We start from the raw sequence: 43,207 nt of genomic DNA on the forward strand, positions 1-43,207 counted from the left end.
CGCCCCGGGGGAGACCGGGGCGGGCCGCCGTCGTCTGCGTCGCCATGGATGAGACATTGATGTCTCATTCGGGTATCGTATGTCTCATGGCTGTGGATCGTGAACGGGTACTGAAGGAAGCCGCCGCGTTGCTCACGCGCCGGGCGTCGACGCCGATGGACGAGATCGCTCGCGCCGCGGGCATCAGCCGCGCGACCCTGCATCGGCACTTCGCCGGACGGGACGCCCTGATCAGGGCGCTGGAGGAGCACGGCATCGCACAGTTCGGGCAGGCGATGGACGCCGCGCGGCTGGAGGACGGGGACGCCGCCGGCGCACTGGGCCGGCTGATCGCCGAGGCCGAACCGGTCGCGGCCGTCCTGGCCTTCCTCTTCACCGAGAACCAGCTCTTCGAGGACGGCGAGATCAACGCCGGCTGGACGGAGCTGGACGCCCGTATCTCCGCGCTCTTCCGCCGCGGCCAGGAAGAGGGCGACTTCCGGATCGATCTGAGCGCCGCCTGGCTCACCGAGGCCTTCTACGGCCTGATCGGCGCCGGCGCCTGGGCCGTGTACGAAGGGCGGGTCGCCCGCAACGACCTCCACCACTCGATCGCCGAGCTGCTGCTCGGCGGCATCCGACGGAGCATGGAGAAATGACCGAGACCATAGCGTCAGGACCGGCCGGTTCGGCCCATGTGGACGACCAGCCCCGCCCCGGCCGCTGGCTCGCGCTCGCCGTCCTCGTCCTGGCCGTGCTGCTGGTCGGCGTCGACGCCACGGTCCTCGGCCTCGCCACCCCCTTCCTGAGCGAAGACCTCCGCCCGTCCGGGACGCAGCTGCTGTGGATCGGTGACATCTACTCCTTCGTCATCGCCGGCCTGCTGGTCTCCATGGGCAGTCTCGGCGACCGCATCGGCCGCAAGAAGCTGCTGCTGATCGGCTCCGTCGGCTTCGGCGCGATGTCGGTGCTCGCCGCGTACGCCACCACCCCGGAGATGATGATCGCCGCCCGTGCGCTGCAGGGCGTGGCCGGTGCCACGCTGATGCCGGCCACCCTCGCGCTGATCCGCAATCTCTTCCACGACCCCAGGGAACGCAGCCTCGCCATCGGCATCTGGGGCGCGATGGCCTCGGCCGGTATGGCCGTGGGGCCGGTCCTCGGCGGTTTTCTGCTGGGGCACTTCTGGTGGGGGTCGGTCTTCCTGATCAACCTGCCGGTGATGGCGCTGCTGGTGGCGGTCGGCGCCCGGGTCATCCCGGAGTCGCGCAACCCGGACCCCGGTCCGTGGGACATCCCCAGCGTCGTGCTGGCCCTGGTGGGCATCGTCGCCGTCGTCTACGCCATCAAGGAAGCGGCGGTGGAGGGCTACCGCTGGGACATCGCGCTGGCGGCCGTCCTCGGCGCACTGGCACTGATCGTGTTCGTCCGCCGGCAGCTCACCCTCGCCTCGCCGCTGCTGAACATGAAGCTCTTTCACCACCGGGGATTCTCCGGCGCGGTGCTGGCCGATCTGCTGACCATCCTCGGCCTGTCCGGCCTGGTCTTCTTCCTCTCCCAGTTCCTCCAGATGGTGCAGCTGCGCTCACCGCTGAACGCCGGGCTCACCGAACTCCCGGCCGCGGTCGGCGCGGTGGGCGCCGGGCTGGCCGCCGGCTGGGTCGCCCGGAAGCTGTCCGTACGGCTCGTGGTGGCCGGCGGCCTCGCCATGGTCGGAATCGCGCTCGTCGGCTGCACCACCCTGCACGGCGACACCGGCACCGCGGCGCTGTGCGTGATCCTCTTCGTCGTCGGCGTCGGCGCGGGCTTCTCGTTCACCGTCACCGCCGATGTGATCCTCTCCAGCGTCCCCAAGGAGGAGGCGGGCGCCGCCTCCGCGGTCTCCGAGACGGCCTACGAACTGGGCGCCGCGCTCGGCATCGCCCTGCTCGGCTCCATCGTCACCAGCATCTACCGGGGCTTCGCCGCCCCGCCGGGGGTCCCCGCGCCGGTCGCGGACGCCGCCCGCGAATCGCTCGGCGGCGCCTTCGAGGCGGCCCGCCAGCTCCCCGCCGACCAGGCCGCGGCGCTGGTGAAGGCCGCTCAGCACTCCTTCGTCGAGGGGGTGGACGCGGCGGCCGGGGTGGGCGCGGCGGTCCTGCTGTCCGCCGCGGTGGCCGCCTGGTTCCTGCTGCGCGGCCAGGAGCTGGCGAACAGCCCGGCCCCGGCGCACGCCCCGGCGCTGTCCACGGCCGGCCCGGAGGCGGGCCAGGGCGCCGGCCCGGCCGCCGGCGGCGCCGCCGATCGCCCGTAACGCCGTACGGCCTGTCCGCCGGACGGCGGGCACACACCACGCCCCAGGGCGTGTCCAGTGGATCACGGTGCCGTGCACCCGCCATGATCCACAGGACACGCCCTGGGGGCGACTGTCCCTCGCCCGTTCACGCCCGGTACGCGTTCTGGTGACCGGCCGTCCCGCGCGGCTTGTTTGACTCTCCCGTCGTCCCCCTACGGACGGCCCGCTCAGGAGAGTGACGCAGTGCGCGACATCGGACGACGCTCCTTCTTGACCGCAGCGGGGGCCCTGGCCACCGCGAGCGCCATCGGCAGCAACGCCTACGCCACCGGCCACGCCCGCGACGCGGCCACCGCCGACGAATACGTCGACGTCCAGCTCCTCAACATCACCGATCTGCACGGCTATCTGCAGGGCGCCCCGGGCGCCAACTCCGTCATCACCGGCGCCGGCGGAAAGGAGTACACCGTCGGCGGCGTGGCCTATATGGCCGCCCACCTGGAACGGCTGAGAGACGGCCGCAGCAACTCGCTCTTCTTCGCCCCCGGTGACCTCTTCTCCGGCTGGGAGTTCGACGCCTCCTCCTTCGCCGACGAGCCCACCATCGAAGCGCTCAACGCCATGGGCCTGGACTTCGCCTCGGCCGGCAACCACGAGTTCGACAAGTCGGCGACCTACCTGACCTCGCACATGGAGGACGGCGACGCCTTCCCGGTCGTGGGACGCGACGACGACTTCAAGGACTCCACCGGGCGCCGCTTCGAGGGCGCGAAGTTCCCCTACTACAGCGCCAACATGGTGTGGCACGCGACCGGCAAGGCGGTACTCCCGCCGTACAACATCGAGTACGTGGACGCCGGCCGCGGCCGTCGGCTGGCGATCGGCTTCATCCATCTGACCGCCATCGGCACCGAGTCCTTCCCCGGCTCCTACCAGCCGGGTCTGCGCACCCTGGACGAGCTGGAGACCGCCAACCGCTGTGCCGCGGAGCTCAAGTCACGCGGCGTCCATGCGATCGTGCTCAGCATGCACGACGGCGCGGTGGCCGGCAGCGACTTCTCCAGCGGCAAGAACCCCTCGGGCCCCGCGTACGAACTCGCGCTGCGCGCCTCGCCCGACATCGATGCCATCGTCACCGGCCACTGGCACTGCGCCTTCACGATGATGCTGCCCGACCCCAACGGCGACCCCCGCCCCTTCGTCGAGGCGGGCTGCTACGGCCAGATCATCAACGAGATCAATCTGCGCCTCGACCCCGACACCGGATCGGTGGTCCGGGAGCTGACCACCTCCGTGAACCACCCCAACACCCGCGAGGTGACGCCGGACCCGGAGCTGCGCTCGATCGCCGGCTACTGGGCGGACTACGCCACCCGGCGCGCCCGCAGCCGGATCGGCACCCAGACCGCCTCCTTCACCCGGCGGCGCAACACCGTGGGGGAGTCCACCATGGGCAACCTCGTCGCCGACTGGGCCCTGTGGGCCGGCCGGCAGCCGCACGGACCGATGGACGACCCCGCCGAGCACCCCAACACCCCCGCGGACCTGGCCGTCATTGCGGTCGCGCCACGCGTCGGCCAGACGGTGATCGCCGGTGATCTGATCCGCGACGAGGAGACGGACGGCACCGTCACCTTCGCGCAGGCCTGGAACTCCGTGGGCTTCGGCGACCCGATCCTGACCGTCACGGTCACCGGCCGGCAGATCCATGACGCGCTGGAGGAGCAGTGGGCGCCGACCGCCGGCGGCGGCCTCGGCTTCTCACCGCTGGCCGTGTCCGGCAACGTCCGCTACACCTTCGACGCCGCGGGCCCGGTCGGCCGGCGGATCGATCCCGCCGAGGTGTTCATCGACGGCACCGCACTCAGCCTCACCCGCAGCTACCGCCTCGCCGCCCCCTCCTACACCCTCATCAACCAGGACGGCTTCAGCGCCTTCACCGGATTCACCGCACCGGTCCGGCACACCCGCGACTTCGAGAGCTTCATCGCCTTCGTCCGCGCCAAGAAGCAGCTGAAGCCCGCCCGGTTGACCCGGGTGGCGGCCAAGAACACGCAGGTGCCCGGCGCCCGCACCGGCACCCTCACCCAGCGTCAGCAGCTGCTCCGGGCCGATGGCAGCGTGGTACCGCGGCCCGAGGCGGCGCTGCGTACGGCGCTGGCCGGCGGCGCCGAGGGCCAGCGCGCCCCCGGCGGCTTCCGGGTGCCCTGCTGAGGCGACGCGCAAGCGCAGCACGCACGACGGGCCCGTCCGGGATACGGAGGGGCCCGTCGTGCGTGCACCGGCCGGGCGGTCAGGCGGCCCGTGCCTTCGTGGCGTAGATGTCGACGTACTCCTGGCCGGACAGCTCCATGACGTCGCTCATCACCTCGTCGGTGACGGCCCGCAGCACATAGCGGTCGCGGTCCATGCCGTCGTAGCGGGAGAAGTCCAGCGACTCGCCGAAGCGCACCGTCACCGGGGCGAGGCGCGGGCGGCCCTTCCCGCCGGGCTGCACCTTGTCGGTGCCGATCATCGCGAACGGGACGACCGGCGCGCCGGTCATCAGGGTCAGCCGGGCGATGCCCGTACGGCCGCGGTAGAGGCGGCCGTCGGGGGAGCGGGTGCCCTCCGGGTAGATGCCGAAGACGCTGCCCTCCTCCAGGATCCGACGACCGGTCATCAGCGCCGCGACCCCGCCGTGCCCGCCGTCGCGGTCCACCGGGATCATGCCGGAGCTGGAGAAGAACCAGGCCATCAGCCGGCCCTTGACGCCCTTGCCGGTGACGTACTCGTCCTTGCCGATGAAGTACACCGGGCGCTTGACGACCAGGCTCAGGAACAGCGAGTCGATGAAGGTGACGTGATTGCCGGCCAGGATCACCGGCCCGGTCGCCGGAATGCGCTCCATGCCCTCGACCTTCGGGCGGTACAGGACACGCATGACGAATCCGAGAATCGCCTTCAGCACAATGCGGGACAAAGGGGCCCTCCGGGTCGTGACTGGTCAACGGCAAGCGGCCGCAGAGCTCTGCGGCCCAGGACAATACTCGCGGGTCACTCCCGCTCGCACACCGGGTTCACGAGGTCGATACGCACAGTTGACGTGTGTTACCGCCCAGGACGTGTGTTACCACCATGTTCCCCCCGAAGTCGTCGAGCGTCTCCCGGGCGTGACCCGTCCGTGCTTACGATCGGCCCGGGTCCGTGTGCCGGTGCGCAACACGCTTCACCGCGCGCCGGAAAACACCCGGAAGCACCCGGAAGCACCCGGAAGCACCTGGAACACCACAGAACACCTGGAGCAAGGAGCGTGGGCATGCAGAATCGGCAGCAGCCGGGACGACGGACGGTGCTGGGAGCGGCGGCCCTGGGCGCGGGAGCGGCGGTATTCGGCTCGGCCGGCCAGGCGGGCGCGGCCGGCCATGCGGTCGCGGCCGGTCGCGCCGGCGTGCCCCAGGAGCTGCCGGTACCGCTGATCGTCGGTCACCGCGGCGCCAGCGGCTACCGCCCCGAGCACACCTTCGGCTCCTACCAACTCGCCCTCGACATGGGCGCGGACGTCATCGAGCAGGACCTCGTCCCCACCAAGGACGGGCATCTGGTCTGCCGTCACGAGAACGACATCACCGCCACCACCGATGTCTCCGCACACCCCGCCTTCGCGGACCGCAAGACCACCAAGACCGTCGACGGGGTCAAGCTGACCGGCTGGTTCACCGAGGACTTCACGCTCGCCGAGCTCAAGACGCTGCGCGCCAAGGAGCGCATACCGGGCACCCGTCAGCACAACACCCTCTACGACGGGGTGTGGGACGTGCCGACCTTCGAGGAGGTCCTCCAGTGGGCCGAGCGTGAGGGCCGCAAGCGGGGCCGCCACGTCTGGCTGCACATCGAGACCAAGCACCCCACCTACTTCCGCAAGCTCGGCCTCGGCCTGGAGGAGCGGGTCGCCAAGGCCCTGCGCGCGCACGGCCGGCACAAGAAGAACTCCCCGAACTTCCTGCAGTCCTTCGAGCCCAGCAGCCTCCAGCGCCTGGGCAAGCTGGTCGGCTGCCCCAAGATCGTCCTGCTGGACACGCCCGACACCCAGCCCTGGGACTTCACCGAGGCGGGGGACCCGCGCAAGGTCGCCGATCTGATCAAGCCCGAGGGCCTGAAGTGGCTCGCCGGGTTCGCCCAGGGCATCGGCCCCGACCTGACCGTGATCATCCCGCGGGACAAGGACGGCAAGCTCGGCAAGCCCACCTCCGTCGTCAAGGACGCACACGCCGCCGGACTGGTGCTGCACCCGTATACGGTCCGCAACGAGAACACCTTCCTGCCGGTGGACTTCCGCCGCGGCTCCGACCCGAACGCGTACGGCGACTCCCTGGCCTACTTCAAGGCGGTTCTGGGCACCGGTATCGACGGCCTGTTCTCCGACAACTGCGACACCGCCCTGCTGGCGGCCGCGGAGTTCCGCAAGCGCTGACCGTTCACGGCTGACCGCCGCCACGGCGGAGTCCGGACCGGCACCACCTCCTGTGTGCTCTCATCTGAGTTGGGAATGTCACAGGAGAGCTGGGTGCCGGTCCGTTCCGCTTGCCCCGCATGCCTGCGCAGAATGCACGCGGCGGAGATTGCCGCTGCCACATCCGGGGGAACCCGGAAGAAGCAGTGTCAGCCACGTCATGGCGGCGACGCGCACCCCACGGCGCCGTCTGTCAGGGCACATCGTTCCGGGCGCACCCCTCTCACCCTCAGCGCGCCCGGACCAGCGAAACCGAATAGGGGAGGCATACGCGCATGGGCACGAGCGTGACCATCTCTGCGGCGACCGACCAGGACGCCGAGCAGATCCTCAAACTCCAGTACCTCTGCTACCAGCAGGAAGCCGCGCTGTACGACGACTACGGCATCGAGCCGCTCACCCAGACGCTGCAGGCGCTGCGCGTCGAACTGGGCGAAGGCTGCGTCGTGGTGGCCAGGCTCGGCGAGGAGGTGGTCGGGTCCGTGCGCGGCACGGTCGACGAGGAGGGCACCGCGCGGATAGCCAAGCTCATCGTGCACCCGCGGATGCAGCGGCACGGGCTGGGCGGCCGGCTGCTCGACGCCGTCGAGGGGCGGCTCGCGGCCGAGCGGTCGGCCACGCGCTACCGCCTGTTCACCGGCCATCGCAGCGAGGGCAATCTGCGGCTGTACCGCAGCCACGGCTATGTGCCCGTGGGCACCGAGCAGCTCACCCCCCGGCTGAGCGTGGTGACGCTGGAGAAGGAGCTGCCCACGGAGGTCACCGCCGTGGGCACACCTCCCGGGCCGAGCCGGCAGGCCCTCGCGGCCCAGGCGTGAGAAGAGCGGCCCTCGCGGCCCAGGCGTGAGAAAGGGGGAGGAGGGGCCCGTGCGGTGGCCGGGCCCGTCCTCCCGGCCCCGGGCCCGTCCTCCCGGCCGCCGCCCGGCTAGGCGGCGGGCTGCTCCGTACCGGCCCGGCGCAGCCACATCAGCCCGGTGACGGGCAGGATGACCGGGATGAAGAGGTAGCCCATGCCGTAGTCCGACCAGACCGTGGCGTCGGGGAAGGCGGACCGGTCGAGCAGCGTCCAGGTGCCGATGCCGAGCACCCCGAGCAGCTCCAGCGCACAGCAGACGAACGCGGCCCGGCGGGCTCCCTCGCCACCGCGCACCAGCGAGAACGTGATGAACCCGTAGACGACCGCGGAGACGGCCGAGAGGCTGTACGCCAGCGGGGCCCGGTCGAACTGGGCCAGGAGCTGGTAGAGCGAGCGGGATGCGGCCGCGACGGTGAAGATGCCGTAGAGCGTGACCAGCAGGCGCCCGGGGCCGGTGCCCAGGGAACGCCTCGCCGGGGCGGCGGCCGTGGTGCCGTCCGCCGTGGTGCTTGCCGTGGTCTCAGGCACTGCCGCCTCCCCAGATGTCGAACAGCCGCACTTCCAGTACGGCCAGCACCACCGCGCCCGCCGCGACGGTGGCCGAACCCCAGCGGGTGCGCTCCGAGAGCGACATGAAGCCGGTCCCGGGCACGCAGGCGGCAGCCCCGAGCAGATACGCGACAAAGAGCGCGGTGCCCTTGTCCGGCGTTGCTCCCCCGGTCAACTGCACGACGGCGATGACCAGTTGGACGATGCCGAGCAGCGACACCAAGGCCATGCCGATGAAGTGCCAGTCCTTGGTGGGCTGGTCACGGTACGCGGCGAAGCCGCACCAGGCGGCGAGGGCGAGAGCGGTCACCGTGACCGTGATCGTCAGCGCGTCGATCACCGGGACCTCCGGGTCACCTGGCTGCGCGCCGTGGGGTTGTGGAGCATGGGGCGATGCTAATCGGCGGCGGGCGGGCGGCCGCGTCCGGGCCCACCGTGGCACGTACGCTCCTGAAATATGAAGATCACCGCTGATGCGCTCCTTTTCGACAACGACGGCACCCTGGTCTCCTCCCTGGAGTCCGTCTACCGCTGCTGGACCCAAGAACCTGATAGCCGCCGATGACATCAGCCGGGGCAAGCCGGACCCGGAGCCGTTTCTGCTCGCCGCCGAGCGGCTCGGGGTGGACCCGGCCCGCTGTGTGGTCTTCGAGGACGCACCGGCCGGGCTGACGGCGGGCCGGGCGGCCGGGATGGTGACCGTGGCGTTGACCACAACGCACCGGGCCGGAGAGCTGTCGGCGGATGTGGTGATTCCCGACCTCTCGGCGGTATCCGCCCAGGCCACGGACGGGGCGGTCGAGATCACCGTCGCGGTGTAGGGGATTGTCCACGGGCCGGTCAGGCATGTCCGCCATCCGGACCGGCTTGATCGGTCCGCACTGCCGTCTGGTTTACTGGCCGCCATGACCACGACGAGCAACCGCACCCCTGCGACCGAGGCGTACCTGACGCCCGGTGCTCGTTGCATGTGTCGAATGTGTGACCGCTGAGGGCCCCCGCCTGAGCCTCGCGCCCCGAAGCGAGACCTCCTGCCATGAGCTGTGCGTCGCCCCCCCGACGACGTCGGCCGCCCCGCGTCACCGGAACCCGGAGCCGGGCCCGCGCGCCCGCCGCCGCTCCATGTTCCCCTCTGCCGCACTCGCAAGAATGCCCCGTGCCCGGCGGGCGAGCCGCCGAGCACTCGACAGTGACGGAATTCCCTAGTGATCACCACAACGGGCCTGACCAAGGTCTACCGTTCCGGAGACCGCGAAGTCACCGCCCTGGACGGCGTCGATCTGCACGTCCGCGAGGGCGAGGTGTACGGCGTCATCGGCCAGAGCGGCGCCGGTAAATCCACTCTCATCCGCTGCCTCAACCTCCTGGAGCGCCCCACCTCCGGCACGGTCACCGTCGCCGGACAGGAGCTGACGTCCATCGCCGGGCGCGGCAACCGCGCCAGCTCCCGGCTGCGTGCCGCCCGCAGCCACATCGGCATGGTCTTCCAGCACTTCAACCTGTTGTCCTCGCGCACCGTCCAGGACAACGTCGAACTGCCGCTGGAGATCCTCAAGGTCGACCGCCGGGAGCGCTCCCGCAAGGCCCTGGAGCTGCTGGACCTGGTCGGCCTCGCCGACAAGGCCAAGGCCTACCCCGCCCAGCTCTCCGGCGGCCAGAAGCAGCGCGTCGGCATCGCCCGCGCGCTGGCCGGCGACCCCAAGGTGCTGCTCTCCGACGAGGCCACCAGCGCCCTGGACCCGGAGACCACCCGCTCCATCCTCCAGCTGCTGCGCGACCTCAACCGCAAGCTGGGCCTGACCATCGTCCTCATCACGCACGAGATGGACGTCGTCAAGACGATCTGCGACTCGGCCGCGCTGATGAAGAACGGCCGGGTCGTCGAGCAGGGCACCGTCGCCGAACTGCTGGCCACCCCCGGCTCCGAGCTGGCCCGGGAACTGTTCCCGGTCGGCGGCGAGCCGTCGGCCGACGACCGCACCGTCGTCGACATCACCTTCCACGGCTCGGCCGCCACCCGCCCGGTGATCTCCGAGCTGTCGCGCACCTACAACGTCGACATCTCGATCCTCGGCGCCGCCATGGACACCGTCGGCGGCAAGCAGATCGGCCGGATGCGGATCGAGCTCCCCGGCCGCTTCGAGGAGAACGTCGTGCCCATCGGTTTCCTGCGCGAGCAGGGCCTCCAGGTGGACGTGGCGGACGTCGACGACAGCGTCGCGGCGCCTGCCGACAGCCCCGACGGCCGGCCGTCGGACCCGGCGCCCGCCGCCACGCCGCAGAAGGAAGGTGCCAAGTGACCTGGAACGAGATGCAGCCGCTGCTGTACGACAACACCCTCGACACCCTGTTCATGGTGTGGTGGTCGACGTTCTACGCGGTGCTCTTCGGCATCCCGGTCGGCGTGCTGCTGCATCTGACCCAGCGCGGCGCCGTGCTGCAGAACGTCGTGGTCAACAAGGTGCTCGGCGCGATCGCGAACATCGGACGGTCCTTCCCGTTCCTGATCCTGATCGTGGTGCTGATCCCCTTCACCCGGTTCCTCGTCGGTGTCTCGATCGGTCCGACCGGCGCGGTGGTCCCGCTCGCCCTCGCCGCCATCCCGTTCTTCGCCCGGCTGGTGGAGGCCGCCCTGCGCGAGGTCGACCACGGCCTGGTCGAGGCCGCCCATGCCATGGGCGGCGGCACCTGGACCATCGTCTTCAAGGTGCTGCTCCCGCAGGCGCTGCCCGCACTGATCGCGGGCGTCACCACCCTCGTCATCCAGCTGATCGGCTACTCCGCGATCGCCGGTGCGGTCGGCGGCGGCGGTCTGGGCAACCTCGCCTACACCTACGGCTACCAGCAGTACGAGACCTCGCTGATGGTCGCCACCGTGGTGGAGCTGATCCTCCTGGTCACCCTCGTCCAGGTGCTCGGCGACCTCGTCGTCCGCCGGCTCGCCCAGCGCGGCACCCGTCCCTCCTTGCTGCGCGTCGGTCTGCGCCGCGCCCGCACCGAGGAGCCGGCTGCCGTCACCGAAGCCGCCTGATCCCGGAGCCACCCGCTCCGCCCAAGAGCCCGGACCCTTTGCCGGGCGGACACCACGCGTGAACGCGCGCGTGTGAGACAAGAAAGAGGCACTCTTCGTGCGCAACATCCTCAAGATCTCCGTGGCGACCGCCGCCGCCTGTGCCGTCGCCCTCGGCGCGAGCGCCTGCAGCGCCCCCTCCGACACCACCGCCAGCAGCGACAAGGGCGACAAGAACGCCCCGCTCGTCATCGCCGCGAGCCCCACCCCGCACGGCACCATCCTCGACTTCGTCAAGAACAAGCTGGCGGCGAAGGCGGGCCTCAAGCTGGTCGTCAAGCCGTTCAACGACTACAAGATCCCCAACAAGGTCACCGACGACGGCCAGGTCGACGCCAACTTCTTCCAGCACAAGCCGTTCCTCGACACCTTCAACAAGGAGAACGGCACCCACATCGTGCCGGTCGTCAACGTGCTCATCGAGCCGCTCGGCGTCTACTCCAAGAAGATCCACAAGCTGTCGCAGCTCAAGTCCGGCAGCACCGTCTCGGTCCCCAACGACCCCTCCAACGAGGGCCGGGCGCTCAAGCTGCTCGCCGACAACGGCGTGATCACCCTCAAGCCCGGGGTCGGCTCCGACGCCAAGCTGACCGACGTCAAGGACGACAAGGGCATCAAGATCACCGAGCTGGAGGCCGCGCAGACCGCGCCGCGCATCGACGACGTCGACGCCGCGATCATCAACGGCAACTTCGCCATCGGCGCCCACCTCAAGCCCTCCACCGACGCGCTCGCCCTGGAGAAGGCGAAGGGCAACCCCTACGCCAACTTCCTCGCCGTCAAGAAGGGCAACGAGAACGACCCGCGGATCAAGAAGCTGGCCAAGCTTCTGAACTCCCCCGAGGTCAAGCAGTTCATCCAGGACAAGTACAAGGACGGCTCGGTCATCCCGGCGTTCGGCCCCGCCAACAGCTGACGCCGCTCCCGTACCGGACATTTTTCCCCGCCGCCCACCCCCCTTCGGGGGGTGGGCGGGTGTGGAGGTGCGGTCGCCCGTGCGCAGGTCACCGGAAGGTGGCCGTCCGCACGGGCGGCCACCGGGCCCCGGACCCGCCGGGCGCGGCCGGGGCCCACGCGCGTGGCACACCCGCGGGCCCATGCTGCATGCTGGTGCATTCAAGACGGTCAAGACGGCCCGTGACCTCGCGGTCTCACAGCCCGCGACGTTCCGGAACACCACAGTCAACGGCGTGGGAGCAGCGGCATGACATCCACCTTTCCGGACATCTCGATCAGCACGGACCGGTTGGTGCTGCGCCCGTTCGAAGAGGCCGATGTGCCCGCCCTCGCCGACATGATGGCCGACGAACTCGTCACCGCCTGGACCACGCTCCCGCACCCGTACACCACCGTCGAGGCCCGCGCCTGGGCCACCGGCAAGGCCGCCGCCGTCCGCACCGAAGGCCGCGGCATCGCCCTGGCCGTCACCGAGTTCCTCACCCAGCGCCTGGTCGGCACCATCCACGTCGATCACACCGACTGGCGGGTGCTCAGCACCGAGATCGGCTATGTCACCGCCCCCTGGGCGCGCGGCGAGGGCTACGCCTCGGAATCCGTCCTCGCGGTCGCGCAATGGCTCTTCCACGACCAGAAGTTCGAACGCATCGAGCTGCGCACCGCCGCCGACAACACCGCCTCCCAGCAGGTCGCCCAGAAGATCGGCTGCATCAGTGAGGGGGTGCTGCGCAACGCCTGGATAGCCCGCAGCCGCACCGAGGACGGCGGCTGGACGGACATCCGCACCGATCTGATCGTGTGGAGTCTGCTGCCCGAGGACCTCGACGGGGTCCCCGGCAGGCTCGCGGACGCCAACGGATTCACCTACCCCGAGTGGAACTGACCCACGGCCCGCACTCCGGTCCGTACCTCTCGGGGTACCCTCGGCCTGCCGCGCACCTGCGCGACCCGCGCGGACCGGCGCACCACAGCGGCACCCCGGCCGGCCTGCGGCCGCCCCGCAGCCGGCCCGCCCGCTGACCCCGCCCGCGTACCCACAGCAGCCCCAGGAGACTGACGAGCATGGCCGACCGGGTCACGGTGATCGGATGGGACGGCTCCGCGCTGACCGCCGCCGCCCGCTCCGCCCTCGGCGCCGCCACGCTGGTGGCCGGCGCCGCACACCACCTCGCCCTGCCCGAAGTCCCGCCGAACGCCGAGCGGATCCGGCTCGGCAGCGTGTCCCTGGCCGCCCGCCGCATCGCCCAGCACCGCGGCACCGCCGTCGTGCTCGCCGACGGCGACCCCGGCTTCTTCGGCGTCGTACGCACCCTCCGGGCACCCGAGCACGGCCTCGAAGTCGAAGTGGTACCGGCCGTCTCCTCCGTCGCGGCCGCCTTCGCGCGGGCCGGTATGCCCTGGGACGACGCCCGGATCGTCGTCGCCCACAGCCGTGACCTGCGCCGCGCCGTGAACGTCTGCCGCGCCCACACCAAGGTCGCGGTGCTCACCTCGCCCGGCGCCGGGCCCGCCGAACTCGCCCTGCTGCTCGGCGGCGTCCACCGCACCTTCGTCATCTGCGAGGACCTGGGCACCGACCGCGAGCGGGTGACGGTCCTCACATCCGACAAGGTCGCCGATCATGTCTGGCGTGACCCCAATGTCGTCATTGTCGTCGGTGGTGCGCCCGGCGGCGCCGCGGCTCAGGGGACCGGCTGGATCGCCGGCCGTGAGGTGGGTCATCCGACCGGGCCGCGCGGCTGGGGACTTCCGGCCGGTGCGTACGGCGGCGCCCTGGGGGAGGGGGAGTCCGTCCAGCTGCGTACCGCACAACTCGCCCGGCTCGGGCCACAGGTGGGCGATCTGGTCTGGGACATCGGCGCGGGCAGCGGAGCCGCCGCGGTGGAGGCCGCGCGCTTCGGCGCTGCCGTCCTCGCGGTGGACGCCGACGCGGACGCCTGCGGGCGCACCGCCGCCGTCGCCCGCCGTCACGGCGTCCAACTCCAGGTCGTGCACGGGCGGGCGCCGCAGATCCTGGAGGACCTCCCCGAGCCCGATGTGGTCCGCGTCGGCGCCGGGGGAGCGGAGGTCGTCACCGCCTGCGCGGCCCGCCGTCCCGAGCGGATCGTCACCCACGCCGCCACCCGCGACGAAGCCGAATCGCTGGGCCGGGCGCTGGCCGACGGCGGCTACGAAGTCGAGTGCGCGCTGCTGCAGTCCGTGGACCTGGACACGTCCGTCTGGGTCGAACGCGAGCGGTCCGTGGTGTTTTTGCTCAGCGGCTATCGCGTTCCTCACCCATGACCAGTACGGCAACCCGCGCGAGGTAGGCTGGCGGATCGTTGCGCCGCCGTTCCGCATTCAGCTTCGTACGCCAATATCCGGAAATTGCTGTGGTTTTGGCCGAAAATGAAGCTCTGGAGAGCGGACGTGCCGCGAGGCGCGCTCGCTCGTTCTAGCTATCGGGCGTCGGCGCGCCCCGGTCGAGCGCGTCGCACGAGCGGTTGGAAGGAGCACTACCAATGGGCGAGGGGTACGCATGACCGACACCGGCCAGGTCCCGGGCGAGGGACAGCCGGAGAACGCAGGCGGACATCCCGGGCAGCCGCAGCCGGCGGCCGTTCCCTCCCCTGCCGACGCCGGACCGACGGAGCTGCCGGGCATGGTGCCCCCTCCCGGTGAATACCCTTACCTCGACCAGACCGACGGCGTCGTCGAGGACGACGATCTGCTGCTGATGCCGGGTGCCCAGGGCGCCTGGAGCGAGCAGCCGGCGCCCCAGCCGCTCCCGCAGCCGCAGGAGACCCACCAGGGTCCGGACCCGCAGGCCGTGCCGTTCGACGCGGCCGCCCAGGGGACCACCGGTTTCGAGCCGATGCCCGCCCCGGCCGGTGACCACGAGAGCGGCGGCCGGGATTCCGGCTCCGTCGACCTCAGCGCCGTCCGCATTCCGCAGCCCGCGGCACCGCAGCAGCAGGACCGCGCCCGCGCCGCCGCGCCGTCCACGCCCCAGCGCCGTCCGCTGCACATGGGCCCGCCGGTCCCCGACGCGACCGGCGGCGTGGTCCGTTCGCTCGCCGACCGCGGACCGGCCGATGCGCCCTCGCAGTCCACCGCGCGGCACGCGGGACCGCCCACCGGCGGACCCGAATACTTCGACGCCCCGGCCGGGGCTCCCGAGGCCGCGGTGGGCGACCACCCGGTGACCGAGGCGCAGCCCGGCGCCGGCCTGCCGTACCCCGGGCAGCCTCTCGGGGATGCGGGCACGGCGGAGCAGGCCTTCGCGGCGCCGTCGTACGGCCGGCAGATGTACGGCGAGCAGCCCTACGGCGGGCAGTTGTCCGCCGAGCAGACCTACGGGGCCGCGGGCCAGGGCCCGTTGCCCGGCCCCCAGCTCGGCGAGATCCCGTCGCAGGTGCCGTCGTGGAACGAGGCCGCCGCCCAGGCCGCGGCCGCCCCGCAGACGGCGACGGCACCGGTTGCAGAAACGGTCGCCCCCGAGGCTCCCGCCGCACCCCTCGCCGAGGCCGCACCGCCCGCCCCGCAGGACGCGGCGCCGCCCGCCGAACAGCCGCAGCCCCGGCCGGCCGAGGGCATCGCGGAGGCCGGTGACGGCGCGGCTCCCGTCGTGGACGCCGCCGGTGCCGCGCAGGACGCGCAGGCGGAGACGGACGCGCCGGCGGAGATGCCGACACAGCCCCAGGACACCGCCCCGGACGCACTGCCGGACGCGGCCGTGCCGCCCGCTCAGGAGGGAACGGCCGCGGCGGATGCCGCGGTGCCGGATCCCGCGGTGGCCGCTGCCGCGGCGCCGGACGCCGTTGCGGCCGCTGCCTCCGAGGCGGTGGCCGCCGCGCAGGACGTACCCGCACCGGACGACGCCGTGGCCGCCCCGCAGCCCGAGGCGGTCGCCGCCGAGATCCCGCAGCAGCCCGTGGACCAGGGCGACCCCGCCGGAGCCGGGCCGGGGACGGTGGCGCAGCCCGCCGCGGCCCCGGCCCCTGCCGTGGAGGATGCGGCCGGGCAGGCCGCGGAGCCCGTGACCGGGCAGCCGGCCGAGGCCACCGCCGACCCGGCCGGGGCACCGCAGGACGAGCAGCCTGCCGGCCAGGGACAGCCCGCCGAACCGGCCGCCGCTCTCGACGGGCCCCAGCCCCGGCCCGACGCCCCCGAGACCCCCGCCGTTCCCCTCGAGGCCGGTACCGACGACGCCCCCGCAGCCGATCCCGCCGCCGCGATGCCCGTCAGCGCTCCCCAGGGCCCCGTCGCGCAGCCCGTATCCGAGGGCGACGCGTCCCCGGAGCAGCCGGTCCTGGAGCAGACGGTCATAGAGCCGCCCGAGGCGCAGGAACCGGCCGCCGGACAGCCGCAGCCCGCCACCCCCGCGGACGCCGCAGGGCAGCCGGCCGCCGAGGTGCCCGCACCGCAGGCCGCGCCGATGGACGCGGACGGCGCCGAGCAGCAGCCCGTAGCCGCCGGCTCCACCGACCACGAGCACCTCGGCGAGCCGAACGAGGCGAACGAGGCGAAGCCGAACGAGCAGAAGCCGAACGAGGCGAACGAGCCGATGAGCGAAGCGAACCCGGCGACCGGTCCCGCCGCGGAGGCGACGACCGGCGCACCCGAGGCGACCGCCGAGTCCGCTGAAACCACCGAGTCCGCTGAAATCACCGAGTCCGGGGAGACCGCCGAGTCCGCGGAGACCGCCGGGACCGCGGAGACCGACGCCCCCGCTGACCTGCCCGCCGACGCCCGGCCGGCCGCCGTCCACATCCCTGCCCAGGCCTCCGGCGAACCGTCCACCGCGGACGGCACGACCCCGCAGGCCGCGACCGCAGACGAAGCGCCCGAGACGGCCGGGCCCGCGCCCGACGGCGCCCCCGACGCCGAAGCCCCCGCCGCCCCCGCCGACGAGACGCTCCAGCAGCAGGACGTCGCCGGACTCGTCCAGCTCGGCGAGGGCCAGGACGACGACCGGCCGCGGACGTCCGGTGAGCAGCCGGATGCGGCGCCCGACGGCTCCGGGCCCGCAGTGGCGCCCGACGCGTCCGATGTCCCCTCCCCGGCCGCCGGGTACGACGACTCCGAGCGCGCCGCCGTACACCGTGTGATGCGCGAACGCCGCGACATCCGCAACGGCTTCCGCAGCGACCCGATCCCCAACGACGTGCTGCTGCGCGTCCTGGAGGCGGCCCACACCGCCCCCAGCGTCGGCCACTCCCAGCCCTGGGACTTCGTCGTCATCCGCTCCGACGAGACCCGCGAGAAGATGCACCAGCTCGCGATGTCGCAGCGCGAGGCCTATGCCAAGTCGCTGCCCAAGGCGCGCGCCAAGCAGTTCCGCGAGCTGAAGATCGAGGCCATCCTCGAAACGCCGGTGAACATCGTCGTCACCGCCGACTCCACCCGCGGCGGCCGCCACACCCTCGGCCGGCACACCCAGCCGCAGATGGCCCCGTACTCCTCCGCGCTCGCCGTCGAGAACCTCTGGCTCGCCGCCCGCGCCGAGGGCCTGGGCGTCGGCTGGGTCAGCTTCTTCGACGAGCGGGAGATGGTCCGCGAACTGGGCCTGCCCGAGCACCTCGAAGTCGTCGCGTATCTGTGCATCGGTTACGTCGACGAGTTCCCCGAGGAGCCCGAGCTGCTGCAGGCCGGCTGGTCCAAGCGCCGCCCGCTGTCCTGGGTCGTCCACGAGGAGACCTACGGCCGGCGCGCGCTGCCCGGCGAGAGCCCGCACGACCTCCTCCAGGAGACCCTGCAGGGCATCCGCCCGCTGGACGCCAAGGCGCTCGGCGAGGCCTGGGAGCGGCAGAAGCGGATGACCAAGCCCGCCGGGGCGCTGGGCATGCTGGAGATCATCTCCGCGCAGCTGTCCGGGCTGTCCCGCAAGTGCCCGCCGCCGATCCCGGAGCCGGCCGCCGTCGCGATCTTCGCCGGGGACCACGGGGTGCACGCCCAGGGCGTGACCCCCTGGCCCCAGGAGGTCACCGGCCAGATGGTCGCCAACTTCCTGGGCGGCGGCGCGGTCTGCAACGCCTTCGCCAACCAGGTCGGCGCCGAGGTCTGTGTCGTGGACGTCGGTGTGGCGAGCGAACTCCCCGCCACCCCCGGTCTGCTGCCGCGCAAGGTCCGCCCCGGCACCGCCGACTTCACGGCGGGCCCGGCGATGACCCAGGAGGACGTGCTCAAGGCGATCGAGGTCGGCATCGACACCGCCCGTGACCTCGTCGCGGCCGGCAACAAAGCGCTGCTCACGGGCGAGATGGGCATCGCCAACACCACCACCTCCGCCGCGCTGATCTCCGTCTACACCGGCGTCGACCCGATGGAGGTCACCGGCCGCGGCACCGGCATCAACGACGAGACGCACGCCCGCAAGGTCGAGGTGGTCCGCCGCGCCCTGGAGCTCCACCAGCCCGACCCGGCCGACCCGATCGGCGTCCTGGCCGCGGTCGGCGGCCTGGAGCACGCCGCCCTCGTCGGCCTGATCCTCGGCGGCGCCTCGCTGCGTACGCCGGTGATCCTCGACGGGGTGAGTGCCGGCGCCGCCGCCCTGGTGGCCCGTGCCATCGCCCCCGAGGCGCTGGCCGCCTGCATCGCGGGCCACCGCAGCGCCGAGCCCGGCCACGTCGCGGCCCTCAACAAGCTGGGTCTGCGCCCGCTGGTCGATCTCGATCTGCGCCTCGGCGAGGGCACCGGCGCCCTGCTCGCGCTCCCCGTGGTGCAAAGCGCCGCCCGCGCCATGCACGAGGTCGCCACCTTCGACTCCGCCGGAGTCACCGAGAAGAGCTGAGCGGGGCAGCCACCGCCCCCGCATGACCCCCGGCCCGCAGCCCCATAGGCTGTGGGCCGGGGCCGTACCGCCCCTGGGCCGTACCCCCGTCACCAGCCGCTCCGGCGCCGCAGCGGCTGAGCCGGCCGCCGCATTCGCCTCATCCGCACAAGGAGCCGTACCGCCATGGCTGAGCACGTCGCCGAACACGCCGCCTACCCCGTCGGACTGCGGCTGTCCGGCCGCCGGGTGGTCGTCCTGGGCGCCGGGCAGGTCGCCCAGCGCCGGCTCCCGTCCCTCGTCGCCGCGGGCGCCGATGTCCTGCTGATCTCCCCCTCCGCCACCCCCTCCGTCGAGGCGATGGCCGACGCCGGTGAGATCCGCTGGGAGCGCCGCCGCTACCGGGACGGCGACCTCGCCGACGCCTGGTACGCACTGATCTCCACCGACGACCCCCGGGCCAACGCCGCCGCGTCCCAGGAGGCCGAGGACCGCCGGGTGTGGTGCGTACGCTCCGACGACGCCGAGGCGGCCACCGCCTGGACCCCGGCCACCGGCCGCAGCGAGGGCGTCACCGTCGCCGTGCTCACCGGCCGCGACCCGCGCCGCTCCGCCGCCGTACGCGACGCGATCGTCGAGGGACTGCGCGACGGCAGCATCGCCGCCCCGCACCACCGGCGCCCGCACACCCCGGGCGTGGCGCTGGTCGGCGGCGGCCCCGGCGACCCCGACCTGATCACCGTCCGCGGCCGCCGGCTGCTCGCCGAGGCGGATGTGGTGATCGCCGACCGGCTGGGCCCCCGCGATCTGCTCGCCGAACTCCCGCCGCATGTCGAGGTCATCGACGCCGCGAAGATCCCCTACGGCCGGTTCATGGCCCAGGAGGCCATCAACAACGCGCTGATCGAGCACGCCAAGGCCGGCAAGGCCGTGGTCCGGCTCAAGGGCGGCGACCCGTTCGTGTTCGGCCGCGGCATGGAAGAGGCCCAGGCACTCGCGGACGCCGGCATCCCCTGCACGGTCGTCCCCGGCATCTCCAGCACGATCTCCGTGCCCGGCGCCGCCGGCATCCCGGTCACCCACCGTGGAGTCGCCCACGAGTTCACCGTCGTCAGCGGCCATGTCGCCCCCGACGACGAGCGTTCGCTCGTGGACTGGCCCGCGCTCGCCAAGCTGCGCGGCACCCTCGTCGTCCTGATGGGCGTGGAGAACAGCGGCGCCATCGCCGCCAAGCTGATCGAGAACGGCCGCGCCGCCGACACCCCGGCCGCCGTCATCCAGGAGGGCACCACCGCGGCCCAGCGCCGGGTCGACGCCACCCTCGCCACACTCGGCGAGACCGTACGGGCCGAGGGCGTACGCCCCCCGGCGGTCATCGTCATCGGTGACGTCGTGGCCGTCGCGACCACCCCGACCACCCCGGCCCCCAGGTAACCGAGCCCGTACGCGGCACGGGAACCCCGACACCGACAAGGCATTCTCTCCCCGTGGCAGAAATCATCACCGTCGACGACCCGGACGACCCGCGGCTGGCCGACTACACCGGCCTCACCGACGTCGAGCTGCGCCGTCGGCGCGAGCCCGCGGAAGGGCTCTTCATCGCCGAGGGCGAGAAGGTCATCCGGCGTGCCCGGCAGGCCGGTTACGAGATGCGCTCCATGCTGCTCTCGGCCAAGTGGGTCGACGTCATGCGCGATGTCATCGACGAGGTCCCGGCACCGGTGTACGCCGTCAGTCCGGACCTCGCCGAGCGGGTGACGGGCTACCACGTGCACCGCGGCGCGCTGGCCTCCATGCAGCGCAAGCCACTGCCGGACGTCACCGAACTCCTTGCCGGGGCCCGGCGCATCGTCGCCATGGAAGCGGTCAACGACCACACCGGCATCGGCGCGAAGGTGCCTTTGGGCCTGCAAAAGGGTGCAGCTCAGCGCGTCGCCATTTTCGAGGACATCGTTGATCATGCGAATCTGGGGGCTGCCTTCCGCAACGCAGCTGCTCTGGGCGTGGACGCCGTATTCCTCACGCCACGCTGCGCTGACCCCCTCTACCGGCGGGCTGTGAAGGTGTCGATGGGCGCTGTCTTCCATGTCCCCTGGACCCGGCTGACCGCTTGGCCGGACGATGTCGAGCTGTTCCGCCGGCACGGCTTCGTGACGGCTGCCCTGTGCCTCGGCGAGAAGTCGATCACGATTGGCGAACTGGCCGCCCGCCGGTACGAGAAGCTGGCCCTGATGCTCGGCACCGAAGGCGACGGACTGTCGATCGACGCCCTACGCGCGGCCGATGAATGGGTCCGCATCCCGATGGCCGCAGGAGTGGACTCCCTCAACGTCGCCGCTGCCTCCGCCGTGGCCTTCTACGCGACGGGGCTCTGAGCCCCACGCTGCACAACGCGCCTCAACGGTAGGTTGCCGGCGTTCGCGTGCCGGCTGCGGGCCGGTATACCACCCTTATGTTCGGCCGGCGCCTGGGCGTATGGCTTCGTTCACTTCAAGCAGCAGCGTTTGTCTGCCGATTTGGGCAGCAGTTGGCGATCTTGAGGATCGTGGGTGTCCACGAGAAATGACGGCAGTGAGACGCGGAAGCGTGTTGCGGTGTTGACGCGCTGGTCGGTCTGGCCGTGTTGATTAATACGGGCGCTCGGGATGCCACCACTGACATGATCGATGACATGAAAGTACTTGTGATCGGGGCGACCGGAACGGTCGGCAGTGCTGTCGCCAGCGCGTTAGAGGCTTCTCATCAGGTCGTGAAGGCTTCGCGTAGAGGCCCGGTGAAGGTGGATCTGGAAGATCCTTCTTCTCTGGATGCGCTCCTCGGTGAGGTGCCGGACCTCGACGCGGTGGTGTGCTGTGCCGCCAGTGGCCCGCTGGTGGATTTGGCGTCAGCGGCGGATGACGAGTTCGCGGCCGGAGTGCGAGGCAAGCTCTTGGGGCAGGTTGCGCTGGCCCGGCGAGCCGTGCGTCATCTTCGGGACGGCGGTTCCGTCACTCTGACGGGAGGCACCTTCTCCGCTCCGCTTGCTGGCGGGTCGCTGGGGGCTCTAATCAACTCTGGTCTGGAGGGCTTTGTCGGCAACGTGGCTGGTGAGCTGCCGCGGAGGCTGCGCATCAATCTCATCAGCCCCGGGTGGATCAAGGAGACCCTGGAAGGCATGGGGGCGGACTCGGCTGACGGTACTCCCGTCTCCGAGGTAGCCCGTGCGTATGTGGAGGCCGTGGAAGGAACAGCGCAGGGCCAGACCATACGTCCGTAACTGCCAGATGGGGACGGCCCGCCGCCCGTGAGGGCCCGTGAGGGCGGCGGGCCGTCGAGACGGAACCTGTTCGCACGTCTGCAGAGAATGCGGCCACCCCATCCGGTCATCGCAGAACCGTCTGTGCCGCGACTGCCGGCGCAAGGCCGAACAGCGGGCGGCCCAGCAGACGTGCCCGCGCTGCCGCTGGCCCGGCTATCTGCGCGAGACGACAGGCTGGTGCGGTCACTGTTCACGGCCCCGGCAGCAGAAACAGCCTCCGAGGACCTGCCGCGACTGCGGCCAGCTGTGGCGACATGCCGGACTGGGACTGTGTCCGGCCTGCTGGCAAAAGCACCCTGGCCGTCCCTTCATCCGCGGGGAACACCTCCGCGACCGGCTCACCGATCCACCCTCCTGGCTGGGGGACTTTGTCGCTCATGTCGCCGCCCGGCACTGCATCGCCAGAGCCTGCGGCTTCGTCACCGGCCTCGGCCGACTCCTGGAAGACGGACACTCCACCTCACCCCAGGCCCTGCTGGAAAGATCCCGCAGGCCCGGACGGTCGATGGGCTCCTTCGCCCGCGCCGCCTTCAACACATCCCGGATGCGGGCCCAGGACCAACTGGTCGAGAAGGAGACGAACGGCTTCCGCGGCCAGCCCCTCGCCCTCGACCAGCAACATGAGCTGTTCCGGTGGTGGACAACCGACAAGCACGTGCACCCGCATGAAGCGGTGATGGGCATGCTGGCTCTGCTGCATGGCGCCTCCAGCTCCGAGGTGCGGATGCTGAAGATCGACGACATCGACCAGCAGGCCCATACTGTCCGGCTCGGGAAGCGGCCCCATCCCGTCCCCCTGGATCCCGCTTCCTGGACGGTGCTGCAGCAGTGCCTGACCCACCGCGAGGCATGGCGCACGGGCAACCCGCACGTCATGGTCACCAAGGGTACAAAGGCTGGGCGGAGCCCGGCCTCAACTGCCTATCTCTCCCACGTTCTTGACGACTGCGGCTTCCCGCCCCGCATGATCTGCAGCACCCGTCTCGTCGACCTGGTGAACACCATGGACCCCAAGCTCGTCGACGCGGCCTTCGGCATGGACCCGCAAGCCACCCTGATCTATCTCGTCGACCATGTCGACCCCGGGCGCCTGCTGATCGCTGAGCATCGGCCGACGTCCAGAGAATCCGCTGGTCAACACTCTCGCCATCCCCCAGACTCGGATGCGTGCGAGGGGCCCTCGGTGATCAGCACAGGGAACCCGTGACTGGAGGAGAGCAACGAGGATGGCCCACCTGCGACTCGCCTGGGTCCTGTCCGGACGTGGTTGGGCCGACTGCATCGTCAGCGACCACCAGGCGGAAGCCGAAGTCACGGCCTCCTATATCACCGCCGCCCCCGAAGATCTCTTGACGGCAGTAACACGTCTGATCGTCGGCGAGACCGAATGCCGAGCCCAGTTCGAGGCCGAACCCACCGCCTTCCGATGGATCTTCTACCGTGAAGGCACCAACGTGTGGATCGGCCTACTGGAACTGGCCGACGGCCGTGACCACGACAACACTGGGACCGAGATCTGGTCCACCCAGCAGAACATCGACGTCGTTGCCCGAGCAGTGATCCGTTGCTTCGACGAGGTCGCGAGGGAGTACGGCGAGAGCGCATACCGCGGCAAGTGGGGTGAGCACTTCCCTCGCACCGAGCTCGAAGTCCTCAGGACCGCGTGGCGCGAACACCGAGGCGACTGGGCAGCCTCTTGGACACCGTCGAACCCGTGACGTTTCGGCAGCACCTGGCACGGGTTCGCCGGAACATGTGCGCTTTGCCGAAGGACTCGTTGGAAGCGATCGCGACGCTGTTCTTCTCCTCGCGTTCGGTCAGGACCTGGAAGAGGAGTTCGGCGCCGTGGCGGTCGAGTTCCATGTAGCCGAGCTCGTCGATGCAGAGGAGATCGACGCGGCCGTAGCGTGCGATGGTCTTGTTCAGCTGCTTCTCGTTGAACTCGTTGCGGATCGAGGGCAGCCGCAGCAGGCGGCAAGCGGTGTCGATCGCGGCGTCGGCGGCCTGCTCGGTCAAACCTCGCTGGCGGGGCAGGGCCACTGGGCTTCTCCCTCATGGTGGTCGCTGCCGCTGGTGCGGACGGCGATCTGGCAGTAGCGGTCGACGCACGGAGCGAACAACCAGCCCGTCTCGAACAGCCATCCGGCAACAGCATCAACAGCGGCTGCTCGACCGCGAAGTACTCGTCGACCATCCGCGGCCGCGAACCGAACCTCCGGCGCCCGTCGTGCAGGTCCCACTGGTCGACCATCTCGTTCAGCTCGGCCAGGAGCCGACTTCCGGGACCGGTGTGAAGTGGTTGCGGCGAAAGTAGCCGATCATCCCTTCAACTCCGCCCTCCTCGTGAGTGCCTTCGACTCCGGGCCGGCAGGAGAAGCTCTCGATGTCGATCTTCCGTGGGTTCAGGAAATCTGAAGGCTCCATAGCGCGAACTCAGGGACTCGAAGAGGTCTCTGCTGCGTGAAAGGGGCCGGTTGCCACAGCGGAGAACCGGTGGTGGGCGACGGACCTGGATTCGGCTCAGGCGGAAAATGGCTGGGCGCCGGCCCATGACCGCGATCCGGCGGCATCTGCGGGAGACTGTGGGGTGCCTACTTCCAGATCGCTTGCAGCCTCCGATGAGATACGTACGTATCTCATCGATCAGCTGAATCTCGCCCTGCGACGTCCCGGAATGTTGGGGAAGGAGTCGGAGCTGGCCTTGCGCATGCTGATGGACCACTTGCTGTTCGCGGAGTGCCAGCCCGAGGCTTTGGCCGAGCAACAGCGCGTCTGGGAAGAGCGCGGCGCCTGGTCCAGCACCGGCATCGCGGGCGTGTTCCGCGATCTGATCCCGGAGCGCTCTTACGAGTGCGGCATTGCCTCGGTGTATGCCGAGTTCGCGCACCGCCGCGGCTGGCTCAAGCCCGACCGCGTACTGGACCCTGATGAACACGCAGTCCTGCAGAGTGCGGTCCGTCAGTGGGCAGGCAAGGACCGCGTGTGGATGGACGTCGTCGACGAGTTCGGTGCTCCTTCTATGTTGTTCGGCGGCAACAACCCCTACTACGGCAAGACCCTCGGCTACCTGACTGAGAACCCGGAGGAACCGATGGTGTCCTTCGATTTCTGGAACGGCAGTCCTCCGGGAGCCGAGCACTCATGGCCACCTCCGTACGAAGAACCCCTCCTGCTTGCAGTGCGCTTCGGAACGGGGCCCTTCCGTCAGACCTTCACCTTCACCCCGGAGGGCCGGCGACGGCTTCCTGTGGAGTAAAAGCTCAAGATCAGCGGGTGCTCGGTGCCTGCTCTGTTTCCGATTCGGTCACGGCCCTGCTGGAGCCGTCGCCGTATCTGCGTTCTGAGGGAAACAACGGGGCACGGGGGTCGTTGACCTTATCGTCGAACTCCCAGCGCGGCCCGGTGACCCACCATTCCAGCCGGACTCGGTACTGCCGTCGGCGTTCACTACGCTGAGCACGGGCGTGCCTTGCCGACCCGCGCTGCAACGCGGGCCTACTCGGTGACTGGTCGATCAATCACCCGGGAGGTACGCCCTTCGCGCGCTCCCGGGGAGCTGATCCACAAGTCCTGAGCATTGCTCCGGGCGGGACCGGACGGCCGCGAAGAGGCATGCGTCGGATCACGACAGGGGGGTGCGTCAACGAGTGGCTGATGTCCCCGGTATTCCTCCGGTATCCGCGCTGCGAGGCTTTAGTGTTGACGGATGGCCGAGGAGACACATAACAGCATGAGCGGACGGGCGGAGACGGTCGTTCAGGCTGGGCACATCGGTGAGGTGCACCAGCATCTGCATGCAGCGGCCCCAACAGCTCTGCCGGTGCCCTTTCAGCTGCCTCCCGCCCCCGCGCACTTCGAGAACCGGCAGGACGAACAAGACCGCATCACCCGAGCCGTCGACAGCCACGAGGGCCGTGTCGGTCCGCTGGTTGTCGCGCTCACCGGAATCGGTGGAATCGGCAAGACCGCGCTGGGGTTTCATATCGCCCGCCGGCTCCGACAGCGGTATCCCGGAGGGGCGCTGTACGTCAATCTCGACGACCTGCGCCAGGACGGGGCAGTCGAAGTAGCCGACGTCCTGGCAGAGTTGATGACCGGGCTGGGCGTCTCCCCGGAGTGGCTGAAGCCTTCCTTCGCCGGCCGCTCCCAGCAGTACTGGACACACACCCAGGACAAGAGGCTTCTTCTGGTCATCGACAACGCACGCTTCGGCGCGGAGGCCGTACCGCTCCTGCCCGCCTCCGCCGGAAGCCTGGTGATCGTCACCAGCCAGGGGACGCTCTACGACCTCGACGGCGTGGCCACGGTCGAAGTGCCGGTGAACGCGCTGAGCGTGGACGACGCGGTACGTCTCCTCGGGCACATCGTGGAGGACCCTCGGCTGTCCGCCGAACCAGAGGCCGCGGCGGAACTGGCCCGCGGCTGCGGGGGACTGCCTGCTGCGCTCCTGGTTGCGGGCCAGTGGATCCGCAAATACCGCCGACGCAGCCTGTCCCGGCTCGTCGCCGAACTCACCGCGGAGCTGCACGAGAAGGGCATTCCCATGGTCGAGGCCGTCTGGGACGCCGGATACTCCGGGCTGGAACCACAAGCCGCCCGTCTCTATCGCCTCATGTCCCAGCACCCCGCTCCGGTCATCACGGCTCCCGCCGCTGCCGCGCTCCTCGGCGGATCTCTCCCACCAGCTGAAGACGCTCTGGAGGAACTGGAATCGGCGGGCCTGCTCGAGGGCATGGACGAGGGCTACCGGATGCACGCGCTGCTGCGTGGACATGCCGACCGCCGCGCGCGCCAAGCTGACCGAGACGGTTCACACCTCGCAGGGGCCCGCCGCACCCTGACACGCTGGTACCGGCGCCAGGCTGCGCGAGCAGACTTGCTCGCCGCCGGCTCGCGCATGACCTTTGCCTCGACACCGCCATCGATCGGCGCAGTTCCTGACGTCGAGTTTTCGGGCAAGATGGAAGCCCTGCGATGGCTGGAATCGCAGCGACTCGCCCTCTATGGCTGCGTGCGACTGGCCTTCGAGAGCGAGCTGTACGAAGATGCCTGGGCTCTGTGCGAACCGCTCTGGACGCACTTCCTCGACCACCGGCACTACGCGGACATCATCGACGCCTTCAGCACGGGCGTGGCAGCCGCCGAGCGGGTGGAAAACGTGCCGGCAATGGTGCGCATGCGCTGCCAACTGGCCCGCCCACTGTGGGAGCAGGAGAGATACGACGAGGCCGCGGAGCAACTCCGGTGGGCGTTGAGCGCCGCTGAGACACTGGGGGAGTCCGCACCGGAACGCAAGCTGAAGGCTTCGGCAGTGGAGTTCCGCGGTTCACTGAAGTACGCCCAGGAGGATTGGGCAGGGGCTGCCGCGGATTTCGAGGCCGCGCGGGACGTCCACGTGGCACTGGGGAACGCGTACGGAGTGCTGCTTCAGAACTACCTGTTGGGCCGGACCCTCCTGCGCCATGGCGAGCCTGAGCGGGCTGGTGCCCTGTTGCACGAAGCACACCGGGCAGCGCAGGAGCACAAGCGTGAGCGTATGACGGCGCGGACGGGCTTCGCTCTCGGCCAGGCGCTGCGCCTGGCCGGGAGGACAGCGGAGGCCGGCGACCTTGTGCGCGCGGCGCTGGTGCATGCCCGGGAACGGAAGTCGTCCTTCGACGAGGCCCGCATCCTCACGGAACTGGCTGCGCTGGAGGACGAGGCCGGACAGACCGCAAAAGCGCAGGCACACCGGGCCGCGGCACGATTGCTGGCCGCTCGCTCCGGTCGCCTTCCGGGCGACGATCAGAGCTCGTAGCCGAGGTCCGCGCTCTTGGCCGAAGTCACTTCCACTTGGACCGCGAGTGGGCCGAAGTCGCAGACCAGCGATACCGGAGGCGTCCAGTGCGGGGTAGCGCGGAGCCAGGCGTGCACCGCCGACACCACCCCGGTCGGGTCGGTGCGCACCACGCGCCCGGCGGTTCGACACGCTTCGATGCGGACGCTGAGCAATCCTGCCGAGCGGCTTCGGACCAAGCACCGCTCCGGGGTGAGGATTGCGGCGGCGGTGCGGCATCCCGGGGCTTCGTCGAGGACCCGGGCGGTCCAGCCGCCTGCCGTCCAGGTGCTGGAGTGCGGCTCGGGGGAGGCGGGCTGTGCCCGGCGCCACAGCACTGAGGCGCTCTGAATCCGGCGCGGACCCGCGTCAGGGTGTTCGGCCGCGAGGTGGTGTACCTCCTCCGGGGTACTCGGCGGAAACCGCGCAACAGCGATCCTCGCCCCGGACACGTCGGCCCGTACCGCGAACGCGCTTGGGCGGTGAGGCGCGGAGCCCGGCTGCGGAAGGGGCTGCGGCGCAGCCGGCACATCCGGCGGAGACAGTTCCAGCAGCCGGTAGAGCTCACTCCGCAGCCGCGCCAGGGCTTGACCGGGAAGCGCGAAAGCCGCGTCGGCGAACTGCCTCGTGTCGAGGGCTTCGGCGGCCCGGAGGACCCGGTCCAGGTCACTGGCTTCGCTGAGTCGCGGGCTCGCGGCCAGCATCTGAGCCATGGGAGTGCCGGGGATCAGCTCGCTGCCCCCCTCGTACGCTCCGATCACAGGCCGTCCGAGAGCCGCAGCGTAGAGAGCGGTGGAGCCGTGGTCGGTGACCACGGCGTCGGCCGCGACCAGGAGGCCGGCCCACTCCGCGTACGGCCCCGGAAGAACCAGGCCCGCTGACAGGGCAGGAGCGAGGCTCCGCATGAGATCGAACGACCCGGTCCGGCTGTACTCGTTCGGATGCAGCACGAGGGCGATCTGATACGCGTCGTGGGGGAACTGGCCGACGAGCTCGCCCGGCAGCTCGGGCCGACGGGCCATCAGGGACTCCGGGCCCCAGGTGGACGTGAGCACGATGAGCCGACGCTCGCCCGTTCCCAGCACTGCGCGGTATCTCTCACGATGGCCGGTCGAGCCGAGCAGCCGGTCGAGAGTCGGGTCGCCTACGACATGTGCCCGGCCGGCGGCCGCAGGACAGTGCTCAGCGAGGCGGGTGATCTGTTCGCCGTGCGCCAGGGCGTGCAAGGCGGCCCACGGCTCGCTGTCGACAAGCAGGAAACTGGGGTCCAGCCCGGACGGGAGATGCGGCGAACCCTCTCCGATGACGCTCTTGTTGAAGCCGGCCCCGTGAGGCATCACCACCCGGGGTCCCGAGAGGGCGTGCAGCGGGCCCTTCGGACTGGCGGTCAAGATCAGGTCGTGCTTGTCGCCGCAAGCCCTTTCCCAGCTGACGGTACGAGCTCCGGACCGCTCCAGGGCTGCAAGGGCATCCACGTCGAAGGACGACCCCGGCACCAGGGTGACCCGAGTGGAGATACGGGCATCGCCCTCGAACACCGGCAGCACATCGAGAAGCCGATGCAAGGCACCAGCCGAACGAACAGCAAGGAGCGCTGCTCGCTGCTCGCTGCTCGCTGCTCGCTGCTCGCTGCTCGCTGCTCGCTGCTCGCTGCTCGCTGCTCGCTGCTCGGAAATTATCCATTGTAGCCTGAACTGTACTCAATTCGGGGTGCGGAGTGAATTCCTTGAACCTTCTGCGGCACGGTGCAGAGGGTGCTGCTGCTGGAAAGTGGGCAGCCGTTTCCCGGCAGATGCCGGCTCCTGGCTGCTTGGAGCATTCGACGCCATACGAGGGCGCGGGAAATGTGCCCTGAGGATTCTGGAGATGCCCACCAAGGATCGCGGGAGTTTCCGGATTCACTGGCGTCGTCAACGTCTTTTCAGGGCACGATGCGGAGGCTCAGCTCGGTGGAAGGCTTGCGTATTCCGCTCGGGCCCCGCCGTGAAGTACGGGAAGAAGAGCAGTCGTGGTCCCTGGCAGCGCAGGCGATGCCCGGTCTTGTCCCGTCGATGGGCGGTGGGGGCCGGAAGCCCGGATCTTCTTCACACCGGGCACGATTGCGCTTCCGTCAGTGCACGGCTGCTCTACCGTGGCACGAGTAAGTTCTATCGGCGCCTGTAGAGCGACGGTGATACAAGGGGGCATGGTGGAAGCTGAGTTGGCGACGCTGGCGGCGACGGGTGCGACGACCCTGGTGGGGCTGATGGTCTCGGAGGCATGGACCCAGGCACGGGGGCGCGTGGTGCGCTTCTTCGCGCGTGGCGACGACACCGCCCTGCCGGACGAGCAATTGGCCGCATCGAGGGAAGAACTCATCGCCGCCCGTGATGCCGGCGATGCGGACGCGGCGGCGGACGTGGAGGAGGAGTGGCGGCTGAGACTGCGCCGCACACTGCGGGCGGATCCGGTGGCCGCCGAAGAGCTTCGGCTCCTGTTGGAGGAGCTCGCTCCGCAGGCGGTACCGCCTGCCGTGACCGTCCACAACACCATCAGCGGCGGCACCCAGAACGGCCCTGTCATCCAGGGACAGCATTTTTCCAGCCTGACGTTCCACAGCCCGGCCGTGCAGTCGCCCGAGCAGTCGCCCGAGCAGGGGCCGGGGCCGGGGCAGGGGCCGCTGTGACGGGCGACGATTCCGACGCATGCGGGCAAGCTCCCCACGTCCAAAACAGTCCTGACCGGCCGGCCGCAGTCCTGAGCGGCGGCCGGGCCGTCAGGACGACCCGGCCGCCGGGGAATCCCCGCTCTCGGACGCGGCGCGCGGCACCGACTGCTCCACACCCAGCCCGCGGGCCGGCGGCCCCTGGCACCCCTGGGCGGCCGCGATCCCCAGCGCCACCAGCAGTGTCACCACCACGAACACGATGACGCGCTGGCGCAGCAGCCGGCGGTCGGGGCCGGGACGGCGCCCGGCCGACGTCGTACGCAAGGGGGTACGCGCGCCGTTGCGCCCCGTGGGCCGCGCGGCCGGAACACGTCGCGCCGTGCGCCCGCCGGTCTTCCGCGGTTGCGGCCCCGCGGCCGATGCCGGACCGGACGGCCGGGGGACCGCGTCGCGCGGCGCCGGGGGGCGGGACGGGTGCGGACGCGGCGCCGGGGTGCCCGCCGTCCGCCGCTCGGTACGCTGACGTGCGTACTCCTCGGCCCGCTGACCCGTCGGCCGGTCTGCAGGACGGCGCTCCGCACGCTCCCAGCCGGCCCCGGCACCCGCCCCGTTCTCCAGCGGCCCGCCCGACGGGCCGTGCGCCTCGCGGGCCGCGATCTCCTTGAGCCGCAGCGACAGCGACAGGGTGCTGGGACGGTCCGCCGGATCCTTGGCCAGACATGCGGCGAGCAGTGGCGCCAGGGCGTCCGGCACCCCGGCGAGGTGTGCCTCCTCGTGGACTACGCGGTAGAGCATGACCTCCGAACTTCCCTGCCCGAAGGGGGAGTCGGCAGTACAGGCGTACGCGAGGGTGGCGCCCAGCGCAAAGATGTCCGTCGCCGGTGTCACCGCGGCCCCGCGCACCTGCTCCGGCGCCAGAAAGCCCGGCGAGCCGACGGCCGTGCCGACATGGGTCAGCGTGCTGGCACCGGTCGCCCAGGCGATACCGAAGTCGATGATCCGCGGGCCCTTGGGCGACAGCAGAATGTTCGACGGCTTCAGGTCGCGGTGCACCACGCCCGCGTCATGAACGGCCAACAGTCCCTCGGACAGCGCGGCACCGATGGATGCGACCTGTGCGGGGGACAGCGGACCGGCCTCGTTGACCTTGTCGTGCAGCGACGGTCCCGGGACGTACTGCGTGGCGAACCAGGGGCGGTCCGCATCGAGATCGGCCGCGACCAGCCGGGCCGTGCAGCCGCCGCGGATCCGCCGGGCGGCCGAGACCTCCCGCGCGAACCGCGAGCGGAACTCCTGATCCTCCGCCAGGTCCGGCCGGATCACCTTGAGGGCCACCCGCTGCCCTCGTTTGTCCGAGCCGAGATAGACCACGCCCATCCCGCCCGCGCCGAGCCGGCGGTGCAGCCGGAACGTCCCGACGACACGCGGGTCCTCGCGTCGGAGCCGCATCATCGCCATGTCCGTCCCCTACCTGCGGTGGGGAGCCCCCTCCGCTGCCAACCGTCTGACGTGGCACAGCTTACGGATTGACGGCTCGCTGTGCGCAGAGGCCGCGCATGCGTCGGCGGCCGGATTGCCGGTGGCGGGTGTGATTCCCGGAGTGCGGGAGGAAAACCCGGCCGTCGTGCGCCCCGGCTGCCCGTACACGATCCCAATGATCCGTCGCAGAAGGGGGATTGGCGGGATGAAGGGGGATCGCACCGGGTTCGTCGTGGATGCCGGGGATACGGCCAAGAGCCGGAAAGCGGCGGTGCGCGAGGCGGTCCGCGGGGGCCGGACCACGGTCCGCGGGGGAGCGGCCAAAGTGAGCGAGGTCACCCACAGGAGTGCGCGGGCCGAGGCGGTGCGACCATCCCCCTGGGGGAGATCCCCAGGGCCCGGGTCCGTCTCTCCACCCAGGGGAGTACACGGCGCGCGGTCCCGTCATCCTCCCGGAGGCCGATCAATCGGTACGACGGCATGACGCCCGTCGCCGGCCGCGTGCCTACTGTTGTCTTCAAGCGGCGGGCGCAGCGCTCGTCCCCCGAGGTCAGACGCCCGCCGCCCCAGTCACGACGGGAGCGGCACGATGGCGGAGAGACCGCGGCGAAAGGCCCTTCGAGCGCAGGGGCGCCGGGTCGCCGCCGTGCTCGGCGGCCGGCAGTCCGGTACCCGCCACCCCCTCGTCGCGGTGGCCATGGTGCTGCCGCTGGCGATCGTTCTCGCCGTGGTTTTCGGCGGCTGGGAGGCCGTCATGACACAGGCGTCGTCCGTGGTCGGAATGCTGGGGCGTTGAGCGGCACCCCAGGCCCGGGAGAGCGGCCCGGGACGGGGATCTCCGGCTGAATTACCCCGTGGGGACGGGGGTGCGACGGACGGCACGACGGCCGGGCATCTGGGGAGATGCCCGGCCTTCGGGTTTTTCCCGGCCACCGCCCTGCCCGGCCACCGCCCTGCCCGGCCCACCACCTCGCGCGTACGATCCCGGGCCGGGCCGTCCACGGCTCGCACCACCACCCACGGCGCACCCGGCGTGCGCCGGACTCGGGGGAACGATGAGCACCGCCCTGCTCGCCTGTCTGGCCGAGATCGAGACTGCGGCCGACGCCTGCGCCCGGATGACCTCCCTGCCGGACCGGTTGGTGCCCGCCGGCCCGGACGTACGGTGAACACCTCGTCGCCGGGAGGCCGTTCCGGCGGCGCCGCAGTGAGCGGTGAGGGATGACAGGAGTGGGGCCGACGATGCCGTGCCCGAGTGCCGTGCGCCGATGCATACGTACCAGCGCCACGGCGTCCGGGGAGAACAGCGCGCCAACTGCCGGGGGATCTTCCTGGACTACGGAGAGCTGGGGGCGCTGACCCGTCTTGAGTCACAGTGGTCCCAGCAGCCCCCGCCGCCACCCGACCCGCAGGCCTACCCGGCCGCCCCGCCTGGGGCGCCTCGCACCAGGGCCACCACGGTCACCATGGACACCACGGCGATCATCACCGCAGCTTCGGCCGCATGTTGTTCTCCTCCTGAACAACGACCGAGGGCCGGAGCGAAATGCTCCGGCCCTCGGGTTCAGGTGTGGACGATACTGGGATTGAACCAGTGACCTCTTCCGTGTCAGGGAAGCGCTCTCCCGCTGAGCTAATCGTCCTCGGGAAGCGGATCACGAAGATCCACCACTGCGTGCGCGATACTGGGATTGAACCAGTGACCTCTTCCGTGTCAGGGAAGCGCTCTCCCGCTGAGCTAATCGCGCGGGACGGACACCCCGGTGAAGCAATTCGGGGATCCAGTGGACGATACTGGGATTGAACCAGTGACCTCTTCCGTGTCAGGGAAGCGCTCTCCCGCTGAGCTAATCGTCCTTGGAGGTGGAGACGGGATTTGAACCCGTGTAGACGGCTTTGCAGGCCGTTGCCTCGCCTCTCGGCCACTCCACCAGGAGTGAGGGGGTTCGGGAAGATCCCCCACATCGAGCGGACGACGAGACTCGAACTCGCGACATCCACCTTGGCAAGGTGGTGCTCTACCAACTGAGCTACGTCCGCAGGTGTCTCTCCCAGACTACGTCTGGGAGCTACTCGGCCTCCGGGGCGCTTGCGTGTCCCGGCGACGTGTTGAACTCTAGCGGATTCCGGGGCCAGTACAAAAACGCGTTTGTGCAGCGTGCTGCGCTGCTCGCTCGGCACAGGCGGGGTCCGGGCCGCCGCCATAGACTCGCTGACGTGCACGACTTCGCTCCGATGGCACGCTTCGGCGGCCTGATAGCCACCGACCTGCTGGATGTGACCAGCGATCCCGCGGCTCTGGACTCCACGGGCTGGTGGGCCGTGGCCGCCGATTTCGGGGGCTCCGTGGTCTGCGCCCGCTTCGGCGACGTACGACCGGCCACCGCGGCGGACGGGCCCGCCCCCGACGGCTGGCGCGGCCCCGCCCCCGGGGCCTGGGCCAGTTCCCTGGACCGTGACGCCTATACCGGCGGCGTACGGCGCATCCGTGAACACATCGCGGCCGGCGACGTCTACCAGGTGAACCTCTGCCGGGTGCTGACCGCGCCGCTGCCCGATCCCGCCCGCGCCGACGTGGACGCGCTGTCCGCGGTGCTGGCCCGCGGCAACCCGGCACCGTACGCGGGCACGATCCGGCTGCCCGCTCATGGAGTCGAGATCGCGAGCGCTTCCCCGGAGCTGTATCTGCGGCGCGACGGCCGCACCGTCGCGTCCGGCCCCATCAAGGGCACCGGGCGGACCGCGGCGGACCTCTCGGCGAAGGACCGGGCGGAGAACGTGATGATCGTCGACCTGGTCCGCAACGATCTCGGCCGGGTCTGCGCCACCGGCACCGTCACCGTCCCGGCACTGTGCGCCGTCGAAGAGCACCCCGGCCTCGTCCACCTCGTGTCCACCGTGCGCGGTGAACTGGACGGGGCGAACGAGAAGACCGCCTGGGCGGATCTGCTGGACGCCACCTTCCCGCCCGGGTCGGTCACCGGTGCCCCCAAGTCCAGCGCGCTGCGGATCATCGCCCAGCTGGAGACCGCGCCCCGCGGCCCCTACTGCGGTGGCATCGGCTGGGTCGACGCGGACCGTGGCACCGGCGAGCTCGCGGTGGGCATCCGTACGTTCTGGATCGACCGCACTGTGCCCGGCGGCCCGGCGCTCCGGTTCGGGGCCGGCGCCGGGATCATCTGGGACTCCGATCCGGAGCGGGAGTGGGCCGAGACCGAGTTGAAGGCGCGCAGGCTGCTCGCGGTAGCGTCGGGCCTGCACGAGGCGAGTGGAGGAAAACCATGAAGATCTGGCTCAACGGAGGGCTCCTGGACGCCGAGGGCGCCCGGGTCTCGGTCTTCGACCACGGGCTGACGGTCGGCGACGGAGTCTTCGAGACCATCAAGGCCGAGCGCGGCCGTGCCTTCGCCCTCACCCGCCATCTGGAGCGCCTGACCACCTCGGCCCGCGGACTCGGGCTGCCCGATCCCGATCTCGACGAGGTACGGCGCGGCTGCGCGGCGGTCCTCGACGCCAACCCGATGGCCCTGGGCCGGCTGCGGCTCACCTACACCGGCGGCGTCTCCCCGCTCGGCTCGGACCGCGGCGAGGCCGGTCCCACGCTGGTCATCGCGCTCTCCGAGACCCGGCGCCGCCCCGACACCACCGCCGCGGTCACCGTCCCGTGGACCCGTAACGAACGCGGTGCGCTCACCGGCCTGAAGACGACCTCGTACGGCGAGAACGTCGTCGCCCTGGCCCGCGCACGTGAACTGGGCGCTTCGGAGGCGCTGTTCGCCAACACCGTCGGCGCGCTCTGCGAAGGCACCGGCTCCAATGTCTTCGTCGTTCTGGACGGCGAACTGCACACCCCGCCGCTGCACTCCGGCTGCCTGGCGGGCATCACCCGGGCCCTGACCATCAGCTGGGCCGGCGCCAAGGAGACCGATCTGCCGCTGGACGCCCTGGAGCGGGCCGAGGAGATCTTCCTGACCTCCACGCTGCGTGATGTCCAGGCCGTGACCCGGGTCGACCGCCGCCAACTCGCCGACGGTCCGGGCCCGGTGACCGCGGACGCCATGCGGATCTTCGAAGAGCAGTCCGCCGCCGACTTCGATCCGCGGTGATGACGGGCCCGCACACGGGCGAGTAGAAAGTCCTCGTGACCACAACGCTGCGCCCCGCGGGACCGGAAGAACGACACGACGGCGGGCGCCGGGCCCGTCCGTACGACATCTGTGTCAACAGCCGCCGGGTCGGCGGGATCCGGCTGACGACGGACGCCCGGTTCGGCCCGACGGCCGGCCGGATCGCGGAGCTGGCCATCGACGAGCCGGACCGGCGCCGCGGCCGCGCCACGGTCGCCGCACTCGCCGCCGAGGAAGTGCTGGGCGGCTGGGGCTGCCGGCAGATCGAGGTGACCGTGCCGGCCGGTGCGGCGGCCGCCGCCCGGCTCGCGGCGGCCCTGGGCTACACCGAACGCAGCCGCATGATGAGCAAAAGCCTCGACGGGCCGCCCCGGCTGCCCGTCGACAGCAGCGCCCGTGCGCTGAGCGAGGCGGAGTACCCGGCCTGGCGGGACGCCGCGCTCGCCGAGCACGTCCGTACGCAACGGGGCCAGGGCATGTCCCGCGCCCGCGCCGAGGAGATGGCGGCCGCGGGCCACCGTGCCCTGCTGCCGGACGGGCCGGACACTCCCGACCAGGTGCTGCGCGTCCTGACCCGGCGTGGCGCCGATGTCGGCAGCATCTGGCTCGCCCTGCGGATGCCGGACCAGCCGGGCGGCTATGTCGTCGATGTACGGGTCGCGCCCGGACACCGCGGGCACGGTCACGGCCGCACCCTGATGCTGGTCGCCGAGCGCGAGAGCCTGGCCGCCGGCCGCGCCACCCTCGGTCTGGACGTCTACGCGGACAATGCGCCGGCGCTCGGCCTCTACACCTCGCTGGGCTACCGGCCCACCGGCTACCAGCTGTGGAAGCCGATCCTGTGAGGGAGCGGAACCGGTGAGGGAGTCCGCGCGGCGCCCGTGCGGGCCGGGCTCAGTCCTGCCCGGCCAGCAGCCGGTCGGCGATCTCCTCGATACGGGCGCGCAGCCCTTCCTGGCTCTTGCCGCCGTCCAGCCGCTCGCCGCCGATCACATATGTCGGGGTCCCGGTCACCCCGATCGCCTTGCCCTCGGCCTGGTCCGCGTCGACGATCAGCAGATGCCGCCCGTCGATCAGCGCGGTCTCCAGCTCCTCGGCATCCAGCCCCAGCTCCCCGGCGATCTCCAGCAGCAGCTTCTCGCCGCGCTTGCCGAGCTCCTCGGTGCGTGCCAGCACCGCCTCGATGTACGGCCGGCCCTGCCCCTGCTCGATGGCCTCCTCGGCGGCCTGGGCGGCGACGTAGGCGTGCTTGTGCTTGGGCAGGGGGAAGTGGCGCAGCCGGACGTCCAGCCGGTCGCCGTAGCGCGCCCGCAGCGCCCGCAGGTCCTCCAGGGCGGTGTGGCAGTCCGGGCACTGCAGTTCGCACCACACGTCCAGAACGGGGCGGACGGGGGTGGCGGAGGTGGTGGCGTCGTTCATGGGAGCCAGTCTTCCAGCTTTCCGCCGGCAAACGCCGGGAGGTACCCCGGCCGGTGCCCGAACCGGGACCTGCGGAGGAGGGCTACCCCGAGATGTCCCTGAGGCCGTCCCGGAACATGGCCCGCACGGGGCCGGACAAGGCAGGATGGAAGGGAGCAGATCGGCTGCTCGCCCCTTTCATCGGCAGGAGGACCGGATGCTGACCTCGACCGTCTGTGCCGCGGTGTCGGCAGCGGGCCTGGGCATCGCCGCGCTGACGGCATACCGCAAGCGGTTCCTGGCTGCGACCCGCATCGCCGCTTTTTCCCTGATCCCCATCGGCCTGGTGATGACGGGTGTCATCGACTGGGTCACCAACATCGTCTTCAAGCCCACGGTCTGGGCCGGCTTCGGTGTGCTCGCGCTCTCCGCCCTGCTGTTCATGATCAGCAGGGGCGTGGAGCGCCGCCGGGGCGGGATCGGCAGCCGTAAGGAGCGCAAGGCCGCTGCGGGCGCCCGGTCCGACGCGGTGGCGCCGGCCGCCTCCGTACCCTCCCTCGGCGCCGGCCGGGGTGCGGCGCAGCCGGCCGCCCAGGGGAAGGCCGCCCCGGGCAAGGGCGCTCAGGGCAAGGGCGCCGCACCCAAGGATGACTTCTCGGACATCGAAGCGATCCTGAAAAAGCACGGGATCTGATGAACTACCGCTGCTGAGGCGCTTATCGGGCGCATTGGCACGATCATCTGCGTCATGATGCGCGCGAGATGAACGATGAGTGCGCCCTCGCCCAAGACGACGCCCCGTCCCCCGAACCGCGCGGTTGCCTGTTCGCGCTGTCCCAGCCGCCGCTGATGCTCTTCCTTGCCGTCATCGGCTTTCTGCTCCTTCTCGGGGCAGTGCACGACCTTTTCCTCCTGTGAGGCCGCCAGGGAGCGCCGGCCCCGGGCCCCGCAGGGGTGCCGGAGCGGTGCTCAGCCCGCCGCGGCCTCCCGCCGCCGTGCCCGGTAGGCCGCGACATGCAGCCGGTTTCCGCAGGTGCGGCTGTCGCAGTAGCGCCGCGAGCGGTTGCGGGAGAGGTCGACGAAGGCGTGCCGGCAGTCCGGTGCCTCGCAGCGCCGCAGCCGTTCGCGTTCCCCGGCGACGAGGATGAAGGCCAGTGCCATCCCCCCGTCGGCGGCCAGATGCTCGGCGACCGACGCGCCCGGCGCGAAGTAGTGGACGTGCCAGTCGTACCCGTCGTGATCGGTCAGCTGCGGTGTGGTGCCCGCCGAGGCGACCAGCGAGTTCAGCTGTTCGGCCGCGGTGCGGTCGTCGTCGGCCGCGAAGATCCGCGCGAACCGCGCGCGGACGGACCGTACGGCCGCCAGGTCGCCCGCGCCGAGCGCGCCCACATCGCTGACGTCATGGCGCTGTACGAAGTCCTCGAGGGCCGCGAGGCCGGTCAGGCTGTCCGGCGCTCCGGGTGTTTCGCCCTCCGGAGCGGTGTTCAGCAGATCCACGACCGCGTCCAGCGCGCACCGGGTGTCATGGCTGATCATCACGGTTCCGCTCCCTGGCAGGGTGGGGACGGACGGGTACCGCCCCCGGTGTCGTTGCCGAATGGTCGCCGACTCTAGCGCCTCCAACAAGCTTCAGCGCCGACTCCGCGGTGGGTCCGCGGCGACGACGCCGAAGTGTGCCGTATGAACTTGTCGGTCCTGCGCCGTCTCCCCGAGTCGGACGGGCGCAAGTGTGAGCGGGTGGGGGCTTTCGGTAACCGTGCTGCGTCTCAGCTCTCCGCGAGGATGTGGGAGAGCTCGGTGTCGAGATCGAAATGCCGGTGCTCCGTACCGGGCGGTACGGCGGCATCGGTCCTTTTGAGGAACGACTCGAGAGCCCGCGCGGGCGCCTCGAGCAGGGCTTCGCCCTCCGGGGAACTCAGAGCGATGCAGACAACGCCCTGTCCGTGGCTCCGGGACGGCCATACGCGGACGTCTCCGGTGCCCGTGGGCCGGTGCAGGCCCTCGGCGAGGAGGTCGCGGGCGAAAACCCACTCGACGGTCTCCTCGGCTCCGGTGTGGAAGGTGGCATGCACGGCATAAGGATCGGCCGTGTCATACCGCAGGCCCGCGGGTACAGGCAGTGAGGACTCGCTCGACACAACGAGGCGCAGGTGCAGCTCGCAGCTGACCGTGGTGTTCATAAGCGCCAGGGCCTTTCGCTCAGTGTGCGCTCGGGGATTCGCACGTCGGCGAAATCGACATGCCACCTACGGTGCCGTTGTAAACCCCTCTGACGGTTTTGGGTGGCTTCAGGTACCTCTTCCGGCGGATTGCGGGATCGTCCTCGGCGGTAATTCCGCCGGACCCGTCCCTTCCGGTAAGTTTGTGGGCATGAATACGCAGAGTGACGGGGGGCTGGGAATGGTGGAGGAGGACGCCGCTGTGGCCGGGCAGCCGCTCGGTTCGAGAGCGCCGCACTTCATCAAGCGCTCCCGGCCGCTGCATCTGAGCTGGCAGGTCGGAGTCTTCGTCGTCGGCCTCGCGGTCGTCGTGGGCGGCGTGATCATGCTGCCGCTGCCGGGGCCGGGCTGGCTGGTGATCTTCGGCGGTATGGCGATCTGGGCGACGGAATTCGTCTGGGCCCAGCTGGTGCTGCGCTGGACCCGGCGGAAGGTCACGGAAGCGGCCCGGAAGGCGCTGGACCCCGCGGTGCGGCGGCGCAACATCATTCTCACCACCGTCGGCGTAGTGATCATCGCCGCGGCGCTCGCGGTCTATGCCTGGAAGTTCGGCCTCGCCATGCCGTGGAACGTCTCCGAGTGACGTCGGCGTGGTCAGGAGTGCCCGCCGACGTGGGGTAATGTTGGCGTTGCGCCCGGGGCGATTAGCTCAGTGGGAGAGCGCTTCGTTCACACCGAAGAGGTCACTGGTTCGAACCCAGTATCGCCCACCCCGGACGACGGCCCGGAGACATCAAGTCTCCGGGTCTTCGCTGTTGTTGGGCGTGCGCACCGCCCCGGGGCGCACACTGGGATCATGCCCGACTGGTCACGCCGACTGCACCGCTACCGCTTCCGCAGCGTATGGCTGCTCAACGCCCCGCCGACCGTGGTCTACGCCGTCCTCGAACGCGCCGAGGCATACCCCCGGTGGTGGCCGCAGGTCCGCGAGGTACACCCGCTCGACGACCGCAGCGGCACCGTCCGCTTCCGTTCGCTGCTGCCGTACGACCTGACGGTGGTGGCGAGCGAGCGCCTACGGGACCCGGGCGCGGGGGTGCTGGAGATAGGGATGCGCGGAGACCTGGCCGGCTGGGCACGCTGGACGGTGGTGCCAGGTGCCGGCGGCACCCGCGTCGTCTTCGAGCAGGACGTCGAGGTCTGCAAGCCGGTGCTGCGGCGGTTCGCGCTGCTGGGACGGCCGGTGTTCCTCGCCAATCACGCGCTGATGATGCGGGCCGGCCGCCGCGGTCTCGCCGCCTGGCTGGCCCGCGGATGAGGCACCCCGGGCGTCCCCGCGCGGCCGCCCGGGACCGCGGGGGAACAGGAATTTGATGGAAGGCCCGCGCGGCCTGTATTGTTCTGCTCGTTCGCGAGGGAAACCCCGCCGACACCCGGGCGATTAGCTCAGTGGGAGAGCGCTTCGTTCACACCGAAGAGGTCACTGGTTCGAACCCAGTATCGCCCACCGGGATCAAGAACCGGGCCGCCAAAAAGCGGCCCGGTTCTTTTTGTTGGAAGAACACGGAACCGGGAATTCCTCCGGGAACTCTGCGGCCGGCCCGGAATTGCTGAGGGGGGATCAGGCCGCGGCGGGGAGTTCGGGGCGCAGCGGCCAGTGCGGATCAACGGTCTCGGGGTTGCCGCTGCGCGCGAACCACGCCTGCAGCCCGCGGGCCTGGGCCGCGTACCAGACCGCTTGGCGGGTGTGCAGCTCCGCCGGATGCAGCCCCTCCAGGCGGTCGGAGAAGCGGTGTCCCAGGGCCCGGACGACCCGCAGCGCGGCGAGCGCGTCGGCGGCCGCCTCATGGGCGTCGGTCAGCTCGACCTCGTAGTGGTCACACAGATCGGTGAGCGTACGGCGGCCCTTGCGGTAGCGGTCCAGGTGCTTGTCGAGGACGCGGGGATCGAGGATGCGCAGCGGGTGGGCGCCCAGATAGGCGTCGAGCGAGCTGGCGCGGTGCCGCTTCAACTCGCGCTCCAGGAGAGTGAGGTCGAACGGGGCGTTCATCACGACCAGCGGGCGGCCGGCCACCGACTGGGCGGCCAGCGCGCGGGCCACCTCCTCCAGCACCGGTGCGGGCCAGCGGCCGTGCAGCGCGAGATGGCCGGCCGTCAGGCCGTGCACCGCCGTCGCGGCCTCGGGTATCTCCACGCCCGGATTGATCAGCCAACGGGTGATCCGGGGCGTCGAGCGCGGCGTCTCCTGGACCACCAGGGCGGCGGAGACGATGCGGTCGCGCTCGACGTCGATGCCCGTGGTCTCGGTGTCGAAGGCGGCAAGCGGTCCGTCATACCAGCACGGCATCATCCCAACTCCTCGCGCTCGTACAGGGGATGACAGGCACGCCACCCGAGCTGGTGATACCCGAGCCGGCCGGTGGTCGAACCGTCTTTGTTTGCGGACCACTTGACGCGGAGACAACCAGAGGGACGGGCCGACGCGCTCCGCCCTCTCCCCGTCATCCACCCGCATCGATCGGCACAGCCCGGAAGGCACCCCCGCGATGACGCTCGCGCAGCCCGAACCGGGCGGGCTGCTGCCCCAGCTGACCACACCGCAGCGCGGCGGACTCGCCACCACGGCCTGCATGGAGACCCTCCAGGTGGGCTATCTGCACGCGGTCGCCGCCGCCTCCGGATGTTCGCTGGCGCAGCCCTTCCCGGACAACGGAATCGACTGGCACGTCAGCCATGGCGCGCCCGGCCACACCGTCGACGACGAAGTCACCATCAAGGTGCAGCTCAAGTGCACCTACCAGACCGCCCCCCGCCCGCCGGGTCCGACGTTCGCCTTCACGCTCGACAACGACCATCTGGTGAAGCTGGCCCGTACGCCCGTATCGGTCCACAAGATCCTGGTCGTGATGCTGGTCCCGCGGACCCAGGAGGACTGGCTGCGGGCCGGTCACGACCGTCTCGAACTGCGGCACTGCTGCTACTGGACCAATCTGGCCGGCCATCCGGTGACCGGCCGGCGCAGGACCACCGTGCGGATCCCGACCGCGCGGATCTTCGACGACCGAGCGCTCTGCGAGATCATGACGCGGGTCGGGGCGGGAGGGAGACCCTGATGTACCGGCCGACCGACGAATACGACGCGCGGCTCCTGGATCCCGCGCAGCTCGATCCGGCGGTGCTCAGCGCGCTGCTGGCCCGGCACGGCTGGCGGCGCAGGGGCGGGGCCGCGGGCCACTACGCCCGGTGGACACCGCCCGGCGGGGCGGGCGGCACCAGCCAGCGGGGGGCGGCCCACCGCCGCGTCCCCGACAGCGGGGCGGTGCACGCGGAGGCGCTGGCGGCGCTGGCGCAGAGC

The 43,207-nt window shown here is 70.9% G+C and carries 37 protein-coding genes, 7 tRNA genes and 4 pseudogenes; 33 read left to right on the plus strand and 15 right to left on the minus strand.

Features of this window, described 5'->3' with window-relative positions; genetic code table 11:
• Positions 1–86 precede the first annotated feature (86 nt).
• The 3 genes from ACWGJY_RS30460 (at position 87) to ACWGJY_RS30470 (ending at position 4,468) form a co-directional block, all read left to right on the plus strand.
• Positions 87–638, plus strand: coding sequence for a TetR/AcrR family transcriptional regulator (locus ACWGJY_RS30460; RefSeq protein ID WP_453264091.1), 552 nt, complete (start codon positions 87–89; stop codon positions 636–638).
• Positions 635–2,272, plus strand: a complete 1,638-nt coding sequence (locus ACWGJY_RS30465) for an MFS transporter (RefSeq protein ID WP_453264092.1) — start codon at positions 635–637, stop codon at positions 2,270–2,272. The genes ACWGJY_RS30460 and ACWGJY_RS30465 overlap by 4 nt, the downstream gene beginning before the upstream one ends.
• Before the next feature lie 225 nt (positions 2,273–2,497).
• On the plus strand, positions 2,498–4,468 hold the full coding sequence (locus ACWGJY_RS30470) for a bifunctional metallophosphatase/5'-nucleotidase (RefSeq protein WP_453264093.1): 1,971 nt from the start codon (positions 2,498–2,500) through the stop codon (positions 4,466–4,468).
• Positions 4,469–4,547: 79 nt separating this feature from the next.
• Here ACWGJY_RS30470 and ACWGJY_RS30475 read toward each other — a convergent pair whose 3' ends face one another.
• On the minus strand, positions 4,548–5,216 hold the full coding sequence (locus ACWGJY_RS30475) for a lysophospholipid acyltransferase family protein (protein ID WP_453264094.1): 669 nt from the start codon (positions 5,214–5,216) through the stop codon (positions 4,548–4,550).
• A gap of 336 nt (positions 5,217–5,552) precedes the next feature.
• Between ACWGJY_RS30475 and ACWGJY_RS30480 the strand changes: the two genes are divergently transcribed.
• Positions 5,553–6,707 (plus strand): glycerophosphodiester phosphodiesterase, encoded by a 1,155-nt coding sequence (locus ACWGJY_RS30480; RefSeq protein ID WP_453264095.1) that lies wholly within the window; start codon positions 5,553–5,555, stop codon positions 6,705–6,707.
• A gap of 314 nt (positions 6,708–7,021) precedes the next feature.
• Positions 7,022–7,564: a GNAT family N-acetyltransferase gene (locus ACWGJY_RS30485; RefSeq protein ID WP_453264096.1), complete on the plus strand. Its 543-nt coding sequence runs from the start codon at positions 7,022–7,024 to the stop codon at positions 7,562–7,564.
• Between the two features lie 107 nt (positions 7,565–7,671).
• Here the strand turns inward: ACWGJY_RS30485 and ACWGJY_RS30490 are convergent, their stop codons facing one another.
• Complete coding sequence (locus ACWGJY_RS30490; RefSeq protein ID WP_453264097.1) at positions 7,672–8,130, minus strand: hypothetical protein; 459 nt, start codon at positions 8,128–8,130, stop codon at positions 7,672–7,674.
• Positions 8,123–8,491, minus strand: coding sequence for a hypothetical protein (locus ACWGJY_RS30495; RefSeq protein WP_453264098.1), 369 nt, complete (start codon positions 8,489–8,491; stop codon positions 8,123–8,125). Before ACWGJY_RS30495 ends, ACWGJY_RS30490 begins: the two co-directional genes overlap by 8 nt.
• A 117-nt stretch (positions 8,492–8,608) precedes the next feature.
• Here ACWGJY_RS30495 and ACWGJY_RS30500 point away from each other — a divergent pair.
• From ACWGJY_RS30500 to ACWGJY_RS30555, 12 genes and pseudogenes are all read left to right on the plus strand, one after another.
• Positions 8,609–8,972: pseudogene (locus tag ACWGJY_RS30500) on the plus strand (HAD-IA family hydrolase).
• Positions 8,973–9,356: 384 nt separating this feature from the next.
• Positions 9,357–10,451 carry a methionine ABC transporter ATP-binding protein gene (locus tag ACWGJY_RS30505; protein ID WP_453264099.1) on the plus strand — a complete coding sequence of 365 codons (1,095 nt, stop codon included), beginning with the start codon at positions 9,357–9,359 and terminating at the stop codon, positions 10,449–10,451.
• A complete protein-coding gene (locus ACWGJY_RS30510; protein WP_453264100.1) occupies positions 10,448–11,182 on the plus strand; it encodes a methionine ABC transporter permease in 735 nt (244 codons plus the stop codon). The genes ACWGJY_RS30505 and ACWGJY_RS30510 overlap by 4 nt, the downstream gene beginning before the upstream one ends.
• 97 nt (positions 11,183–11,279) lie before the next feature.
• Positions 11,280–12,137 (plus strand): MetQ/NlpA family ABC transporter substrate-binding protein, encoded by an 858-nt coding sequence (locus ACWGJY_RS30515; RefSeq protein WP_453264101.1) that lies wholly within the window; start codon positions 11,280–11,282, stop codon positions 12,135–12,137.
• A gap of 288 nt (positions 12,138–12,425) precedes the next feature.
• Positions 12,426–13,061 (plus strand): GNAT family N-acetyltransferase, encoded by a 636-nt coding sequence (locus ACWGJY_RS30520; protein ID WP_453264102.1) that lies wholly within the window; start codon positions 12,426–12,428, stop codon positions 13,059–13,061.
• A 179-nt stretch (positions 13,062–13,240) separates the two neighbouring features.
• Complete coding sequence (gene cbiE, locus ACWGJY_RS30525; protein WP_453264103.1) at positions 13,241–14,461, plus strand: precorrin-6y C5,15-methyltransferase (decarboxylating) subunit CbiE; 1,221 nt, start codon at positions 13,241–13,243, stop codon at positions 14,459–14,461.
• Positions 14,462–14,696: 235 nt separating this feature from the next.
• A complete protein-coding gene (gene cobT / locus ACWGJY_RS30530; protein ID WP_453264104.1) occupies positions 14,697–18,950 on the plus strand; it encodes a nicotinate-nucleotide--dimethylbenzimidazole phosphoribosyltransferase in 4,254 nt (1,417 codons plus the stop codon).
• A 165-nt stretch (positions 18,951–19,115) separates the two neighbouring features.
• Positions 19,116–20,363, plus strand: coding sequence for a uroporphyrinogen-III C-methyltransferase (gene cobA / locus ACWGJY_RS30535; protein ID WP_453264105.1), 1,248 nt, complete (start codon positions 19,116–19,118; stop codon positions 20,361–20,363).
• Positions 20,364–20,416: 53 nt separating this feature from the next.
• Positions 20,417–21,304, plus strand: coding sequence for a TrmH family RNA methyltransferase (locus ACWGJY_RS30540; protein WP_453264106.1), 888 nt, complete (start codon positions 20,417–20,419; stop codon positions 21,302–21,304).
• Positions 21,305–21,600: 296 nt separating this feature from the next.
• On the plus strand, positions 21,601–22,185 hold the full coding sequence (locus ACWGJY_RS30545; protein WP_453264121.1) for a short chain dehydrogenase: 585 nt from the start codon (positions 21,601–21,603) through the stop codon (positions 22,183–22,185).
• A gap of 547 nt (positions 22,186–22,732) precedes the next feature.
• A complete protein-coding gene (locus ACWGJY_RS30550) occupies positions 22,733–23,434 on the plus strand; it encodes a hypothetical protein (RefSeq protein WP_453264107.1) in 702 nt (233 codons plus the stop codon).
• A 19-nt stretch (positions 23,435–23,453) separates the two neighbouring features.
• Positions 23,454–23,945, plus strand: coding sequence for a hypothetical protein (locus tag ACWGJY_RS30555; RefSeq protein WP_453264108.1), 492 nt, complete (start codon positions 23,454–23,456; stop codon positions 23,943–23,945).
• Between the two features lie 46 nt (positions 23,946–23,991).
• On the opposite strand, the pseudogene ACWGJY_RS30560 reads toward ACWGJY_RS30555, so the two are convergent.
• Positions 23,992–24,165, minus strand: a pseudogene (locus ACWGJY_RS30560) (ATP-binding protein); the annotation flags it as partial.
• Between the two features lie 769 nt (positions 24,166–24,934).
• Between ACWGJY_RS30560 and ACWGJY_RS30565 the strand changes: the two are divergent.
• Positions 24,935–25,483, plus strand: a complete 549-nt coding sequence (locus ACWGJY_RS30565) for a hypothetical protein (RefSeq protein ID WP_453264122.1) — start codon at positions 24,935–24,937, stop codon at positions 25,481–25,483.
• A gap of 474 nt (positions 25,484–25,957) precedes the next feature.
• Entirely contained in the window at positions 25,958–28,024 is a 2,067-nt protein-coding gene (locus tag ACWGJY_RS30570; protein WP_453264109.1) for an NB-ARC domain-containing protein, read from the plus strand.
• Here ACWGJY_RS30570 and ACWGJY_RS30575 read toward each other — a convergent pair.
• Positions 28,012–29,607: a translation initiation factor 2 gene (locus ACWGJY_RS30575; RefSeq protein WP_453264110.1), complete on the minus strand. Its 1,596-nt coding sequence runs from the start codon at positions 29,605–29,607 to the stop codon at positions 28,012–28,014. The two genes, ACWGJY_RS30570 and ACWGJY_RS30575, sit on opposite strands and share 13 nt — an antisense overlap.
• A 623-nt stretch (positions 29,608–30,230) precedes the next feature.
• Here ACWGJY_RS30575 and ACWGJY_RS30580 point away from each other — a divergent pair.
• Positions 30,231–30,707 (plus strand): hypothetical protein, encoded by a 477-nt coding sequence (locus tag ACWGJY_RS30580; RefSeq protein WP_453264123.1) that lies wholly within the window; start codon positions 30,231–30,233, stop codon positions 30,705–30,707.
• Positions 30,708–30,797: 90 nt separating this feature from the next.
• On the opposite strand, the gene ACWGJY_RS30585 is transcribed toward ACWGJY_RS30580, so the two are convergent.
• On the minus strand, positions 30,798–32,147 hold the full coding sequence (locus ACWGJY_RS30585; protein ID WP_453264111.1) for a protein kinase domain-containing protein: 1,350 nt from the start codon (positions 32,145–32,147) through the stop codon (positions 30,798–30,800).
• A 610-nt stretch (positions 32,148–32,757) separates the two neighbouring features.
• Here ACWGJY_RS30585 and ACWGJY_RS30590 point away from each other — a divergent pair.
• Together ACWGJY_RS30590 and ACWGJY_RS30595 are read left to right on the plus strand one after the other, a co-directional pair.
• Positions 32,758–32,964: a hypothetical protein gene (locus tag ACWGJY_RS30590; protein ID WP_453264112.1), complete on the plus strand. Its 207-nt coding sequence runs from the start codon at positions 32,758–32,760 to the stop codon at positions 32,962–32,964.
• Positions 32,965–33,436: 472 nt separating this feature from the next.
• Positions 33,437–33,690 (plus strand): annotated as a pseudogene (locus tag ACWGJY_RS30595) (zf-TFIIB domain-containing protein).
• Positions 33,691–33,739: 49 nt separating this feature from the next.
• Here ACWGJY_RS30595 and ACWGJY_RS30600 read toward each other — a convergent pair.
• The 5 genes from ACWGJY_RS30600 to ACWGJY_RS30620 all read right to left on the minus strand — a co-directional run bounded on the left by ACWGJY_RS30600 (position 33,740) and on the right by ACWGJY_RS30620 (position 34,208).
• A tRNA-Val gene (locus ACWGJY_RS30600) sits at positions 33,740–33,811 on the minus strand.
• 33 nt (positions 33,812–33,844) lie between these two features.
• Positions 33,845–33,916, minus strand: a tRNA-Val gene (locus ACWGJY_RS30605).
• Positions 33,917–33,953: 37 nt separating this feature from the next.
• A tRNA-Val gene (locus ACWGJY_RS30610) sits at positions 33,954–34,025 on the minus strand.
• Position 34,026: 1 nt separating this feature from the next.
• Positions 34,027–34,100 (minus strand) — tRNA-Cys (locus ACWGJY_RS30615).
• 35 nt (positions 34,101–34,135) lie between these two features.
• Positions 34,136–34,208, minus strand: a tRNA-Gly gene (locus tag ACWGJY_RS30620).
• Between the two features lie 177 nt (positions 34,209–34,385).
• Here ACWGJY_RS30620 and ACWGJY_RS30625 point away from each other — a divergent pair.
• The 3 genes from ACWGJY_RS30625 to ACWGJY_RS30635 are packed head-to-tail and all read left to right on the plus strand — an operon-like array spanning position 34,386 to position 37,140.
• Positions 34,386–35,453 carry a chorismate-binding protein gene (locus tag ACWGJY_RS30625; RefSeq protein ID WP_453264113.1) on the plus strand — a complete coding sequence of 356 codons (1,068 nt, stop codon included), beginning with the start codon at positions 34,386–34,388 and terminating at the stop codon, positions 35,451–35,453.
• Positions 35,450–36,274, plus strand: coding sequence for an aminotransferase class IV (locus ACWGJY_RS30630; protein WP_453264114.1), 825 nt, complete (start codon positions 35,450–35,452; stop codon positions 36,272–36,274). Before ACWGJY_RS30625 ends, ACWGJY_RS30630 begins: the two co-directional genes overlap by 4 nt.
• A gap of 35 nt (positions 36,275–36,309) precedes the next feature.
• A complete protein-coding gene (locus ACWGJY_RS30635) occupies positions 36,310–37,140 on the plus strand; it encodes a GNAT family N-acetyltransferase (protein ID WP_453264115.1) in 831 nt (276 codons plus the stop codon).
• A gap of 49 nt (positions 37,141–37,189) precedes the next feature.
• On the opposite strand, the gene ACWGJY_RS30640 is transcribed toward ACWGJY_RS30635, so the two are convergent.
• A complete protein-coding gene (locus tag ACWGJY_RS30640; protein ID WP_453264116.1) occupies positions 37,190–37,714 on the minus strand; it encodes a DsbA family protein in 525 nt (174 codons plus the stop codon).
• 196 nt (positions 37,715–37,910) lie between these two features.
• On the opposite strand from ACWGJY_RS30640, the gene ACWGJY_RS30645 reads away from it, so the two are divergent.
• Both ACWGJY_RS30645 and ACWGJY_RS30650 read left to right on the plus strand, forming a co-directional pair.
• Positions 37,911–38,387: a hypothetical protein gene (locus tag ACWGJY_RS30645; protein ID WP_453264117.1), complete on the plus strand. Its 477-nt coding sequence runs from the start codon at positions 37,911–37,913 to the stop codon at positions 38,385–38,387.
• Between the two features lie 68 nt (positions 38,388–38,455).
• Positions 38,456–38,611, plus strand: a complete 156-nt coding sequence (locus ACWGJY_RS30650; RefSeq protein WP_018087659.1) for a hypothetical protein — start codon at positions 38,456–38,458, stop codon at positions 38,609–38,611.
• Positions 38,612–38,662: 51 nt separating this feature from the next.
• On the opposite strand, the gene ACWGJY_RS30655 is transcribed toward ACWGJY_RS30650, so the two are convergent.
• Both ACWGJY_RS30655 and ACWGJY_RS30660 read right to left on the minus strand, forming a co-directional pair.
• Positions 38,663–39,232, minus strand: a complete 570-nt coding sequence (locus ACWGJY_RS30655; RefSeq protein ID WP_453264118.1) for a CGNR zinc finger domain-containing protein — start codon at positions 39,230–39,232, stop codon at positions 38,663–38,665.
• A gap of 227 nt (positions 39,233–39,459) precedes the next feature.
• Positions 39,460–39,873 carry an SsgA family sporulation/cell division regulator gene (locus ACWGJY_RS30660; RefSeq protein WP_003959770.1) on the minus strand — a complete coding sequence of 138 codons (414 nt, stop codon included), beginning with the start codon at positions 39,871–39,873 and terminating at the stop codon, positions 39,460–39,462.
• Positions 39,874–40,093: 220 nt separating this feature from the next.
• Between ACWGJY_RS30660 and ACWGJY_RS30665 the strand changes: the two genes are divergently transcribed.
• The 4 genes from ACWGJY_RS30665 to ACWGJY_RS30680 all read left to right on the plus strand — a co-directional run bounded on the left by ACWGJY_RS30665 (position 40,094) and on the right by ACWGJY_RS30680 (position 41,359).
• A complete protein-coding gene (locus ACWGJY_RS30665; protein WP_453264124.1) occupies positions 40,094–40,495 on the plus strand; it encodes a TIGR02611 family protein in 402 nt (133 codons plus the stop codon).
• A 55-nt stretch (positions 40,496–40,550) separates the two neighbouring features.
• Positions 40,551–40,622, plus strand: a tRNA-Val gene (locus ACWGJY_RS30670).
• A gap of 86 nt (positions 40,623–40,708) precedes the next feature.
• Entirely contained in the window at positions 40,709–41,170 is a 462-nt protein-coding gene (locus tag ACWGJY_RS30675; RefSeq protein ID WP_453264119.1) for an SRPBCC family protein, read from the plus strand.
• A 117-nt stretch (positions 41,171–41,287) separates the two neighbouring features.
• A tRNA-Val gene (locus ACWGJY_RS30680) sits at positions 41,288–41,359 on the plus strand.
• A gap of 114 nt (positions 41,360–41,473) precedes the next feature.
• On the opposite strand, the gene ACWGJY_RS30685 is transcribed toward ACWGJY_RS30680, so the two are convergent.
• Entirely contained in the window at positions 41,474–42,199 is a 726-nt protein-coding gene (locus ACWGJY_RS30685; RefSeq protein WP_453264125.1) for an exonuclease domain-containing protein, read from the minus strand.
• A gap of 199 nt (positions 42,200–42,398) precedes the next feature.
• Here ACWGJY_RS30685 and ACWGJY_RS30690 point away from each other — a divergent pair, with 199 nt between their 5' ends.
• Positions 42,399–42,965, plus strand: a complete 567-nt coding sequence (locus ACWGJY_RS30690; protein ID WP_453264120.1) for a DUF4365 domain-containing protein — start codon at positions 42,399–42,401, stop codon at positions 42,963–42,965.
• A pseudogene (locus ACWGJY_RS30695) lies at positions 42,965–43,207 on the plus strand (hypothetical protein); the annotation flags it as partial. The gene ACWGJY_RS30690 and the pseudogene ACWGJY_RS30695, both read left to right, overlap by 1 nt.

The organism is Streptomyces sp. NPDC054765, assembly GCF_053612065.1.

Bases quoted from the DNA above. Each gene is read 5' to 3' on its own strand.
- ACWGJY_RS30460 (WP_453264091.1), top strand. From the start codon at position 87: ATGGCTGTGGATCGTGAACGGGTACTGAAGGAAGCCGCCGCGTTGCTC.
- ACWGJY_RS30465 (WP_453264092.1), top strand. From the start codon at position 635: ATGACCGAGACCATAGCGTCAGGACCGGCCGGTTCGGCCCATGTGGAC.
- ACWGJY_RS30480 (WP_453264095.1), top strand. From the start codon at position 5,553: ATGCAGAATCGGCAGCAGCCGGGACGACGGACGGTGCTGGGAGCGGCG.
- ACWGJY_RS30485 (WP_453264096.1), top strand. From the start codon at position 7,022: ATGGGCACGAGCGTGACCATCTCTGCGGCGACCGACCAGGACGCCGAG.
- ACWGJY_RS30520 (WP_453264102.1), top strand. From the start codon at position 12,426: ATGACATCCACCTTTCCGGACATCTCGATCAGCACGGACCGGTTGGTG.
- cbiE (WP_453264103.1), top strand. From the start codon at position 13,241: ATGGCCGACCGGGTCACGGTGATCGGATGGGACGGCTCCGCGCTGACC.
- cobT (WP_453264104.1), top strand. From the start codon at position 14,697: ATGACCGACACCGGCCAGGTCCCGGGCGAGGGACAGCCGGAGAACGCA.
- cobA (WP_453264105.1), top strand. From the start codon at position 19,116: ATGGCTGAGCACGTCGCCGAACACGCCGCCTACCCCGTCGGACTGCGG.
- ACWGJY_RS30545 (WP_453264121.1), top strand. From the start codon at position 21,601: ATGAAAGTACTTGTGATCGGGGCGACCGGAACGGTCGGCAGTGCTGTC.
- ACWGJY_RS30550 (WP_453264107.1), top strand. From the start codon at position 22,733: ATGGGCTCCTTCGCCCGCGCCGCCTTCAACACATCCCGGATGCGGGCC.
- ACWGJY_RS30555 (WP_453264108.1), top strand. From the start codon at position 23,454: ATGGCCCACCTGCGACTCGCCTGGGTCCTGTCCGGACGTGGTTGGGCC.
- ACWGJY_RS30565 (WP_453264122.1), top strand. From the start codon at position 24,935: ATGCTGATGGACCACTTGCTGTTCGCGGAGTGCCAGCCCGAGGCTTTG.
- ACWGJY_RS30570 (WP_453264109.1), top strand. From the start codon at position 25,958: ATGAGCGGACGGGCGGAGACGGTCGTTCAGGCTGGGCACATCGGTGAG.
- ACWGJY_RS30585 (WP_453264111.1), bottom strand. From the start codon at position 32,147: ATGGCGATGATGCGGCTCCGACGCGAGGACCCGCGTGTCGTCGGGACG.
- ACWGJY_RS30590 (WP_453264112.1), top strand. From the start codon at position 32,758: ATGGCGGAGAGACCGCGGCGAAAGGCCCTTCGAGCGCAGGGGCGCCGG.
- ACWGJY_RS30630 (WP_453264114.1), top strand. From the start codon at position 35,450: ATGAAGATCTGGCTCAACGGAGGGCTCCTGGACGCCGAGGGCGCCCGG.
- ACWGJY_RS30640 (WP_453264116.1), bottom strand. From the start codon at position 37,714: ATGAACGACGCCACCACCTCCGCCACCCCCGTCCGCCCCGTTCTGGAC.
- ACWGJY_RS30645 (WP_453264117.1), top strand. From the start codon at position 37,911: ATGCTGACCTCGACCGTCTGTGCCGCGGTGTCGGCAGCGGGCCTGGGC.
- ACWGJY_RS30650 (WP_018087659.1), top strand. From the start codon at position 38,456: ATGAACGATGAGTGCGCCCTCGCCCAAGACGACGCCCCGTCCCCCGAA.
- ACWGJY_RS30660 (WP_003959770.1), bottom strand. From the start codon at position 39,873: ATGAACACCACGGTCAGCTGCGAGCTGCACCTGCGCCTCGTTGTGTCG.
- ACWGJY_RS30665 (WP_453264124.1), top strand. From the start codon at position 40,094: ATGGTGGAGGAGGACGCCGCTGTGGCCGGGCAGCCGCTCGGTTCGAGA.
- ACWGJY_RS30675 (WP_453264119.1), top strand. From the start codon at position 40,709: ATGCCCGACTGGTCACGCCGACTGCACCGCTACCGCTTCCGCAGCGTA.
- ACWGJY_RS30685 (WP_453264125.1), bottom strand. From the start codon at position 42,199: ATGCCGTGCTGGTATGACGGACCGCTTGCCGCCTTCGACACCGAGACC.
- ACWGJY_RS30690 (WP_453264120.1), top strand. From the start codon at position 42,399: ATGACGCTCGCGCAGCCCGAACCGGGCGGGCTGCTGCCCCAGCTGACC.